The following is a 55,177-nucleotide window of genomic DNA, read 5'->3' as shown; positions in this document are numbered from 1 at the left end:
GGCGCGGCGACGATCAGGCCGGTCAGGAAATAGGTGCGCAGCGACGCACGCACGCCGCGGCGCTGCGGCTTTTTCCGCCGGAACCCGCGCCTGCGGCGCCTCTTTTCCTCCGCCATGCGGCCCCCTTCTCTGGACGGCCTATCTAGACAGCAGGAGCGCCGGAGTCGCAACGGCATTTGTTAACGATGCGGCACAGCCGGGCAACTGGCGCCCGGCCGGCCGCCTCGCTATGGTCCGCAGCCGATTGGACCAGGACGGGAGGGCGACAGATGCGGCTGGCGGGCAAGGTGGCGTTGGTGACCGGCGCGGCGTCCGGCTTCGGGGCGGGCATTGCCGCCTGCCTGGCCCGCGAGGGGGCGCAGGTGATGATCGCCGACCTGGATGGCGACGGCGCCGCGCGGCAGGCGGCGGAGATCGCTGCCTCCCATCAGGCGGCGGCTGCCGGGATCGCCGCCGACGTGTCGGCCGATGCCGAGGTGAAGGCGATGATCGACGCCACGGTGGACCGTTTCGGCGGGCTCGACATCCTGGTGAACAATGCCGGGGTGCCGCAGCGCATGGGGCCGATGCTGGAGGTCGACGAGGCCCAGTTCGACCGCATCTTCGCGGTGAACGTGAAGAGCATCTACCTGGCCGCCATCCACGGCGTGCCGGCGCTGGCCGGCCGCGGCGGCGGCAGCATCGTCAACATGGCCTCCACCGCCGCGCTGCGGCCGCGGCCGGGCCTGACATGGTACAACGCCTCGAAGGGCGCCGTGGTCACCATGACGAAGTCGATGGCGGTGGAGCTGGCGCCGCAGAAGATCCGGGTCAACGCCCTCTGCCCCGTCGCCGGCCGCACGCCGATGCTGAAGGAGTTCATGGGCGGCGAGGAAACGGAGGAGATCCGGCAGAAGTTCCTGGCCGGCATCCCGCTCGGCCGCTTCTCCACGCCGGAGGACCTGGGCATGGCGACCGTCTACCTCGCCTCCGACGAGGCCTCCTTCATCACCGGCGTCTGCCTGGAGGTCGACGGCGGCCGCTGCATCTGAGCGGCCGCAGCGGCTACCAGGCCAGTTCCAGGATCTCTTCCACGTCGGAAGGCTGCCGGATCGGCCGCGGGTTGGTCTTCACCCACATATTGTCCAGCGCCACCTCGACGATGCGGGGCAGCTGGTCGCGGCTGACCCCGGCCTCGCTGAGCCGGCCCGGCAGGCCCAGGCGCCGCACAAGCGCGGCGACCTGTTCATGCGCCGGCACCTCCGGTTCGCCCATCGCCGCGGCGATCAGCGCCTGCTGCGGGCCGGTCGCCGGCAGGTTCCAGCGCATCACCGCCGGCAGCATCACGCAGGAGGTGATGCCATGCGCCATGCCGGTCACCCCGCCCAGCGCATGGCCGATGCCGTGGCTGGCGCCGTAGGGGGTGCGCAGGATGCCGGTCGCCGCCAGCCAGGCCGCCTGCTGGCAGAGCAGCCGGCCCTCAAGGTCGTCGGGATTGTCGCGGGATGCCGGCAGCCCCTCCTTGAACAGGCGCAGGGCATGCTGGGTGCAGCCGTCGGCCAGCGGCGCCGGCCGGATCGAACAGAGCCCCTCCACCGCATGGTCGACCGCCCGGATGCCGGTGGAGGTCCACAACAGTTCAGGGGTGTAGATGCAGGCCGCCGGGTCCAGGATCACGGCGGCGGGGCCGACCTCCGGCCCGGTGAAGGGATCCTTCACCCCCCGCTTCGGGTCCACGCTGCCGCCCAGATTGCTGAACTCGGCCGCGGACAGGGTGGTGGGCACGGCGATCTGGCGGCAAGGCGGCGGTGCGATCTTCGCCCCTGCCGTCATCCTGTAGGCCGACAGTTCCTCCTCGGTCGTCACGTCGTGCGCCAGGCCGATCAGGACGATCTTGACCGTGTCGATCACGGTGCCGCCGCCGACACTGACGATCAGGTCGGGCCGTGCCGCGCGGGCGGCGAGAATCGCTGCCACTACGGTATCGCGCGGCGCATGCTCGCGACAGCCGTCGAAGGTGCCGGCATGGCGGCTTCCCAGCGCATCGGCGATCCGCTGCACCACCGGGGTCTTCGTGTTCAGGCTGTGGCTGGCGACGATGAAGACGCGCCCGGCGGAGCGCAGCTCGGCTTCCGCCAGCACCGCCTCCGCAGCCGGCTGGCCCCAGATGACCCGCTCCAGCTTGAGGAAGTCGTAGGCGCCCGCATCGACCGCAGCCGCCTGCTTTTCCTGGGTATCCTGTGCCGACATGTCCCGTTCCTCCCTTCGTTCGACTACCGCTACCAGGGCGACAGCGAGGATTTCGGCGGCTCGTCGAACTTGAGCGTATAGCCCTCCTGGCAATAGGCATCGCCGTTCAGGCGCCACTGTACCGGTGCCTTCTTGATCCTGGTCAGGATGCCGACATCCTCCTGCTGGCAGGTGCAGAAGCGGGTCTGGCAGGCGCCGGCCATGCGGCGCGCCTGTTCCTCCGGCGGTACGCTGGTGCCGCAGCCGGCCAACAGGAGCACGGACAGCAGCATCACCGGGGCCGCAGCACGCAGCGTCGCGGATCTGGCTCTGGATGTCGGTCTAAGCATGGTCCTGCACGAATCTCGTCTCCCGCCTGTGGCGCCGGCGCGGGACTATGCCAGCCTTCGCCACCGGTTGCACGGTCCCGGGGAAGCGGGGCTGGAAAGCTGCAGGACGGGAAAAGTGCGGGGCGGCCGGTGGGAGGCTGCGGTATACCGGCCGCCCCGTCTTCGCAGTCGTCGGGTGGTGGGGACATCCCGACACCACATACATAGGCACGGCCGGCCGCGGCGCCTGTGTCGGCCGTCACACTCCTGCGCGCAACGGCCCGGAAAGCGCCCCGGGTCCGGAAAGCGCCCCGGGTCCGGAACGGCGGTCAGAAATCGAAGTGGCGCGCGACCTCCGGCGGCAGGGCCCCGTCCGCCGCCAGGCAGCGCGCCCGCAGGGCGACAAGGATGGTCAGCGCATCCCGCACCTCCCCCCTGTCGATCATGGCGTAGAGATCCGCCAGCGGCAGGCGCCGCTGCGCCAGGACCTCCGCCTCCTCCGGCTCCGCCTCGCCTTCGCTCAGGTCCCAGGCCAGATAGCCGAAGGCCCGCTCGTCCGACAGGCCGTTCGACATGTCGACATCCAGCACCTGCAGCCAGCTGGACGCGGTCAGCCCGGTCTCCTCCTTCAGCTCGCGCGCGGCGCCCTCCTGCGGCGCCAGGCTGCGGTCGCCGCCGCCCTCCGGGATCTCCCAGCTATAGGCACGCAACGGGAAGCGGTACTGCCCGACCAGGCGGGTGCAGCCTTCGGAATCGAGCGGCAGAACGCCGATGCCGAACTTCACCAGGTGGACCGTGGTGTAGCGGTGCGGCCGGCCGACGGGATTGAGGACCTCGTGCTGGTGCACGGCCAGCCAGGGGTCGCGATAGATCTCCGTGCGGCCCAGCACCGTCCAGGGATTGCCCTCCCCGGCTTCTTCCGGGCGGGCCATGGGTGCGGGCTTCGGGTCGTTCATCCGGTCTCCTGTCGGTGCGGGTCATGCATCTCGTCCGGGCAGGTGCCGATATCGACCTGCACCGTGGTGTGGTCGATGCCCAGGTCGTGCCGCAGCACCTTCTTCACATTGGCCAGGATCTCCGCCGCGGCGGCACCCTCGGCCACGGTGACGTGCAGGGTCAGCAACGGCCGCTCCGCCGTCAGCGACCAGAAATGGATGTGATGCACGTCCAGCACCCCGGCGACCTTCTCCCGGAGGATCGCGGCGATCCGGTCCGGCCCGCTGCGATCGTCGGGCGTGCCTTCCAGCAGCACATGGACGGAACGGCGGGTGACGATCCAGGCGCTGCGCAGGATCAGCACGGCGAACACCACCGACAGGATCGGATCGACCGGCACCCAGCCGGTCGCGATGATGATGCCGGCGGCCACCACCGCGCCGAGGGAGCCGAGCAGGTCGCTGACCACGTGCAGCAGCGCGGCCTTCATGTTCAGGTTGTCGCGGTCCCCCATCGCCAGGATCAGCATGCCGCCGGCATTGGCCAGCATGCCGGCCACCGCGACCACCAGCATCACCCAGCCGTCCACCGGGTCCGGCGACAGCAGGCGGTCCGCCGCCTCGTAGACGATCCAGGCGGTGATCAGCAGCAGGAACAGGCCGTTGGTATAGGAGGCGACCACCTGGAAACGGTGATAGCCGTAGCTGCGCAGCGGGTCCGGCGGGCGGCGGGACAGGCGGAACGCGAACCAGGCCATGAACAGGGCCAGCAGGTCGGTCAGCATGTGCGCCGCGTCGGCAATCAGCGCCAGGGAACCGGATATGACGCCGCCCACCACCTCCACCAGCATGAAGACCAGGGTGAGCAGCATCACCCACAGGATCCGGCGCTCGCTGTCCCGGGTCACCTTGGCGGCATGGCTGTGCCCATGCCCGCCATGCCCATGCCCGCCATGCCCGTGCCCGGCGTGATCGTGCCCGGCGTGATCATGTCCGGCATGGCCGCCCGGCGGTGGCTTGGCATCGTCTTGCATGGGGCTTTCCGGGACCGACCTCGGTGACTGGGCGAAGGCCTTGGCGGCGATAGCGGCGCGGCGAACATAGCACCGCTGCGCCCCCGCGGGATATCGGCCTGCAGCGTCTTCGACTAGGCTGCCGGTCGTCCGCGTACCTGTTCCGCATAGATCGAGGTTGTCATGTTGCCTGCGTCGCACCGCCCCTGGTCCGGCTTCTGTATCGCTGCCCTCCTTGTCGCGGGCGGCACGGCGCTGGCCCAGCCCAAGGAGGAGACGCAGCCCGGACCGCAGCCGGAAGGCACCCGGCCACTGACGTCCCTGGCCAATCCGGCATCGAAGAACTGCATCGACGAGGGCGGCCGACTGGAGATCGAGAAGACCGACAAAGGCGAAATCGGCATCTGCGTGTTCGCCGATGGCAGCCGGTGCGAGGAATGGGACCTGCTGCGGGGGCGCTGCAGCCCGAAGTGACGGTTCGGGACATGATGCCGCCCGCGGCAGCGGAGATCGTGACGTTCCGGTGATCCGGCCGGTCCGGCCCTGCGAATACCGGTTATCGACCGATCAGCCCGAAAGCCCTGTCATGGCCTGTTCCTACTGCGCACGCCCCGCTTCCAGCGACCTTCCCTACCTGTTCGTCTGGCCAGGGCCGGGTCATGTGCTCGGCAAGCTGCGGCAGGCGATCTCCAGTGGCCGGCTGGCCGCCGATCCGCTGCCCGGCGGCCGCGGCCTGCGGCTGTCCCGGCCCGCCGCCGGCTGGACACAGGTGGCGGACCGCTTGCAGGAGCTGCTGACCCCGCTGGAACTGCAGGAAACCCGGGTGCTGACGGGAGAGCGGGCGACACCGGATGCGGACGGCCATGAGAGGGTGATGCAGGCCGACCGGTTCTGCGGCGAGATCCGGGGCCACTGGCTCAGCGAGCTGCTGGACCAGGAGCGGCTGACCACCTGGTTCCAGCCGATCGTCGACCGCGACCGCCTGCCCTTCGGTCACGAAGCCCTGGCGCGGGGCCTGTCCCATGACGGCGGGGTGATCGCACCGCAGGCCATGCTGGAAGCCGCCGCCACGCCGCAGCTGCTGGCGCGCTTCGACCGCCTGGCCAGGCTCACCGCCGCCGGTGCGGCGGACCGCGCGGGCCTGCCGGGCCATCTTTTCGTGAACTTCGTCCCCTCCACCATCTACGATCCGGAGCAGTGCCTGCGCTCGACGGTGGCGGCGATGACCCGGCTCGACCTCGACCCGGAGGCGGTGGTCTTCGAGGTGGTCGAGAGCTATCGCATCGACGACATGGAGCATCTGAAGCGGATATTCGACCGCTACCGGGCGCATGGCTTCGGCGTCGCGCTGGACGATTTCGGCGCCGGCTATGCCACTCTCGAGGCCCTGGTCCACCTTCGCCCCGATTTCGTGAAGATCGACAAGGAGATGGCGCGCCGCTGCCGGGACGACGGCTTCTGCCGGCGCCTGGTCGGCGAGATCGTCCGGCTGGCACATGAGGAGGGGATCAAGGTGATCGCCGAGGGGATCGAGGATCGCGCCGGCTTCGACCTGCTGCGGGAGGTCGGCGCCGACCTGTTCCAGGGCTATCTGTTCGGCCGCCCCGCTCCCCTGCCGGCGGCCCGCCCCGCCTGCGCGACGGCCGCCCGGGCGAGGCGTGCGATCGCCGGGGACTGTCTGTCTGCCGGCAGCCGCGGCGCAGCCCTCACGCCGATGTCAGGGGCCTAGAGGGTTCCCGGAATAGATGGAAGCGGCGCCACATACCTAATCGTCATCCCCGACTTGATCGGGGATCCATTCCGCAGGCTTCCCGGCTGCTGATCGGTTTGCGGAATGGGTTCTCGGGTCAAACCCGAGAACGACAAGGTTTCCACCAAAGATGGGAACGCTCTAGCCGACATCCCCCCGCGAGGGGGCCTGACCGGAAAGGCAGGTCTCGACAAGGCCCAGCAGTTCGGACAGGGAGAACGGCTTCTGGATGATGTCGGTGGCGCCCAGGGCACGCGCCATCCGCAGATAGTCCGGGGTGCTCCGGTCCGAGGTGCCGGCCGGCATGCTGGGCCCGCCGGTGATGGCGATGATCGGCACCTGGGAATCGTCCTGGCGCAGCAGGCGGATGGTCTCGATCCCCTCCACCTCCGGCATGAACAGGTCGGTGATCACCAGTTCGAACCGGCCGGCCCGGAAGGCCTCCACCCCGGCACGGCCGTCGGCGGCGGCTTCGACCTCGTGGCCGGCATCCTGGAGGTGCATCGCCAGCGATTCCCGCACCAGGCTGTCATCGTCGATCAGCAATATGCAGGCCATCTGCGGCTCCTAGAGGTCATGCCCGCCCCCGTCCAGGGCATCGCGGAGGGCCCTGGCAAGCTCGCTCCGCCGATAGGGCTTCGACAACATTCCTATTTCGTCCTGCAGCACCGCATCGTCAACGTAGCCGGAGGTGAACAGCACCTTCAGCCCGGGGCGCAGCCGCCGCGCCTGCTCCGCCAGCTGCGTGCCGTCCATGCCCCCCGGCATCCGGATGTCGGTGAACAGCAGATCCAGGTCCGGCTCCGCCTGCAGCATCCGCAGGCCCTCCGGCCCGTCGGCGGCCGCGATGACCCGGTAGCCCAGCCTGACGAGCTGGGCGCTCACATGGTCGCGGACCATCTCGTCGTCCTCGACCAGCAGGATCTTCTCGGTGCCGCCCTGCAGCGGCTCGCCGGTCCCGCGCCCTTCCTCCCCGGCGCGGACATCCGCGGGCGGCAGATACAGGCGAACGGCGGTCCCCTTCCCTGCCACGGAGCAGAGCCGGGCCGTGCCGCCCGACTGCCGCGCGAAACCGTAAACCGTGCTGAGGCCGAGGCCGCTGCCGCGCGCCATATCCTTGGTGGTAAAGAACGGCTCGAAGGCCTTGGCGGCGACCTCCTCGGTCATGCCGGTACCGTCGTCGCGGACCTCGACCATCACGTAGCCGCCCGGCGCCAGGCCATCCTCCGCGATGCCGTCCTCCACCCCCAGTTCGACATTGCGTGCCGTGATCGACAGCAGCCCGCCCTCGGGCATCGCGTCGCGGGCATTCAGCACCAGGTTCAGGATCGCCGCTTCCAGCTGCGGGGCATCGGCCATGGCGTCCCAGCAATCGGCCGCCACCTCCACGCCCAGTACGATGCTGTCGCCCGCGGCCTGCCGCAACAGGCCTTCCATCCCCTGGACCAGCGCGCCAAGGTCGATCGCTGCGGGCTGCAGCGCCTGCCGGCGGGCCACCGCCAGCAGGCGCCGGGTAAGGTCCGCGCCGCGCTCGGCGGCCTCGCGCACCATCTCCGCCAGCCGGCGGCGGCGTTCCCCCTCGCCCGGCGCGCCTTCGATGAGCGCCTCGGCATTGCCCAGGATCACGGTCAGCAGGTTGTTGAAGTCATGCGCCACGCCGCCGGTCAGCTGGCCGATCGCCTCCAGCCTCTGGGCCTGGTTGACCCGCGCCTCCAGCTGCCGGGTCTCGGTCACGTCGCTCATGCCGCCGACCATCCGCACCGGCTTGCCGTCAGCACCGAAGAACACGTAGCCGCGGTCGGCGATCTGCGCATAGCTGCCGTCCGGCCGGCGGATGCGGTATTCGGCGCGCCAGCTGTCGCGCCGCGCGTTGAGGACGTATTGCAGGCTCTCCAGAACGCGGACGCGGTCCTCCGGGTGGATGCGCTGGGTCCATGCATCGGTATCCGACCAGCCGTCGCCGGAGCTCTCGCCGAACAGGGTTTCGCCGCCTTCGCCCCACCAGAACCTGTTGGTCACGAGGTTCCAGTCCCAGACGGTGTCCGTCGTCGCCTTGGCGACGAAGCGGAAGCGGTCCTCCGCCTCCCGGATCCGGCTGATGTCCTGGAACGCCCCGTTCACCCGGACGATCTGTCCGCCCGCGTCGCGTTCCGCGATGCCGATGGTGCGCACCCAGCGCCGCTCGCCCTGCGGGGTCAGCAGCTCCGCCTCGAGGTCGTAGGGGGTCCCGGCAGTGGCACAGCGGCGATAGCTTTCCGCGACCATCTCGCGATATTCCGGCGCGAACATGCCGACGGCATCGTCCAGGTCGAGCCAGGTGCCCTCCGGCAGGCCATGGATCGCGGCCTTCTGGTCGGTCCAGTAGGCGCGCCGCCGGGCCACGTCCACCGACCAGCCGCCGACCTGCGCCAGGCGCTGGGCCAGGTCGTTGAGGGTGTCCAGCGGCGGTTCGCCGCGGGTGGCGGCCTGCGGGTGCAGGCGCGACAGGGTGCAGGCCGCGGCCAGCGCCAGTTCGCCCAGCACGGCGGCGGCATCCCGGTCGAACCCGGCCCCCGGCGCGCTGCGGGCGATCAGGCGACCGTGGCGGCGCCCCTGCGGGTCGACCAGCGGAACGACGATATCCTGCCCCTGTCGCGGCCGCATCGACGGTTCCGCCGCGCGCACGGCGTGCTCGTCCTCGATCTCCAGCTGGCGCGCGGCGGTCAGCGCCATCACGGCGCCGGTCAGGCGCGCGCGCAGCTCCGCGTCCCCCGCCGCCGTGTGGATGGCATTGATCGCGCGCAGCCAGGCCAGCTCGCGCCGCGCCTCCATCATGGTCAGGTCTGCTACCGGCATGTGTCTATCGTCCGCCGCATGGCGGCCGTCTTTCGCCTATGGCCGGTGACTGCCGGATGCCCGGCGACCGGCTCGCTTTGTCTTTGTCCCATATCGTCCCGTTGGATGCCGCATGGGGCAGGGTCGGCGGGGGCGGGAACGCCCGGAAGGCGGCATGGCCGCACCTGCATTAGGGCCGCATAGGCCTTTCGGCCAGGTTAAGGGCGCGCCTTGTAGCGAATGCGGGGGCCATGGCGCCCGCCATCCTCCGGCATCCCGCGCCCCCGCTGGCCGGAGAGGTACGCGCCGCCGGGCTCAGTCCTCGTCGAAGGAACGGCGCAGCCGTGCGCCGCGTCGGGCGACCGACGGCTCGCTGCCCCGTTCCTCGCCCAATGCCGGGCCCAGGCGGGTGCGCCGGGCGGCCTGCGCGCCCTCCCGCCCATCACCATCGCCCCGCGTGGCGCGGCGCTCCAGCACCGGCTCCCGGCCGTCAAGATCGTCGTCGCGCTCGGCCACCGGCCGCGACACGGGAGAGTCGGCGGCTGCCTCTGCCCGTCCCTTCCGGCGCTCCGGTTCGGCGACCGGCCCCGGCGCCGGTGCCGCAGCGCCGATTTCGCCGCGCAGGGTGCGCACCGCCTTGGTCAGATCCTCCACCGCCTTGGTGGTGCCGCGCACCCGGGCTGCAACGCTGCCCAGCGCCATCAGCATGGCGCCGGAGAAGAACACCTGCGCGCCCGACACCCAGGCATCGACCGCCTTCTGCGTCTCGCCGAAGGTCTCGTACAGGCCCGCCGCGGTCGCCGCGGCGCCCGCCAGTACGCCGATAAGGCCGATGAGGGTAAAGATCGCTGCCATGTGATGCTCCTGCCGCCGGGGCACGATAGGCGGCGCAGCCGCAAAGGTTCAAGCGGACAGGGCCCCGGCCCGGCCCTTTCGCCCGGCCCTGTGGCGCCAGGAGCGCAGCCGCGCCCGGGCGCTGCCGGACGGGCGACCGGCGGGGCCGAGGCAAACTATTGATATTCCTGGGAATTTGGTGAGCCCGCAGGGATTCGAACCCTGGACCTACTGATTAAAAGTCAGTTGCTCTACCAGCTGAGCTACAGGCTCTGGATCGCGGCGGCCGAAGAGAAGTCGCAGGGCCGCCGGAAGTGCGCGGACCATAGAAAGCTTCGGCCCCGGAATCAATTCTCCGGGCCGTCCCCGGAACTGCCGGCAGCCTCTGTCTCCCTGCCGGCGGCCGGGCTGTCCAGGAAAGCGCGGCGAAAGGAAGCGAAACGGCCGGCCTGGATCGCCTGGCGCATGTCCCGCATCAGGTCCTGGTAGTAGGTCAGGTTGTGCCAGGTCAGCAGCATCGAGCCCAGGATCTCCTTCGCCTTCACCAGGTGGTGCAGATAGGCGCGGCCGTAATTGCGGCAGGCCGGGCAGGCGCAGTCCGGATCGAGCGGCTCCGCATCGTCGGCAAAGCGGGCATTGCGCAGGTTCATCGGCCCGGCGCGAGTGAAGGCCTGGCTGGTACGTCCCGACCGGGTCGGCAGCACGCAGTCGAACATGTCGACGCCGCGGGCCACCGATTCCACCAGGTCGACCGGCTTGCCCACCCCCATCAGGTAGCGCGGCCTGTCTTCCGGCAGATGGGGGACGGTGGCGTCCAGGACCAGGTTGCGCAGCTCCAGCCCCTCGCCCACCGCCAGGCCGCCCAGCGCATAGCCGTCGAAGCCGATCTCCACCAGGCCGGCGGCACTGCGGTGGCGCAGGGTCGGGTTCACGCCGCCCTGCACGATGCCGAACAGGCCATAGCCGGCGCGCGGCCGGAACGCCGCCTTGCAGCGCGCCGCCCAGCGCAAGGACAGCTCCATCGCCCGCTCCGCCTCCGCTTCGGGCGCCGGATAGGCGACGCATTCGTCCAGCTGCATGGTGATGGTGGAATCCAGGTCGTGCTGGATGCCGACCGCGGATTCCGGGCTCAGCAGATGCTTCGCCCCGTCCAGGTGGGAGCGGAAGGTGACCCCTTCCTCCGTCACCTTCCGCAGGTCCGCCAGGGACATCACCTGAAAGCCGCCGGAATCGGTCAGCACCGGCCCCTGCCAGTTCATGAACTTCCGCAAGCCGCCCAGCCGGCGGATCCGGTCCGCGCCGGGCCGCAGCATCAGGTGGTAAGTGTTGCCCAGGACGATCTGCGCGCCGGTCTGCGCCACCGCCTCCGGCGTCATCGCCTTCACCGTCGCCGCGGTGCCAACCGGCATGAAGGCCGGCGTCTCGACGATGCCATGGGCGGTGGCCAGCCGGCCGCGGCGGGCCTGCCCGTCGCGCGCCAGCAGCGCGAAGCTGAGGCCCCTGTCCGGCAGCACCGGTCCCCCCCGGACTTCTGACATGCCGTCTTCTGTCATGCGGGCCTCTGTCAATCGGGATCCCGCCGCTGCAGCAGCGAGGCATCGCCGTAGGAATAGAAACGGTAGCGCTCCGCCACAGCCACCCGATAGAGCGCCTGCATCCGGTCCAGGCCGATGAAGGCGGCCACCAGCATCATCAGGGTCGACCGCGGCAGGTGGAAGTTGGTCAGCAGCAGGTCGACCGCGCGGAAGCGGTAGCCCGGGGTGATGAAGATGTCGGTCTCCCCCGCGAACGGCGCCACCGCACCGCCGGCGGCGGCGGATTCAAGGAGGCGCAGTGCCGTCGTGCCGACCGCGACGATGCGGCCGCCGGCGGCCCGCACCGCGGCGATCCGGGCGGCGACCTCCGGCGTCACCTCACCCCATTCCGCATGCATGCGATGGTCGTCGGTATCGTCCACACGCACCGGCTGGAAGGTGCCGGCGCCGACATGCAGGGTAACGAAGGCATGGCCGATCCCGGCCGCCGACAGCGCCGCGATCAGGCGATCGGTGAAGTGCAGCCCGGCCGTCGGCGCCGCCACCGCCCCTGCGGCCCGCGCATAGACGGTCTGGTAATCCTCCCGGTCCTGCGCATCGGCCGGCCGCCGCCCGGCGATATAGGGCGGCAGCGGCATCGTCCCGTCGGCGGCAATGGCACGGTCCAGATCCGCACCGGCCCGATCGAAGGCGAGCCGGACCAGGCCTCCGGGCGCCACCTCCAGGACCTCGGCCGCCAGCGGCTCCGGGCCCCGCACCTCCAGCCGGTCGCCGGGACGCAGCCGCTTCGCCGGCCGGGCGAGGCCCTCCCAGCAGCCGTCGTTTCCTGCCGGTTCCGGTGCCGGTCGCAACAGGGTGACCTCGACCTGCGCCACCGCATCGCCGCGCGGACGCAGCGCCGCCAGGCGGGCGGCGATCACCCTGGTATCGTTGAAGACCAGCAGGTCGCCCGGCCGCAGCAGGCCGGGCAGGTCGCCGACATGGCGATGGCCGAAGCCCGCGCCGTCCTCCGCCAGGCAGGTCAGCAGCCTGGCCGTGTCGCGCGGGCGCACCGGCCGGGTGGCGATCAGCTCCGGCGGCAGGTCGAAGTCAAAAAGGTCGACGCGCATGGGGGGCCGGCGCGCATGGGCCGCCGTCAGCCCGGCGCGCGCGGTGCCCCGCTGCGCACCGGGCCGCAGGGATCACTTCTCGGCGTCGGACATCATCTGCATGCGGACGATCTTGTCGGGATCCTCCACGATGCCGTTCGGCGGCTGGCCGACCTTGATCTTGTCGACCGCATCCATGCCTTCGACCACTTCGCCCCACATCGTGTACTGGCCGTCCAGGAAGTTGGAATCGGCGGTCACGATGAAGAACTGGCTGTCGGCGCTGTCCGGGTTCTGCGCCCGCGCCATCGACACCGCGCCACGGACATGCTTGCCAGCGTTGAACTCCGCATCCAGCTTCTGGCCGGAACCGCCCATGCCGGTGCCGGTCGGATCGCCGCCCTGCACCATGAAGCCGGTGATGACGCGGTGGAACGGCGTGCCGTCATAGAAGCCGTCGCGCACCAGCTCCTTGATGCGGGCGACATGGTTGGGCGCCAGGTCGGGGCGCATGGCGATCACCACGCGGCCATCCTCCAGGTCCAGGTAGATCGTGTTCTCGGGATCCAATGCTCTTTTCTCCTCTGCTGCGCTTGCGCCGGACACCGTCAGCGCCGCCCCCGCGAGCAACAGGAGCGCTGCGAGGCAGGCTCGAAGCCGGGAATGAACAGACAGCATTGGCACACCTCATTCATGGGTTCGTTTCGGTCGCAACGGACCGGGGACCGGTCGCCCGCCGGCGGATCAGTCGCTGTTGTGGCGCTTCGGCGCCCGGCGCTTCGGCTCGCCGCCGACCTTGGCCAGCAGCTTCTCCGCGACGCGGTCGGAGACGAAGGGATAGACGTCTCCGCGCAGTTGCGCCACCTCGCGCACCAGTTTCGAGGCGATGAACTGGTGGTTGTCGGAGGCCATCAGGAACACCGTCTCGATGTTCGGGTTCAGGCGGGTGTTCATGCCCACCATCTGGAATTCGTAGTCGAAGTCGGACACCGCCCGCAGGCCGCGGATGATGACCGAGGCGCCGATATCCTCCGCGAAATGCATCAGCAGGTTTGAGTAGGAGACGACCTCCATCTCGCTGCGGCCGCCGATGGCGGAGCGCGCCTCGTGCTCCACCATCTCCACCCGTTCCTCGAGGGTGAAAAGCGGGTTCTTGCCGGGATTGGCGGCCACGCCGATCACCAGGCGGTCGACCAGCTTGCTGGCCCGCATGATGATGTCGTGATGGCCGCGGGTGATCGGATCGAAAGTGCCGGGATAGAGCCCGACCCGCTGGATGCTGCCCATTCGGTTTCCCCCTCAGGCGGCCCCTGCGGGCCGCGCGCCGGCGCGACCGCCGGCTCCGTTCGGATCCTGCGCCCGGTCAGCCTGCCGTGTCGTCGTCGCCCGGCCCGCCTTCGCCGCCGGCACCGCCATCGCCAGGCGCATCGTCGCCGGGCAGACCGTCTTCCGGCTCGTCGCCGGCCGGGTCCTCTTCCGGGCCGGCATCGTCCAGACGGGCGATGGAGACGACCTGCTCGTCCTCTGCCGTACGGAACAGGGTGACGCCCTGGGTGTTGCGGCCCGCGATGCGGATATCGTCGACCGGGAAGCGGATCAGCTGGCCGCCATTGGTGACGGCGACGATCTGGTCGGTATCCTCCACCGGGAAAGAGCCCACCACTGGGCCGTTCCGCGCCGAAGTCTCGATATTGATGATCCCCTGCCCGCCCCGGCCGGTCAGCCGGTATTCGTAGGCGGAGGTGCGCTTGCCGAAGCCGTTCTCGGTGATCGTCAGGATGAACTGCTCCGCCGCCCCCAGGGCGCTCGCCCGCTCGGCGCTGATCTCCGACGGCACCTCCACGCCCTGCTCGCCCTCGCGGATCGACCGCTGGGCGGAGGCATAGCGCAGGTAGATGTCGCGCTCCGTCATCTCCACCGGCATGTGACGCAGGATCGACATGGTGACCACCCTGTCGTCGTCCTGCAGCTTCATGCCGCGCACGCCCAGCGAGGTGTTGCTCTGGAACACCCGCACGTCGCCTGCGCGGAAGCGGATGCACTTGCCGTCCCGGCTGGCCAGCAGGATGTCGTCATCCTCGGTGCAGGTGGCGACGCCGACCAGGCGCTCGCCGGTATCGTTCTCGTCAAACTTCATGGCGTACTTGCCCAGCGCATTCAGCCGGGTGAAGTCGTTCAGCGAGTTCCGGCGCACCATGCCGCGGGCGGTGGCGAAGACCACGGTCAGGTCGCCCCAGCTCTCCTCGTCCTCGGGCAGCGGCATCACCGTGGTGACGAATTCGCCTTCCGCCAGGCGCAGCAGGTTCTGGAAGGCCTTGCCGCGCGACTGGGGATTGCCCAGCGGCAGGCGATAGACCTTCAGCATGTAGACCCGGCCGAAAGAGGAAAACAGCAGCAGCGGCGTATGGGTGGAGGCCACGAAGACCTGGGAGACGAAATCCTCGTCCCGGGTGGTCATGCCGGAGCGGCCGCGGCCGCCGCGCCGCTGCGGGCGGTAGGTCGACAGCGGCACCCGCTTTACATAGCCGGCATGGCTGACGGTGACGACCATGTCCTCGCGCTGGATCAGGTCCTCGTCCTCGACATCGCCGAAGCCCTCGACGATCTCGGTCCGGCGCGGCGTTGCGAAGCGCGTGCGGATCTCGACCAACTCGTTTCGGAGCACCTCCAGCAGCACGCCGCGATCGCCGAGGATGCGCAGATATTCGCGGATCTTGGTCGCCAGCTCGGTCAGTTCCGCCTCGATCTCCTCGCGGCCCAGCGCGGTCAGGCGGTGCAGGCGCAGGTCCAGGATGGCGCGGGCCTGGGCCTCGGAGAGCCGGAACATGCCGCCCTCGATCTTGTGGCTGGGATCGTCGATCAGGGCGATCATGTCGGCCACGTCATGCGCCGGCCAGTGCCGCTCCAGCAGCTTTTCCCGCGCTTCCTGCGGCGTGTTGGAGCCGCGGATCAGCGCGATCACCTCGTCGATATTGGCGACGGCGATGGCCAGGCCGACCAGGACATGGCCGCGCTCGCGGGCGCGCTCCAGCAAGTAGCGGGTGCGCCGGGCGATCACCTCCTCGCGGAAGGCGACGAAGGCCTGCAGGATCTGCTTGAGGTTCAGCAGCTCCGGCCGGCCGCCGTTCAGCGCCAGCATGTTCATACCGAACGAGGTCTGTAGCGGCGAATGGCGGTAGAGCTGGTTCAGCACGACGTCGGTCACCGCGTCGCGCTTCACCTCCACCACCACCCGCACGCCGTGCCGGTCGCTCTCGTCGCGGAGGTCGGAGATCCCCTCGATCTTCTTCGCGCGGACCGCATCGGCGATCTTCTCCACCATCGAGGCCTTGTTCACCTGATAGGGGATCTCGTCGATGATGATCGCCTCGCGGTCGCGGGCCAGGGTCTCGATATGGTGCTTGCCGCGCAGCAGCAGGGAGCCGCGGCCGGTGGTGAAGCCGTTGCGGATGCCCGCGCGACCCAGGATCTGCGCGCCGGTCGGGAAATCCGGGCCGGGCACGATCTCCATCAGCCGCTCGATCGGCACCTCCGGATTGGCGATCACTTCCAGGCAGGCGTCGATCACCTCGCCCAGATTGTGCGGCGGGATGTTGGTCGCCATGCCGACGGCGATGCCGCCGGCGCCGTTGACCAGCAGGTTGGGGAATTCCGCCGGCAGGACCGTCGGTTCGGTCGTGGTCTCGTCATAGTTCGGCTGGAAGTCGACCGTATCCTTGTCGATGTCGGTCAGCAGCGCCTCGGCCGGCTTGCCCATGCGGATCTCGGTGTACCGCATGGCCGCCGGTGGATCGCCGTCCATCGAGCCGAAATTGCCCTGCCCGTCCAGCAGCGGCAGGCGCATGGCGAAGTCCTGCGCCATGCGGACCATGGCGTCGTACACCGCCTCGTTGCCGTGCGGGTGGTACTTGCCGAGCACGTCGCCGACGATGCGCGCCGACTTGCGATAGGGCTTGTCGGAGGTGAAGCCGCCCTCGCGCATGGTGTACAGGATCCGCCGGTGCACCGGTTTCAGGCCGTCCCGCACATCGGGCAGGGCGCGCGCCACGATCACGCTCATCGCGTAATCGAGGTAGGAGCGCTTCATCTCCGTCTCGATGGTGATCGGAGCGATGTCGCGGGGCGTTGCAGGCGTGTCGTCAGCCATGTGTCGTCAATGCAGATCCGTCAGGATGCCCGTCCGGCAGACCGGTATCGGCCGGGACGCGGCGGGGCCCGGTGCGGGCGGGACCGCAGTCCCGGGCGATCGGGGGGTTCACGTCGCGCCGCCGTGCCGGTTGCCGGTCCGGCCGGCGGACGCGGCAGCGCTTCTCCGGACAGGCGGCCCGCCTGCCGGCTGCGGCAGTTGCCGGAGCCGGGCTTTCAGGGGGCGCCGCCTTGCCGGGTGTTATCAGGTCGGCGGACGTTACACCAGCACGGAACGTCGCGCTAATCCCGTCTCGCCAAACCATTCACGCCCAAGGTCGCAGCCGGAAAAACCCTTTCAAATCAATGGATTGACAGCCGGTTTGAAGATCACGCAGCAGGCTTCTTCGCGATCAGGACCTTGGTCATGCCGGCGATCAGGACCTCGATTCGGGGCTCCTCGAAACCCGATTTCAGGATCTGCTGCCGCACGCCGCCGGCCGTCAGGGACATCCCTTCCGGCGTATAGACCATATGCTGCAGCGCCCAGAGCGCGGCGAGCGGCGGGCCGGAGCGGTCGTCCTCGACCATGAAGTCGTGCACGATCAGCATCCCGCCCGGTTTCAGGCTGGCATAGGCCTTGTCGACCAGGCCCGGGATCGTGTCGGCCGGCACCCCGCCCAGAAGGTAGGACATCAGGATCGCATCCTGGCCGGGCGGAAACTCGCTCTCGATCGCGTTGCCGGGAATGAAGCCGACCCGGTCGCTCATCCCCGCCTTCTCGACGAAGGTCTTGCCGACCTCGCAGACATTGGCGAAGTCCAGCACCCAGGTCGCCAGGCCCGGATAGCGCTTGGCGAACATGATGGCGAAGGCGCCGGTGCCGCCGCCGACGTCGAGCAGGCTCTTTGCCCCCTCAAGTTCGACCATCTTCGCCAGCACCGCGCCGGGGCCGAGGGAACCGGAATGCTGGGATTCGCTGAACAGCCGCGCCTCGTTCGGGTCGGCCATCCAGGCCTCGTAGTCCGGCGCCTCGGCTGCCTCGCCCTTCTCCAGGACCGGCACCAGCTCGGTCATCATCGGGAACATCTGGCGGTCGATCTGATAGCGGAGATAGTCGCCGAAATAGGCTTTCGCGTCCTGCACCAGATAGTCCTGGGCGCCGGGTGCGTTGCTGTATGAACTGCCGTCCTTCTCCACCAGGCCGGACGCGACCAGGGCAGTCAGCAGAGTGGTCAACCGTCGCTTCTGGATCCCGGTGGCCTTGGCCAGCGCATCGACGCCCATCGGCCCTTTGGCCAGCGCGTCGAAGACCCCCACATGCAGCGCCGAAAACAGCGCCTTGGAGGCCATGAATCCGAAAGCTATGGTTGAAATCTCTTCCGCTGTTCTGATCGACTCCATAACCTCTTACCCAGTTGTTGAACCTCTGCCCTTATATATAGTGCAGCGCAACATGGATCAAGCAGGCGCAGCCATGTTTCAATACCTGCTTGAACTTCTCCATGATTTGATGAGGGTCGGGCGGGATATCACAAGACGCGTTTATCAATGCTCTGTTGAACATCAGGCGTATCATGCGAAACGGCAGGTTCATGCCTCTTCCCCTTCCCCCCTCCCCGCGGCCCGGCGACCCGGGGGCCGAAGCCGCCGCCGCGCTGCCGGACTTCGGCGCAAGGCTGCGCAGCCTGCGGCGGTTGCGGGAACAGAAGCAGGCCGTCGTCGCGGACTGGGCCGGCGCCAACCCAGGCAACCGCCTCCCGCTGGGAGCGCGGCGAGATCCGGCCTGCTGCCGCCCTGGCACTGCAGCTCCTGGACCGGCTTGAAGGACCGGCAGAGGCGCTTCCCGACGGACGGCTGCGACGGCTGGTGGAGGGCTCGCCCCTGCCCGTCCACCTGGTGGTCGATACCGATCACCCCCTGCTAGCGGCCTCTCCCGCCCGTGAGCGGGAATGGGGGCGGCCGGCGGCCGAGCTGCAAGGCCGGCCGCCCTGGCGCCATGCCGGCCGAGAGGCCCGGGCGGCGGCGGCACCTGGACCGACTATGACTGGGACGCGGGCCGGGAGCGGCAGGTCATGGGCGGCATCGCCGATGGCGCGCCGGCCCTGTGGCCGGCGGTGGAGGCGGCGCTGACCGATGCCGTGGCGCAGGGCGGGCTGAAGCCGGACGACAGCGCGAAGCGCGGCTGCTGAGCCGCCGGCCGGCGCCACCGGGCGGGAAGCCAGCCGGGCGAGCGCGGATCCTAGCCGGCGCTGCCGTCGACATAGACCCAGCCTGCGCCATCGCGACGAAAGCGGCTGGTTTCGGTCAATCCACCGGTGCGCTGTCCCGATCGCCACCGCGCGGTGAATTTCACGATGGCGGTATCGGGGCCCGTCAGCCTGTGACGATGGATCTTCAGACCGGTCCATTCCTGCGCCGGATCGAGCGACAGCGAGGCCGGCCGGGTCTCCGCCGCCCAGCTCTTCAGCAGGTACGCGACATCCGCCCGCCGGAATGCGCTGTAGCGGGATCGCATCAGGGCTTCGGCATCCGGTGCCGGGGCGCCGGCGTGGAGGCGGCCGCAGCAGGTGATATAGGTGGCGCCGCTTCCGCAATCGCAGGGTTCGAACATCCGGGCTCTTCCGCGGTGACAAAAAAAGGCGCCGCCCTGCGGGCGGCGCCTTCTCGACAGTTCTTGGTCCTGCCGCGCTGAAGAGCAATCAGCGCTTGGAGAACTGGAAGCTCCGCCGCGCCTTGGCCCGGCCGTACTTCTTGCGCTCCACCGTCCGGCTGTCACGGGTCAGGAAGCCGCCCGACTTCAGGGCCGGACGCAGCGCCGGCTCGTAGAGGGTCAGCGCCTTGGAGATGCCGTGGCGGACCGCACCGGCCTGGCCCGAGAGGCCGCCGCCGGCGACGGTGCAGTACACGTCGTACTGGCCCACCCGCTGCGCCGCCTCGAACGGCTGCTGCAGCATCATCTGCAGCACCGGCCGCGCGAAATAGGTCTGCTGGTCCTTGCCGTTCACGGTGATCCGGCCGGAGCCCGGCTTGATCCACACGCGGGCGACCGCATCCTTGCGCTTGCCGGTGGCATAGGACCGGCCCTGCGCGTCGATCTGCGGCTCCGGCAGCTCGGCGGGCTCCGCCGCGCCGCTGAGATCCTTCAGATCGGTCAATGTCTGGGTTTCGGCCATGGTCAGCGCACCCTCACGTTCTTCGCATTCATCGCCGCGACGTCCAGCGGCTCGGGCTGCTGCCCGGCATGCGGATGCTCAGCCCCCTTGTAGACCTTCAGGTTGCCCAGCTGCTTGCGGGCCAGCGGGCTCTCCTTCGGCAGCATGCGCTCCACCGCCTTCTCGATGACACGCTCCGGGAAGCGCCCGTCCAGGCGCTGCGCGAAGGTGCGGCCCTTGATGCCGCCCGGATAGCCGGTGTGCCAGTAGAAGCTCTCGTTGTTCCGCTTGTTGCCGGTCAGGCGCACCTTCTCGGCGTTGATCACGACGACATTGTCGCCGCAATCGATATGCGGGGTGTAGAAGGGTTTGTGCTTGCCGCGCAGGCGGGTGGCGATGATCGCCGCCAGCCGCCCCAGCACCAGCCCCTCGGCATCGATCAGCACCCAGCGCTTCTCGATGTCGGAGGGCTTAGCCGACAGTGTCTTTGTCACGTTCGTCCGTCCATTCGTCTGACGTCATGCGAGCCTGCGCCCTGGCGGCGCCCGTCCCGGCGACCGCCTGGGCGGTCTATCCGGGGTGCCGCGGCGCACTGCAGCCGGCCATGGCCGCAGATCCGTCTCGGGAGCGGTGGATATATCCACACATCGGACCCGGGTCAAGCGAAATAGCATACTGATTTCAGTGATTTACGTTTGCGGTATTTAAATACCGCTAGAACACCGGCCTGGCTTTGCCTTTCGCGATCATCTGATATAAAACTGACCGACTGGTTGGTTATTTTAAGGAACGCCGAATGGCGACCCGATCCGCAGCAACTGCAGCCGCAGTGCCGCTGCCAGCCACTGCGCCGCCCGGTCGGGACGGCCGGGTGGCAAAGGGCGAAGCGGCCCGCGTCCGGATCCTGGCCGCGGCGGAGGCGGCATTCGCCGAGCAGGGCTTTGCCGGCACCTCGCTGCGGGGGATCGGCGCCGCGATCGGCATGGGCAATGCCGCCCTGCTGCACCACTTCCCGAACAAGCGGCGGCTTTATGCGGCGGTCCTGCAGGCGATCGCCGACGAACTCCACGCCAAGCTGAGCCAGCCGGTCCGCGGCGCCGATCTGCACGGCATCGCCGGCGGCTTCCTGGACTGGAGCGTCGCGCGGCCGCAGGCCGCCACCCTGATCCTGCGGGAACTGCTGGACAATCCGGTGCGGGCGGAACGGGCCCGTTCCTGGCCGATGCAGCCGCTGATGCGACAGCTGGAGGCCGCCGCCGCCAGGGCCGCAAGGGGCGGCCCGATGGACGGCCAGGACCCGATGATCATCGCCTTCCAGGTGATCGGTGCGATCGCCTATGTCACCGCCGGCCGCCGCACAATCGCCGCCCTGATGGAAACCGCGCCGGACACTGTGATCGACCGCCTGCGCGCCGCCCTGCACGCCCAGATCGACGCCATCACTGCAGCCCCGCGCGCCGGCGCCGCTGCCACCGGAGGACAGCCATGAAACGCGACCAGCAGCTTGCCCTGATCGAGCGTACCCGGCGCCATATCGACGCCCGCAGCACCGAGCGCGAGCCCGGCTGCTTCCGCACGCCGGTCGGACTGTATGACGACCCGGCTGTACTGGAAGCGGAACGCGCCAGCCTGTTCCGGCGCTACCCGCTGGCTATTGCCACCAGCGACCGGATCGCCGCGCCGGGCGACTGGATCACTCACGACCGCACCGGGGTGCCGATCCTGCTGTTGCGCGACGCGGACGGCCAGGCACGCGCCTATCTGAACGCCTGCCGGCACCGCGGCGCGCGCCTGGCCGGCCCGCCGGACGGCCGGCCCACCGGCGGCAGCGGCGCCCGCGCCTTCGCCTGTCCCTATCATGCCTGGACCTACGGCCTGGACGGCCGGCTGGCCGCCCTGCCCCACGGCCACGGCTTTCCGGACCTGGAGACGGCGCGCTGCAGCCTCACCGCCCTGCCGGTCACGGAACGCGCCGGCATCCTGTTCGTCACGCCGTCCACCGACCCGGCGGTGGATGCCGATGCCTGGCTGGATCCGATCCTGACCGACCTGGAGAACTGGGGCCTGCAGGGCCATGTCGCCCATGCACCGAAGACCCCGCATATCGCCGCCAACTGGAAGTTCCAGATGGAAGGGTCGATGGAGACCTATCATTTCCGCCATGCCCACCGGCAGACCATCGCGGGCATGTTCTTCGACGCGCTCAGCGTCTTCGACCGCTTCGGCCCGCATATGCGGCTGTTCCTGCCGAAGAAGGAGATCCGGGAGATCGATCCGGCAGAGATGCAGGATCCGATCCGGATCGCCGGCAACCTCCTCTACGTCATCTTCCCCAACACCATCGTGCTGGTGCAGCCCGATCATGCGCAGCTGAACATTGTCTGGCCGATCGACCCGGGCCGCTCCGTGGTGGAGGCCTGCATGATGGTCCCCGAGGCGCCGGCGACGGAGAAGGCGCGCCGCCACTGGGAGCGCAACTCCGACATCTTCTGGGCGGCGATCCGGGAGGATTACGAGATGATGGAAAGCATGCAGTCGACGCTGCGCTCCGGCGCCAATGCCGACCTCGTCTTCGCCGAGTTCGAGCATTCGGTGCGCTGGTTCCATGAGGCGATGGCGCAGGCGATTGGCAGCACCCCCGCCTACCTGCGGACGCCGGAACGGGCCGGCGCCGCCTGACCGGCAAGTTCCGTCACCATTGCGCTGCCGCACCACCGCCCTATCATCCGCCGCGACGAGCAGTTCGGCGAAGCGAGGATGAGACCATGGCGGAAGCGGCCCAGAAGGCGGATCCGGCCGCATCGGCGGCGCAGAGCCCGGTGCGGCGCGAGGACAGCGACGGGATCGCGATCCTGACCCTGCAGAAGCCGGCGACCCGCAACAGCCTGTCCAGCGCCACCATGGCCGTGCTGCAGGAATTGCTGGACGCCTGCGCAGGCGATCCGGCGGTGCGGGTGATCGTGCTGGCGCATGAGGGGCCGGCCTTCAGCGCCGGCCACGACCTGCGGGAGGTGTCCGGCCTGATCGAGGCGCGGGACACGGCGGCGCAGCACGCGCTGCTGACCCAGTGCTCCACCCTGATGCAGCAGGTGCAGAAGATCACCAAGCCGGTGATCGCGGAAATCGCCGGAATCGCCACCGCCGCGGGCTGCCAGCTCGCCGCGGCCTGCGACCTGGTGGTGGCCGGCCGCTCCGCCCGCTTCGGCACCCCGGGGGTGAATATCGGCCTGTTCTGCTCCACCCCGATGGTGGCGCTGAGCCGGGCGGTCGCCTCGCCCAAGCATGCGATGGAGATGCTGTTGACCGGCGACCTGGTGGATGCCGAGCATGCCTTCCGCATCGGCCTGGTGAACCGGGTGGTCGACGATGCGGGCCTGCGCGAGGCGACCCTGGCCCTGGCGCAGCAAATCGCGTCGAAGTCGCAGGCCACGATCGCCATCGGCAAGGCCGCGTTCTACCGCCAGCTGGGCATGCCGCTGGCGGAGGCCTATGCCTTCACCAGTGACGTGATGGTGGGCAACCTGGCCATCGACGACGCCAATGAGGGGATCTGCGCCTTCATCGAGAAGCGGTCGCCGAACTGGACGGATCGCTGAGCCGATGAGTACCGGCCAGCAGCCTGCGTCGGCATCGGCATCGGGGCCCGCGGACGAGAGCTACAGCGACGCCTTCATCCGCGAGGTGCTGCGCGACGGACGCACCATCGCCATGGTCGGCGCCTCCGCCAACTGGAACCGGCCCAGCTTCTTCGCGATGAAGTACCTGCAAGCGAAGGGCTTCCGGGTGATCCCGGTCAACCCCAAGGAGGCGGCGGCCGGCACCGAGATCCTGGGCGAAAAATGCTATGCCAGCCTCGCCGAGATCCCGGAGAAGGTCGACATGGTCGACTGCTTCCGCAATGCCGATGCGGTCCCCGCGATCACCGAGGAGGCGATCGCCATCGGTGCGAAGATCCTCTGGATGCAGCTGGGCGTCCGCCATGACGAAGCCGCCGCGAAGGCGCGTGCCGCCGGCCTGCGGGTGGTGATGAACCGCTGCCCGAAGATCGAATATGGCCGCCTGTCCGGCGAGATCGGCTGGATGGGCCGCAATACCGGCGTGATCTCCAGCAAGCGCAAGCGCAAGGTCTGAGCGCGCCGGCAGCCGCCATCCTTTCGCGGCGTTCGCGAAAATCTCACATCAACGACCGCCCCCATCAACAGCCGCCCCCACCAACAGCCGCCCCCACCAACAGCCGCCCATAGGGAGAGAGACATGACCGACAAGCCCGGGTTCGAGACACTGGCCATCCATGCCGGCGCCGCCCCCGATCCGACGACCGGCGCCCGGGTGACGCCGATCTACCAGACGACCTCTTTCGTGTTCGACGATGTCGACCACGCCGCGTCGCTGTTCAACCTGCAGGCCTTCGGCAATATCTACAGCCGCCTGACCAACCCGACCAACGCGGTCCTGGAGGAGCGGATCGCCGCGCTGGAAGGCGGCACCGCAGGCCTGGCCGTCGCTTCCGGCCATGGCGCACAGTTCCTGGTGTTCCACACCCTGATGAGCCCGGGCGACAATTTCGTCGCCGCCACCCGGCTCTATGGCGGTTCGATCACGCAGTTCTCCTCCAGCTTCAAGCGGATGGACTGGCATGTGCGCTTCGTCGATGCCGACGACCATGCGGCGGTGGCCGCCCAGATCGACGACCGCACCAAAGGCATCTTCGTGGAAAGCCTGGCCAATCCCGGCGGCGTGGTCACCGACCTGGCGGCGCTGGCGAAGATCGCGAACGACCACCAGATCCCGCTGATCGTGGACAACACCATGGCGACCCCGGCGCTGTGCCGGCCCTTCGAGCATGGCGCCCATATCGTCGTGCATTCCGCCACCAAGTTCCTGGGCGGCCACGGCAATTCCATCGGCGGGCTGATCGTCGACGGCGGCAATTTCGACTGGGGCGCCACCGACAAGTTCCCGCATATGACGGAGCCGCAGACCAGCTATCACGGCCTGCGCTTCTGGGAGACCTTCGGCAATATGGGCTTCGCGATCGCCTGCCGCGCGGTCGGCCTGCGCGACCTCGGCCCGGCGATGTCGCCGTTCAACGCCTTCATGATCCTGACCGGGATCGAGACCCTGCCGCTGCGCATGGAACGGCATTGCAGCAATGCCATGGCGGTGGCGGAATTCCTGAAGGGCCACCCGAAGGTGGAATGGGTGTCCTATGCCGGCCTGCCCGACGACAAGTATCATGCGCTGCAGCAGAAATACCTGCCCAAGGGCGCCGGCTCGGTCTTCACCTTCGGCGTGAAGGGCGGCTACGACGCCGGCGTGAAGCTGGTGGAGAATGTCGAGATCTTCTCCCACCTGGCCAATATCGGCGATACCCGCAGCCTGATCATCCACCCCGCCTCCACCACCCACCGCCAGCTCAGCGAGGAGCAGCTGAAGGCGGCCGGCGCCGGCCCGGACGTGGTGCGGCTGTCGGTCGGGCTGGAAACGGCGGCCGACCTGATCGCCGACCTGGACCAGGCGCTGAACGCCGGCTGACCGGTCCGGCGGAGACGGGGGCCGCTCAGCCGGTCCCCGTTTCCGCTCCGGCCGTCTCCGACGCGATCCAGTCCAGGAAACCGCGATTGCCGCCCTGCACCGGCAGCTGCAGGACACAGGGACAATCGTAGGAATGGGCGGCCTTCACCGCCTCGGTCGCCTGCTCCGCCAGGTCTGGGCGGGTCTTCAGGATCAGCACGCATTCGCGGCCGGTCTGCACCTCCCCCTCCCAGTGGAAGACCGAGCGCATGCCCGGCAGGATGTTGGCGCAGGCGGCCAGCCGGGCTTCGACCAGCCGCCGGCCGATCGCCTCCGCCTCCGCCTCGTCCTCCGTCGTCACGTAGAGCAGTACCGCTTCCATCGGATCCTCAGCAGGCTTCGGGGGCTATGACCCGCCGTTGCGGCGGGTCCGTTCGCGGTCCTTGAACTCCGCGACCTTGCGCTCTTCCCAGTCGCGGTCGAAGGACGGCATGGCGAAGGTCCGGACCGCATGGGCCGTCAGGCCGACGCCCCAGCCCAGCAGCGGCCAGTAGAACCAGAGCTGGTCCGGTGAGGTCAGCAGGTTCAGGGCCAGGAGGAACAGGTTCACCGTCACATAGGCGGCAAGGTGACGGTAGAAGCCGCGCAGGGAGTCGACATGCGCGCGGGCGCGACGGTCGAGGTCGGCATCGTCGTCGCCGCCCTGTCCCGGGCCTTGTTCTGAGGTCATCCCCATCCCTCCTCTGTTCCCCCGGACACAGCCGGCTGGAGCCCGGATCAGGCGCGCGCAGCGGCTTCCGCCGGCGCCCCGGCGGCCGCCGGAACCGGCATCGGGTGGATCCGCCCGAAGAGGTGCCACAGGCCCAGGCCCGTCACCACCACGGCCCCCGCCTGGTGGACGGCTGCGACCGGCACCGGCACGACCAGCAGCAGAGTGACGATGCCGATCAGGACCTGGAGCACGACCGAAGCCAGGACAAGGGCCGCTGAGCGCGCGCCGCTGCCGCCGCGGGCCTGCCACCACAGCAGCACGGCCATGGCCAGCACCAGATAGCCGATCACCCGGTGCTGGAACTGCACCGTGGTGACATTCTCGAACAGGTTCAGCCAGCCGGGGGACAGCAGGTCCAGCCCCTTCGGGATCAGCCGACCGTCCATCAGCGGCCAGGTATTGTAGGTCATGCCGGCATTGATCCCGGCGACCAGCGCGCCGGCGAGGATCTGGACGAAGACCAGCAGCAGGAACAGCCCGGCCAGCCAGGCGCCGCGACGGTCGGCAGCCGGCCGTGCCGCGGCACCGGCCGTCCCTCCGGAGGCGCGCATGTGCAGGCAGTTCAGGGCCGTCCAGAACAGCCCGGCGAAGATCAGGAAGGCCAGGCCCAGATGCATGGCCAGCCTGTACTGGCTGACATCGGGGCGGTCGACCAGGCCGCTCTGCACCATGAACCAGCCGACCGCGCCCTGCAGGCCGCCCAGCACGAACAGGCCGATCAGGCGCGGCACCAGCCAGCCGGGAACCGCCCGGCGGACCAGGAAGTAGATGAAGGGCAGCGCGAAGGCGATTCCGATCAGGCGGCCCAGCAGGCGGTGCGAGAATTCGAACCAGTAGATCGTCTGGAAATCGGCAAGGGACATGCCGAAATTGACCTTCTGGTATTCCGGGAAGGCCTTGTAGGCGGCGAACGCCTTCTCCCACCCCTCGTCGGTAAGGGGCGGCAGCCAGCCCGTGACCGGCCGCCACTCCACCATCGAGAGGCCGGATTCCGTGAGCCGGGTGACGCCGCCCAGCACGATCATCACGAAGACCAAAGCGGCGACGATCAGCAGCCAGGTGGCGATCGCCCCCAGGGCGTCCGCGCCGCCGGGGCCGCTCCGCCCGACAGGGGGCGGTGTACCGGTCGCCGCGGGCCGTGCAATCGGATCGTTCATGCTTGCCGCCATTCAGAATGCCGCTGCCATCAAGGGTTCCGTCCGGCGGCACCCCGCCGGACGGACGGCGTGCCGATCAGGGCGTCGTCCGCTGCGGAAGACCTTAGCGCGCGGTGCTGCGCTGGACAGGCGGCGCCACGTCGCAGTCCGCGGCGGCGTCCGGCGCCAGGTCAGTTGCCGGGATCGCGGCCACTGCCATGGCTCTGGCGCACCCGCGCCAGGATCTCCGCCCGCGTGTCGGCGTCGAGCTTTTCCCGCAGTGCCGGTGCCAACCCGCCGCCGCGCGGCTCGGCGTGGACGGGCGGGATCTCCAGGTCGGGGCCCGTGCCCTCGTCCAGGTCGACATGAAAGGCCGGGTCCAGGTCCGGTCCCTCTTCCGCATCCCCGCCCGCCGACCATTCGCCGCCGCTGCCGGAGGAATAGGAAAGATCCTCCTCTGCCAGGATGGCGTCGAGTTCGGCCAGGGCGTTGTCTTCCTCGGCATCCGGCCCCCGCGCCGGTCCGCCACGGATCATGCCGCCGGGGTCACGGCGGCCCTGCGCAGGACCGCCGCCAGCCGCTCGGCCGGCCGCATTGCCTTGCCGTGCGGCGGCGGCTTCCTGGGCTTCCTGCGCGACCCGACCGAGGACCTCGGCACGCCAGCGCTCCAGCTCTGCCTCTTCCTCCGCCGTGACCGCATCCGCGCCGTCGCCGCCGGCACCGGTTGCAGCCCCGTCCGGCGCATCCGCTGGCGTGCCGTCGTCGATCACCTCGAAGGCCGCCTCAGAATCCCCGTCGATATCCCCGCCGAACCCCCCGCCGAAACCTCTGGAGGCGCGTGCGCCCTCCAGGCTGTCATCCTCCGACTCCGCTTCCGGCGGCCCGTCAATCTCTCCACCGAGGTCGAGGTCAGACAGGTCGAACGCGTTCTCGTCGTCGGCCTCCGCGCCTTCCTCGGCCTCGGCCGCGGCTACAGGGCCGAAACCGTCTTCGGCATAATCGTCCGCGGAGAACAGCCGGTCGGCGGTCATGCCCTTCTGCAGTTCCTCCTCGTCGAGCAGTTCGAACCGCGTGTCCTCCCCGCCCTCGCCGTCCGCATCGCCCGTGTCCCGGCCCTCTGCGGCCTCAGGGACCGCCATGCCGGCTGCCTGCTCGGCACGGATCAGGTCGGCGATGTCCGCGATCGAAGCCTGATTGAGCGGCGCATCCCCGTCTTCTGCCGGACCGTCCCCTGCCAGGCCGTCATCGTCGGCGGTCTGCTCTTCGGCCGCCGCAACCGATTCCTCGAGCATCTCGGTCAGTGTCGCCAGGTCTTCCGGCGTCAGCCGGTCGCCGTCGATGCCGGACAATGAATCGTCCTGCTCTTCCGCCGAAGCCTCGGCGAGCTCCAGCACCTCCTCGAGTGAAAGCGGCGATGGCTCCGCATCGCCATCCTCGTCGTCTTGCAGCGCCGCATCAAGCGACCCGGACACCGGCAACCCGGACTCCTCGGGACCGGGTTCGGCCAGGTCAGGCGCGGGCATGTCCGGTTCGGGCAGGCCCGCTTCCGGGACGCCTTCCCCCGCGGGAGGGTGGTCAGCCGCCGCGACCGCATCCTGTGGCGCCGCTTCCGCCCCCGGGACCGGAGCCGGCGCGTCGCCGGCAGCCGCCAGGCCGACCGGTGTGGCATCGGGCAGGTCCTGCTCGTCGGGCCAGTCGGCGGCCACCAGGTCGTCGAAGCCGCCGGCCTCCACCGCATGCACGTCCGGCTCCCCGGCATCGGACGCGACAGCGGCCTGCGCCTCACCGGTGGCGATGGCGCTGTCGGGCAGGGTGTCGTCGTCGTCGAATCCGGTGCCGCCATCCGCGCCGGCGGCAGCCCCCTCCGCCGGGGTCCAGGCTTCGGGCGCCTGGCTGACTTCCGTGCTGTCGCCGGCCCTGGCAACACTGTCGCTGTCGGCCGCGACCATCGAACTGATGCGACGGTCGAGTTCCAGCATCGTCTCTTCGAAATCGTTCGAACGGTTCCGCTCGATCGCCGTGAGCAAGGAATGCAGCATGTGCCGCAGCTGCTCATTCTCCCCACGCGCCTTCTCCAGCGCGCGACCACGCTCCTCCGCCAGGGCACGGGCCTCCGCCGCTTCCTGGCGAAGGACATGCACCTGCTCCCCGCTTTCGGCGAGATTCCTCTCGTGCATCGCGATCATGTCGATCAGGCGCTGACCGTAGTCCCTGCGCTGACGCGAGATTGCGTTGAACTGCCGCTCGGCCGCTTCGACGCGTTTCTGAAGCTCATCGAAACTGCTCATCCGTCCTCCAAACGCAGCCCGACAATCGCTGCACGGGAAGCCGATCCATCAGCGGGGTCGGCAAAGGCGGGGCTGCCGGTCCGACTGCGGCCAGGATACATGCCAGGGTCCAGGATGCATGTCTGTGCGCCGCCGGCAATGCGACAGGCGAACGAGGGGGCGAATCCCGGCTGATGCGGGTATTGCCGGTGTGTTTTCCGGCCGGTCGGGACGATCCGCATCCGCCCGGAAGCCGGTGACACACTGATGCGGCCGCGGCTGCCTGTGCCGGCCGGCCGGCGGGAAGGACCTGCCTTCCTGCGAGTGGTCGGAGCGGCGGGATTCGAACCCACGACCTCTTGTCCCCCAGACAAGCGCGCTACCAGGCTGCGCTACGCTCCGCATCGCACCGAAACAGGGCCGAGGCGCGTGATCGCCACGGCGCCGGTTTCGGAGCGCGGGACTATAGCCATGGCATCGGGAGGCTGCAATCGGTAAGCCGCATGCTTTCGGGCCGCATGACGCGGCCGATCGGCCCGGGCCTGGCCGGCCCCGCGACCTGCCGCGCAAGGGCAGCAGCGATGCTCAGGAACCGGCCTGCTGGAGTTCCCGCTGCAGGACCTCGCGCACGGTGCGCAGGTCAAGCAGCACCTTGCCGAGTCGCTGGCGCCAGGCCTCGTCGCGGGCCGCCAGCGCGACCGCTGCGGACGGTTCGGATCCACCGCCGTCGACGCCGGCCGCATGGCCATCGGCCGCCGGCGGCGCTGCGTCCGCGGCACCGATCGGAGCAGTCGCGGGAGGCTCCTCTGCTGGCAACGGGCCCTGCCCCGCGGCGCCGCCGGGAACTTTGGCCATCGCCGCTTCGGCCGGCTGCAGGGGGCTGCGGTCGGCGACGGCCTGCCCCTCATCCGGTTGCGCTGTTTCGCCGCCTGTCGCCGGTGCCGCCGCCTGCTCATCTGCTGACGGAACGCGCATGCCGGCCGCGTCGCCGGCCGGCCCGCCCTCGCGGAGCACCCGCTGGACCCCCTTGATGGTATAGCCTTCGCGGTACAGCAATGCCCGGATCCGCCGCAGCAGGTCGACATCCTCGGGCCGGTAATAGCGACGTCCACCGCCGCGCTTCAGCGGCCGGACCTGAGAGAATTTCGTTTCCCAGAAACGCAGGACATGCGGCGGAACGTCCAGGTCCTGCGCCACTTCGCTGATCGTGCGGAAGGCCTGCGGCGATTTCTCGCCACGGCGGACGCCGTCGCCGCCGCGCCCGCTCCCGCCGCCCCCGGTCCCGCTACCGTTGCGCATGGCCGCACGGCCGGCGACACCGGGCCCGTTGCGCGACGACGCGCCGGCACTCGTTCCCGGCAAGGCGCCGCTCAACCTTCGCCGCCCTCGGCGGCGGGTCGTCCGGCGATGCCCGCAAGCGCCTGGTTGATCCGTTCCTTCAGCACCTGGCTGGCGCGAAACACCAGCACACGGCGGGGCGAGATCGGCACTTCCTCCCCGGTCTTCGGATTGCGCCCGACACGCCCGCCCTTGGCCCGGACCTGGAAGCTGCCGAACGAGGAGATCTTGACGGTGTCGCCCCGCACCAGGGAGTCGACGATCTCGTCGAGGACGTTTTCCACCAGTTCGGCGGATTCGTTCCGGGAGAGACCGACCTCCTGGTAGACCGCTTCGCTGAGCTGTGCCCGTGTCACCGTCCCCGGCATCAACCTCACCCCCTCGCCCAGGTCGCGCAGCTGGCCTGCCAGCGCACCGGAAGTCTGACCCTACTTCCAGGCGAGAAACCCGTCAATATCAGAGGGATAGGTAGCGATCTTTATATCTTGCTGCGACATTTCCGGGACAGTATGGCGGTCCCGCGCGCGCCCAGGCCTCGGGTTCGCCGGCGCCGGCCGCGCGGCCGGACCGGCCAGCCGCCGGAAATCGACTCCGGACGGAGTCGAAAACCGATTCCCCGTGGCCGATCAGAGTCTTGCAGCAAGATGTTGAACAGCGCTCGGCAGGGCATGTTGGGGCTGTCGCGGCCGGCAACCGGCCGCGGAGACGCCTCCGGCCGCTACCAGCGCGCCAGCGCGCTGCCCCAGGTGAAGCCGCCGCCCATGGCCTCCATGAGGACCAGATGGCCCGGCTGGATGCGGCCGTCGCTGACCGCCTCGTTCAGCGCCAGCGGCACCGATGCGGCCGAGGTATTGCCGTGCCGGTCGACTGTCAGCACGACCCGGTCGGGGTCGATGTTCAGCTTGCGCGCGGTCGCATCGATGATCCGGCGGTTCGCCTGATGCGGCACCACCCAGTCGATATCCTCCGGCGTCAGGCCGGTCGCGGCCAGGGCCTCCGACACCGCATCGGAGAGGTTGACCACCGCATGCCGGAACACCTCCTTTCCGGACATCCGCAGCTTGCCCACAGTCTGGGTCGATGACGGCCCGCCATCGACATAGAGCAGCTTCTCGTAGCGTCCGTCGGAGTGGAGATGGGTGCTGAGCACGCCGCGATCCTCGGCCCCGCCGCGGCCCTTGCCGGCCTGCAGGACGATCGCGCCGGCACCATCGCCGAACAGCACGCAGGTGCCACGGTCCTCCCAGTCCAGGATGCGGGAGAAAGTCTCCGCGCCGATCACCAGCGCGGTATCGGCCTGCCCGGCCTTGATGAAGTTGTCGGCGGTGGCCAGCGCGTAGATGAAGCCGGTGCAGACCGCCTGGATGTCGAAGGCCGCGCCGGAGGTCAGGCCCAGTTCGGACTGCACTCTGCAGGCCGTGGCCGGGAAGGTCTGATCCGGGGTCGCGGTCGCAAGCACGATCAGGTCGACATCGGCCACCTTGGCCCCGGCATGGGCCAGAGCCCGTTCCGCAGCCTTCAGGCCGAGGGTGGACGTGGTCTCGTCCGGGCCGGCGATGCGGCGCTCCTTGATGCCGGTGCGCGCGGTGATCCATTCGTCGCTGGTGTCGACCATGCGGGCCAGCTCGTCGTTCGACATGGTCCGCTCCGGCAGGTAGGCGCCGCAACCGGTAATGATAGAGCGTCTCATACGGCCTGACCTGCAATCCTGTGCTCGACTTCGCCTGCGCCGTCGCCGGACTCGCCCGCCCCGACGTTCGTTGAGCCGGCATTCGCCGATCCGGTCTCTCCCGACGCCGCGGCGCCCGGCTCGCCCGATTTGGCGGCTGCAGCGGGCGCGGCGCCCCCGCCGGCGGCATCCTGCGTGGACGTTCCCTGGGCCTGCGATCCCTGGGCCTGGGTTCCCTGGGCCTGGGTTCCCTGGGCCTGGGTTCCCTGGGCCTGGGTTCCCTGGGTCGATGCCTCGGCATCGCCCCGATTTCCGTCGCCAGACCCGAAGAACCGCCCCACGTCGCGCGCGGTGCGGGCCGGCAGGTCGTCGGCCACCATGTCGATCGCCAGTTCCAGGGCGGAGGCGAAGGCGACGGAATCCGCACCGCCATGGCTCTTCACGACGATCCCGTTCAGGCCGAGGAAGACCCCGCCATTGTAGTAACGCGGATCCAGCCGCTGGCGCAGCGCATCGATCGCCCCCTGCGCGATCAGATAGCTGAGCTTTGTCAGCAGCGAGCGGCGGAAAACGGCCCGCAGATAGCCGCCGATCATCCGCGCCGTGCCTTCCATGGTCTTCAGCGCGACATTGCCCGTGAAGCCGTCGGTCACGACGACATCGACGACACCCTGATTGATATCGCCGCCCTCGACGAAACCGTGAAACTCCAGAGGCAAGTCTTTGTTTTGCCTCAGAATATCAGCCGCCTGCCGGATCGCGTCCCGCCCCTTGGTCTCTTCGACGCCGACATTGAGCAGGCCGACCAGCGGCTTCTGCCGGCCCAGCACGGCATGGGCGAAATGGGCACCCATCATCGCGAACTGGGTCAGGTTCCGCGCATCGCACTCCACGTTCGCGCCCAGGTCGAGCATGATCACCTCGCCGCGCGAGGTGGGCATCAGCGATGCGATAGCGGGCCGGTCGACCCCGGGCAGGGTCTTCAGCAGGTACATCGACAGCGCCATCAGCGCGCCGGTGTTGCCGTTGGAAACGACGCCGTCCGCCTCTCCCGACACGACGGCATGGATCGCACGGCCCATGCTGGTGTCGCTGCCGCGGCGCAGGACATGGCTCGGCTTGTCCTTCGGCCCGACCAGGCCGGTCGTATGGCGGATCTCCGCCCTGTCCTTCAGGCGGCCCACCTTCCGCATCAGCGGGGCAAGCTTCGCCTCGTCGCCGAAGATCAGGAAGCGGGCGTCCGGGTACCGATAGCTGACATCGGCAGCGCCGACGATGACCGAGCGCGGCCCGAGATCGCCCCCCATGGCGTCGAGCGCGATGGTCCAGGGCCGACTCATCGGCACGCCCTGCTCAGCCCCGGCCCGGGCATGGCTTCAGGCCACGCCGCGCAGATACCGGCGCGGCTCTGTCGCGCGCCCCCCAGCCGGATGCTCCCGAGCCGGACGCCCCCAAGCCGCAGGACGTTCCCGGGCTGGACGTAGCCAGGCCGAACATCCTTTGCGGGAAGGCTCCGTGCGGCAACGCGTACGCCTGCCTCACGACATCCACGCGCGTCAGACGATCGCTTCGATCTCGACCACTTCGCGGCCGTCATAATGGCCGCAGGCGAGGCACATGTGGTGCGGACGCTTCATCTCGCCGCAATTGGAGCATTCGGTGACGTTCACCTGCTCCAGGGCGAGGTGCGACCGACGCATGCCGCGGCGGGACCGCGAGATTTTGGACTTCGGTACAGCCATGATTCTCTCTCTTTCCTACGTCTGCCGGGCGGCCCATACGCGGGCATCCCGGGTATCCCCGATGCGGCGCGGTCACAGCCAAGTCTAGCCCAGCTGTGCCACCGCGCCCATGTCTGTCGCGCCTGCATCCCGTCGAGGCCCGGCGCCATGGCCCCGTAGGTCGGCCCCGGCCGGGACCTAGTGTTTCAGGTGCCGCAGCACCGCGAAGGGGCTTTCCTGCCCCTGCTCCCCCTCGCCCGGCCCCTCGTCGGGGCCTGCAGCGCCGGCCCCGGCCGAACCCGCGTCCGGCCAGGTCGCCCCGGGCTTCCGCGGATAGGGATCCAGCGCCAGCGCAAGTTCCTCCGTTGCGAGCTCGCCCAGTTCCGCGACCCCCTCCGGCACCGCATCCGGCGGATCCTCGGCGCCGGGGTCGATCTCGCCATCTTCCGCGACCGCCTCTCCCGGCGGCGCGATGACGAATGCCCGTTGCACCGGCACCCGGATCTCCGCCTCGACCGGCTCCAGCGACACCACGCAGGTCTGCGTGACCGCCGCCGTCAGTTCCCCTGCCAGGCGGAAGCCATCGATCGCATAGTCCCGCTGCAGCCGCCCGCCCAGACGAAGCCCGGCGACCCGCCGCAGCCCGAGCCGCCGTGCGACCGCCGCGCATTCCGCCTCGTCCGCGCGCAGGTCGACTGCAAGTCCATCCTCCGGCAGGTCATCCAGATCCACCGGACGCGAAAACTCGACCGGCCCACCTTGCCCAGCGGGCAGGCTGCCATCGTGACCGCGTTTCATCGGCTGTCCCTCCAGTCCCGGCTCCGCCCGCCGCTGGGTCCATCGGCCGGCACCGGATCACCAATGCTCCGGCACACGGCAGTCCAACTGCGCCCGATACACGCTCGCGCCAGCGGATGGCAAGGGACCCGCCGCGGCCGGACCGGGATGGCAACTCCGACTCCGAAGAGGGTATGCGCTATGGCCACCGTCCCCATGGGGGTACGCCGCCAAGGTGCCGGAAAATAGGCGCAGCGACAGCCCGCGTCAATCCGTCTCTGCAGCCGGTTCCGAAGACCCTTCCGCCCCTTCCATGGGCGGCGGAAAGGCGACCTGCCCGCGGCCCAGATCGGACCAGTCCTGGGTCGCCAGCTCGCGGTCGCAGCGGCGGACATAGACGGTCATCCGCGCGGCCGGCGCCGAATCCGAGCCGCGATAGAGGTTGCGGCGCACCGCCTCCTCCAGCCCGTCGCCGGCTGCCGCGCCGTTGCCACCGCCGTCGAGGTCGGCCCCGTCGAGGCCGGCGTCATAGGCCGCCACACGGCCGTAGAACGCCTGCGCCATCGCCTTCACCCGCTTGCCGACCCGCAGATCGCTGACCCCCATGATCCGCAGGTTGTTGTCCATGTCCGCGAACATCAGGTCGAACAGGCGCTGCGACAGCTCGCGGCCGGCGGGCTCCTCGCGCCGCAGGCGGCGCAGGATCAGGTAGACGTGAAGGGTAAGCAGGTCGAAACGGCCGTCCACGCTGTCATCCACCGCGAAGTCGCGGTAGAACTGCGGCAGGCGCGCCTGCTCGATGGCACTGCGGTAGAGGCCGAAGCTGGCCTCCTCCAGTGCCGCACGCCGCTTGAAACCGGACAGAACGCCGAGCATGTTGCGCGCCCATTCGAACCATTGCCTCGCAGAAAAGGTGAGCTAGGCGCCAAATGGCCATCAGTCAAATCCTTTCCCCGCTGCTGCGTCATCGCGGCAGTCAGGCGGGTCAACAGCCGGGCGGCCAATGGCGCCTGCCTGCGGCAGCGATGCTGCTCCTGCTGCTGGCCGCCGCCTGCACGCCGCGCTTTTCCACCCATGGCGCGGTGTTTACTGACGAGGAAGCGGACCGCATCCAGCCCGGCCGCCAGACCCAGGCCGAGGTCGAGCAGATCCTGGGATCGCCCTCGGTCACCGCCACGTTCCGCCGGCCGGAAGACACCTGGTACTACATCTCCAGCGAGTTCGAGGCCTATGGCATCTTCGCGCCGGAAGCGGTCCGCCGCCGGATCCTGGCGGTGAACTTCGACGAAAGCCTGCGGGTGAAGGAGGTCGAACGTTTCGAACTGGAGGATGGCCAGGAGATCGCCATGGTCGAGCGCGAGACGCCGACCCGCGGCAAGGAACTCAGCCTGCTTCAGCAGCTGTTCGGCAATCTCGGCCGGTTCAACGACGTTTCCCCCAGCAGCAACTGAGCCCCGGCCGTCAGCCGTAGCACGGGCCGGCCCCCATGCGACCCTATGCGCCGTCCTGCCCGGGCACCGCGGCGCTGGCAAAGGTGGCCATGCCGTGATGGCAGGCCAGGGCGGCGCGCACCAGCAGCAATGCGACGGCGGCGCCGGACGCCTCTCCCAGCCGCATGCCGATGTCCAGCAGAGGCGCCAGGGCGAGCCCATCCAGCAGCCGGCGGTGCCCCGGCTCCGCGGAGACATGCCCGGCCAGGCAATGCGCCAGGGCATCCGGCTGCTGGCGTTGCAGCACCGCCGCCGCGGCGGAACAGACGAAGCCGTCCAGGATGACCGGTATGCGGCGCATCCGGGCGCAGAGGATGGCGCCGCTCATCGCAGCGATCTCCCGCCCGCCGAGGCATCGCAGCGCTTCCAGCGGCGCGCCTTTCGCGGCCGGATTGGCGGCAAGGCCGCGATCCACCGCCTGTGCCTTGCGTTCCAGCCCTGCGGCATCGACCCCGGTACCAGGGCCCACCCACTGCCGGCCGTTGCCGCCGAACAGGGCGGCGCAGAGGGCGGCGGCGACCGTGGTGTTCGCGATCCCCATCTCGCCGAGGCACAGCAGATCGGTCTCGCCCACCGCATTCCAGCCCGCGGCGAAGGCGGCCACGCACTCCGCCTCCGACATCGCCGGGCCGGCGGTGAAATCCGCCGTCGGCCGCTCCAGGTCCAGCGCCTGAACCGCGAATCCGGCACCGGCCAGGCCGGCCAGCTGGTTCACGGCGGCACCGCCGGCGCGGAAATTCTCCACCATCGCGACGGTCACCGCCGCCGGAAAGGCGGAAACGCCCTGCGCGGCGACACCGTGATTGCCGGCAAAGACCAGCACCTGCGGTGCATCGGCCCGCGGGCCCGTCTCGCCCTGCCAGGCGGCCAGCCAGGCGCAGATCTCCTCCAGCCGGCCGAGCGAGCCGGGCGGCTTGGTCAGCTGTGCCTGGTGGGCGGCAACCCGCGCCACCTGCCCTTCCGCCGCCGCAGGCAGCCCTCCTTCCAGGATCGCGGCGACCTCCTGCAGGCTTGCGGGCGCGACGGGCAGCGGGCTTTGGCTCATGGCTGGACCTTTCTTCTGGGGAGGATGTCCCGATGACGAATGGGCAATGGCTGCGGCAGGCGGCGGCGGCGGCCTGGCTGGACCTGCGCATCGCCCTGCTGCAGTTCACGCGATTCCCGGTGCCGGCGGGCGAGATGCCGCCACCCGGCCGCGCCCGGCGCGGCGCCTGGGCCTGGCCGGTTGCCGGCCTGCTGGCCGGGACGGCCGGCGCCCTCGCCTACTGGCTGGCAGGCATCCTCGGCCTGCCGCCTATCCTGGCGGCGCTCCTGGCCGTCGCGGCGATGGTGCTGGCGACCGGCGCCCTGCACGAGGACGGGCTGGCGGATTTCGCCGACGGCATCGGCGGCGGCCGCGATCGCGAGAACCGGCTGCGGATCATGCGCGACAGCCGGCTGGGCAGCTACGGCGCCCTCGCGCTGGTGCTGGCGACCCTCTGGCGCATTGCGGCACTCGCCGCGCTGCCGCCGGCGCTGGCGATCCCGGCGATCCTGGCCCTCGCCGCTGCCGCGCGCTGGTCCAGCGCCCTGCTGGCCCATGCCCTGCCCCCGGCCAATCCGGACGGCCAGAGCGCCGCCGCCGGCCGGCCGGGCCTGCCGGCGCTGGCAGCGGGCCTTGTGGCCTGCCTGCTGCCGGCGCTGCTGCTGCCCGGTGCACTGCCCGTCCTGCCGCTGCTGGCCGCCCTGGCGGCCGCGGCGGTCACCGGGCTGCTGGTCCGGCGCGCCATCGGCGGCCAGACCGGCGACGCGCTGGGCACCGCGGCACAGGGCTGCGAGATCCTGGGCTATGGCCTGATCCTCTCCCAGCTGCCCTGACGGCAGCCCGGCCGGCCCCGTTCGGAATAGAAAGCGGGCCGGAAAATAAAGCGGGGCGGCCGTTGCCGGCCGCCCCGCGATTGCCGTCCGCCCCGCCGGGATCCGGAGGACCCTGACGCGGCGGGAGATCCGGCCGGTCAGCTGTGGGCCATCACCGCAAGCAGCAGCAGCGCCACGATGTTGGTGATCTTGATCATCGGGTTCACCGCCGGGCCCGCCGTATCCTTGTACGGGTCGCCGACGGTATCGCCGGTCACCGCGGCCTTGTGGGCCTCAGAGCCCTTGCCGCCGTGATGGCCGTCCTCGATGTACTTCTTGGCATTGTCCCAGGCACCGCCGCCGGCGGTCATCGAGATCGCCACGAACAGGCCGGTCACGATCACGCCCAGCAGCATCGCGCCCACCGCCGAGAACGCTTCGGAACGGCCGGCGATCACAAGGATGACGACGTAGAGCACGATCGGCGCCAGCACCGGCAGCAAGGAGGGGATGATCATCTCCTTGATCGCCGCCTTGGTCAGCAGGTCCACGCAGCGGCCGTATTCCGGCTTCGCCTTGCCTTCCATGATGCCCGGGATCTCGCGGAACTGGCGGCGTACCTCTTCCACCACCGCGCCTGCGGCCCGGCCGACGGCGGTCATGCCCATCGCGCCGAACAGGAACGGCAGCAGGCCGCCCAGGAACAGGCCGACCACCACGTACGGATTGTCCAGGCCGAAGTCGAGCTCCACGCCCTGGAAATAGGTGTAGGTGTCGGGATTGGCGATGAAGTACTTGAGATCCTGGTTATAGGCCGCGAACAGCACCAGGGCGCCCAGGCCGGCGGACCCGATGGCATAGCCCTTGGTCACCGCCTTGGTGGTGTTGCCGACCGCGTCCAGCGCGTCGGTGGTCTTGCGGACGTCGGAGTCGAGCTCCGCCATCTCGGCAATGCCGCCGGCATTGTCGGTCACCGGGCCATAGGCATCCAGCGCCACCACCATGCCGGCCAGCGCCAGCATGCTGGTCACCGCGATGGCCAGGCCGAACAGGCCCGCGATCAGGTAGGTGACGACGATGGCGACGCAGATCAGCAGCGCCGGGATCGCCGTGGCTTCCATCGAGATCGCCAGGCCCTGGATCACGTTGGTGCCGTGGCCGGTGGTCGAAGACTGCGCCACCGATCTGACCGGCCGGTACTCGGTGCCGGTATAGTATTCGGTGACCCAGACGATCAGGCCGGTCAGCACGATACCCGCCAGGGCGCACCAGAACAGGTCCAGGCCGGTATAGGCCTGGCCGGCGATCTGGCCGAGGCCGACGGTCAGCTGCGTGACGATGAAGATGCCGATCAGCGACAGCACCGCCGAAGCGACGAAGCCCTTGTACAGCGCGCCCATGATGTTCTGGCTGCTGCCCAGGCGGACGAAGAAGGTGCCGATGATCGAGGCGATGATGCAGGCGCCGCCGATGGCCAGCGGATAGCCCATGATCTGCAGCACCTGGCCGGGCTCGCCGGCGGCGGAGAAGAAGATGGAGCCCAGCACCATGGTGGCGACGATGGTCACCGCATAGGTCTCGAACAGGTCGGCGGCCATGCCGGCGCAGTCGCCGACATTGTCGCCCACATTGTCGGCGATCACCGCCGGGTTGCGCGGATCGTCCTCGGGGATCCCGGCCTCGACCTTGCCGACCAGGTCGGCGCCGACATCCGCACCCTTGGTGAAGATGCCGCCGCCCAGACGGGCGAAGATCGAGATCAAGGAGGCGCCGAAGCCGAGCGCCACCAGCGCGTCGATCATGCCGCGGCCCTCGACGCCTATGCCCAGCAGGATCAGGAAGTAGCCGGCGACCGCCAGCAGGGCCAGGCCGGCCACCAGCATGCCGGTGACCGCGCCGGCGCGGAACGCGATGCTCAGGCCGTGGGCCAGTCCCTTCCGCGCGCCTTCCGCCGTGCGGACATTCGCCCGGACGGAGATGTGCATGCCGATATAGCCGGTCGCACCCGACAGCACCGCGCCGATCACGAAGCCGACGCCGACATGCCAGCCGAGCAGGATGCCGATGATCACGGCAATCACGATGCCGACGATACCGATGGTGGAATACTGGCGGTTCAGGTAGGCGCTGGCGCCCTCCTGCACGGCGGCGGCGATCTGGCGCATCCGCTCGTTGCCGGCATCGGCGGACATCACTGCCCGCGTCGTCACAAGGCCATACAGCACGGCCAGGACGGCGCATGCGATGGCGAACCAGACCACGATCATCTGTGGCACCCCTTCGTCATTTTCTCTTTGACCAGGCCGGCGCGCCGCCTGGCGTTCCCCAGAACTTCAACTCTCGGACGTATCGCCGCTTCCCGACGACGTCCCGTTCGGGCGACCGTCGATAGCGGAAGCGGACCCCTGCGCTGCGGCCCGCGCGCGGCGCGCCCGCCGCGCGGCGGTCCGGAAAGCAAGGGAAGCGGAACCTCGCACCCCCGGAAACGGGCCGTACCGAATACAGGCCGTTCCGTTCTCGGGTCGAGCCGGGCCGGAACCGGTCGCCGGGCAATCTGCCGCCAAGCCCCGGCACCTGCCGAAAGCGCGCCGGTTTATGCCAGACTTGTCATGGCCACGCAACAAGTTGGCGGTTTCCCGCCCCCGGAGGAGGCAAGCCAACGCGATCGCGGCCGGCCCGGCGGGACCTATTCGACCAGCATCGGCCGCCGGCCGCCGAACAGCGCCACCACGACGATCGCCGCCACCACCGCGGGGATCGCGACCAGCACCACCGTCTCCCAGCCGAACTCGTGCAGCACCTTGCCCGACGACAGCGAGGCGATCGCCATGCCGCCGAACACCAGGAAGTCGTTCGCCGCCTGGCTCTTCGCCCGCTCCGCCACCGTATAGGTGCGGGTCAGCAGGGTGGTGCCGCCGATGAACATGAAGTTCCAGCCGATGCCGAGCAGGACCAGGTTGGCCCAGAAGTTCCACCAGGTGATGCCCGACCAGCCGCAGAGGATGCCGGCCAGGTTCAGGATGCCGCCGGTAATGATGATCGTGCGCACGCCGAACCTGTCGATCAGGCTGCCGGTCACGAAACTGGGCAGGAACATCGCCAGCACGTGGAACTGGATCACCGTCGCCGTCGGGTCGAAGGCGAAGCCGCAGACCTGCATCGCCAGCGGCGTCGCGGTCATCAGGAAGCTCATCGTGGCATAGCCGACGACCGCGCTGACGACCGCCGCGATGAAGACGGGCTGCGCCATGATCTGGGTCAGCGGGCGCCCGGTCTCCGCCCGCTGCGCGGCGGTCATCGGCGGAATCCGCAGGAAGGCGAGCAGCAGGCAGGCCAGCACGCTGATCACCGCCACCGCCAGATAGGCGCCCAGGTACAGCACCGGCTCGAACAGGTCGCGGGTATGCTTGGCAATCTCCGGCCCGGCAAAGGCGGCGATCACGCCGCCGGCCATCACGAAGGAGATCGCCCGCGCGCGCACCCGCTCCGGCGCACCGTCGACGGCGGCGAATCGATAGTACTGGGCGGTGGCGTTGAAGGCGCCGAACAGCAGCGAGGAGAAGACGAACAGCCAGAACATCCCCTCGTTCACGGCATAGGCGCTGAGCAGGGCCGAGAATGTCCCGAAGACACCGCCGAGGATGAACCCGGCCCGCCGCCCGAACCGCCGCATGTAGAAGGCCGCCGGAACGGTGAACAGGGCGGTGCCCACCACGGTCGCCGCCACCGGCAGGGTCGCGGTGCCCTTGTCCTCCGCCAGGCCGTAGCCGACCAGCCCGCCGACGGAGATCTGGATCGACATGCCGGAGACGAACAGCGCCTGGCCCAGCGACAGGATGGGCACATTGCGCCAGACGCTCGGCGCCGGCGCCGCGGCCGCACCCTCCGTGGACGTCACCATGTCAGCAGCCGATCTTCAGGATCTGCGTGAACATCACGCCGGACACCACGTCCTTGCCATAGACCTTGTTGGCGATACTCATCACCCGTTTGGTCACGGACGGCAGCATGTCGGCCGGGAACTCGCCCGTCTGGGTGATCGGATAGGCGAAGAAGTCGCGGATCACGGCGTCGCGGAAACGCGGCATCAGGGCCCGCAGCTTGGTGGGACTGCCGTCCGGGCCGATCACCAGCGCCATCGTGATCGCCGCCTGCGGTCGCCCGCCGCGGTCGGGCGGGACCATCGGCGCATAGAACGGCTCCAGCGGCAGGGTGTCGCCGGCCTGGGGCGCCGCCTCCTCGGCCTTCTCCCCGCCATTGCCGCCGGCGGCATGCGCGGGACCGGACGGGTTCCAGGCCAGAATCGCGACCGCGGTGACCAGCGCCGCCGGAAGAAGCCCCCATGCCCGCCGCGACAAGATCCCGGCCCGGCGGTGCGTCGATTCCTGCGGCATGGCCTCTCTCCCTCTTTCGGAACGGCCGGCTCAGCTGAAGTGCTGGTAGCCGGCCCCGACAATCTCTACCGCCGCCCCGGTGGCGTCCAGTACGACGACCTCCCCGGCCGGGCCAGCCACCGCCTCGCCGATCCGTGTCAGCGGCAGGTCGAGCGCCCTGGACAGCGACGCGATCTCCTGCCGTCGTCCTGACGGCGCGGTAAAGGCCAGTTCATAGTCGTCGCCGGCCGCCATCAGCTCGGGCAACCGTTCGGGCATGTCGGCCACGATTTCCGCCGCCGGTTCGGACAGCGGCAGGGCGGGCGCCGACAGGCGGATCGAAAGACCGGATTGTCGGGCGACATGGCCGAGATCCTGCAGCAGGCCGTCCGACAGGTCGATGCAGGCGCTGGCGAGAACAGCGTCAGCGCCTTCGGCCAGTCCCCGGCCCAGCGCCAGGCGCGGTTCCGGCCGGTGCAGCCGCTGCAGCAGCGGGGCGGACAGCCGCTCCGGCAGGCCGGTCAGGCCGCCCAGCTTGACGGCAAGGCCCAGGCCGGCATCGCCGACAGTGCCGGAAACATAGATGTCGTCGCCCGCCGCCGCGCCATTGCGCCGCAGGGCCCGGCCGGCCTGCACCGTGCCGATGGCGGTGACCGTCAGGACCGCCGGGCCCGGGGTCGCAACGCTGTCGCCGCCCAGCAGCGGCATCCCGTAGCGGTCGATATCGGCGCCCAGTCCTTCCGCGAAGGCGGCCAGCCAGGCCTCGTCCTCATGCGGGCCGAGCGCGGTGTTCAGCAGGAAGCCGAACGGGGTCGCGCCCATCGCCGCGAGGTCGGAGAGGTTGACCCGCAGCAGCTTGGCGGCCACCGCCTCCGCGCCGTCGGCATCGAGATAGTGGCAGCCGGACACCATCGTATCGGTGGTCAGGACGACGGCGCGTCCCGGCGGCGGCTGCCACAGGGCGGCATCGTCGGTCAGGCCCAGCGCGGCATCGGTGCCGCGGGTCAGGGGCGCCAGATAGGTGGCGATTCGGTCGAATTCATTCACGGGCGGGGTTCCGGACCGTCAGGCGCCGTGGCGCACCTCTCGGCCGATCCTGTCCAGGATAGCGTGGACCAGGTCCGCCTCCGTCTTGCTGAAGAAGTCGTAGGACAGCGCGACATACTCGGTGATCACGACGGCGGTCGGCGTATCGATCCGCGCCAGCAACTCATAGACACCGGCCCGCAGGATCGCCCGCAGGGTGACCTCCATCCTGGCCACCTCGCGCCGTCCCTCCAGCGCCCGGTTGATCAGCCCGTCGATCTCTTCCCGGCGGTCGCAGGCACCGGCGACGATGTCGCGGAACCAGGAGCGGTCGGCTTCCAGGGCAGGCAGTTCGTCAGCCGGCGCCTCCCCCGGCTCGTCGTCGTCGAGCATCGGCCGGGCCGGCTGTGTCGTTCCCGCATCGGCTGCGGCCTCGCTGGCAGCTGCCGCCGCATCGCCATGCGGCGGTGCCAGCCGGTGCCGCTCGAACTCCGCGATCACGTTCGCGGGCCGGTCGCTGTTCTGCTCGATCTGGTACAGCGCCTGCACCGCCGCCAGGCGCGCAAAGGTCCGCGCGCCCGGGCGTCGCGGCAGCGGGCCGCCGCCCCTGCCCTTGCCGGCTCCCTTGCCGGCGCCGCCCCTGCCGCCGCCACTCTGGCCCGCGGCCGCAAGACCCGGTGCGCGGCTCACGCCGGCATGCCCAATTGCCGGCGCCAGTCGATCAGCGCCAGGGCGGCACGCGCCGCGTCGCCGCCTTTGTCCTTCTCGTCGGGGCGGGCACGGACCAGCGCCTGCTCGTAATTCTCGACCGTCAGGATGCCGTTGCCGATCGCCGCGCCGCTGGTGATACCGATCTGCTGCAGGGCCCGCGCGCTCTCGCTGGCGACGATCTCGAAATGGTAGGTCTCGCCGCGGATCACGCAGCCCAGCGCCACATAACCGTCATAGCGCCTGGCGCGGTGATTTTCGGACGGCGCCATCACTGCATTGGCGATGGCGGTCGGGATCTCCAGCGCGCCGGGCACGCTCACCCGGTCGAAGCTGCCTCCGATGCCTTCGATCGCGGCGATCGCCCCTTGCGCCAGGAAATCGGAGAGGTCGTCGTAGAAGCGCGCCTCGACGATCAGAAGATGCGGTGCATCCTGCGTCATGGCCTGATGTGTCCCCCTTCAGGAAAACCGTTGCGGCCCGGGCGCCAGGCGCCGGGGCCGATTGCGGGACGGAGACGGCGTCCCGGCCGGGCCCGCTCCTGCGGGCCTGCACATACGCGGTCTGCGGTCAGACCCGGTATGCGGCCGGCACGGGTCGTGTCTCCACCACCTCCATGCCATAGCCTTCCAGACCGACGATCTGGCGCGGCGTGTTCGACAGCAGGATCATCGACCGGACGCCAAGGTCCAGCAGGATCTGGGCACCGATGCCATAGTCGCGCAGCTGTTCCGGCGCATGCGGGGTATCGTCCTGCTGGCGCCGCACGAACTCCGACATTGCCGTCGCCCGCGGCTCGCGGATGATCACGATGACGCCGGCGCCGGCCTCGCCGATCATGCGCATCGCGCCGGCCAGCACGCCGGTCCGGTGCCCCTCCGCACCCAGGATGTCCCCCAGGACATTGGTCGCATGCATCCGCACCAGGACCGGCCGGTCGCCGCGGATCTCGCCCTTCACCAGCGCGATATGCTCCGCATATTCCACCCGGTTGGCATAGACCATCAGCCGGAAGTCGCCGCCCCAGCGGGAATGGAAATCGCATTCCGCAATGTTGCTGATCAGCTTCTCGGTGCGTCGCCGGTAGGCGATCAGGTCGGCGATGGTCGCCACCTTCAGCCCATGCTCCCGCGCGAATTTCAGCAGGTCCGGCAGGCGCGCCATCGTGCCGTCGTCGTTCATGATCTCGCAGATCACGCCCGACGGGTTCATGCCGGCCAGGCGGGCGATGTCCACCGCCGCCTCGGTATGGCCGGCCCGCACCAGGGTGCCGCCGTCGCGCGCCATCAGCGGGAAGACATGGCCGGGAGAGGCGATGTCCTGGGCGCCGCGGTTGTGGTTGATGGCGACAGAGATCGTATGCGCCCGGTCGGCGGCCGAGATGCCGGTCGTGACCCCCTCCCGTGCCTCGATCGAAACGGTGAAGGCGGTCTGGTGGCGGGAGGCATTGTCCTTCGACATCAGCGGCAGGCCGAGCTGCTCGATCCGTTCGCCGGTCATCGCCAGGCAGATCAGGCCGCGGCCATGCTTGGCCATGAAGTTGATGACCTCGGGGCTGCACTTCTCCGCCGGGATCACCAGGTCGCCCTCGTTCTCGCGATCCTCGTCGTCCACCAGTACGACCATCCGGCCGGCCCGGACTTCGTCCAGAACCTCGGGGATGCTTGCCAGTTCGTCCCGATCCACCACTGTCCGTTCCGCCGTGTCCGTCATGGCCGTTTCCGTCATGGCCGTTCCAGTGATGGGGGGGCCGCCCCTGCGGCGCGCAGATGCGGCCCCGCCAGCCGCGAGATATAGCGGGCGAGGATGTCGATCTCCAGGTTCACCCGCATCCCCGGCGCCGCCGCCCCAAGGGTGGTCTTCGCCTGGGTATGCGGAATGATATTGACCCCGAACCGCGGCCCCTCCCCGGTATCCGGCTCGACCTCGTTGACGGTCAGCGAGATGCCGTCCATCGCGATCGCACCCTTCGGCGCGACAAACGGCGCAATCGTCGCGGGAATGCGGATGGCGAGCCGCAGCGAATCCCCTTCCGGCTGCATGGCGACGATCTCGCCCACGCCGTCGACATGGCCGGTGACGATATGGCCGCCCAGTTCCTCGCCCACCCGCAGGGAGCGTTCCAGATTGACCCGGGCGCCGGGCTGCCAGGCGTCCAGCGCGGTGCAGGCCATGGTCTCCGCCGAGACGTCGACGGCGAACCAGTCCCCGCCCTTGTCGACGACGGTCAGGCAGGGCCCGCTGCAGGCGATGGAGGCGCCGATATCGATCGAGTCGGTGTCGTAGGCAGTGGCGATGACGACGCGGATATCCCCCCGCCGCTCGATGCTGCGCACGCTACCGACATCCGTGATGATTCCTGTGAACATGACCGCATCTCTTAGCCCGCCCTGACATAGGTTTCCAGGACATCGACGCCAAGCGCCTGTCGATCCTGCAGCCGCCAGTCGGCGGCGGTGGCCAGATCGACCGCGGGCAGCGCGCCCAGGGCGGGCAGGCCGCCGGCGCCCAGGACCCGGCCGGCGCGATACCAGGCGAACATGTCCGCCAGCCCGGCCTGCAGGAAAGCAGTGGCAAGTCCGGCCCCGCCCTCCAGCAGCAGGCTGGTGATGCCGCGCGCCGCCAGCGCCTGCAGCACCGCCTGCGGCGCCGGCCGCGGGTCGCCGGGCGCTTCGCCGGCGCAATGCAGCAGCAGCAGCCCGCGGCGCTGCAGCTCTGCCGCCATGTGGGACGGCAATGCATCGCCGTGGGCCAGCCAGACCGGCGGCGCATCCCCGTCCCCTGGCCCGGCCAGCAGCCGGCTGTCCATCGGCAGGCCGGCGCCGGAGGCCATAACCACCCGCACCGGCGAGCGGCCGCCCAGCCCCGGCAACCGGCAGGTCAGCTGCGGATCGTCGGCACGCAGGGTCCCGGTGCCGACCAGAATCGCATCGTGCTGTGCCCGCAGCAGATGGCCATGGTTCCGCGCCGGCAGGTCTGTGATCCACTGGCTGCGGCCGTCGGCGGCGGTGATGCGGCCGTCCAGGCTGGTCGCCAGCTTGACCGTGACCCAGGGCCGGAGGCTGCGGATGCGCTGCAGGAAGCCGCGCACCGTCCAGGCCGCCTCGTCTGCGCAGATGCCGTCGACCAGCGCGATTCCGGCTGCACGCAGGATCGCCTTGCCGCGGCCATCGACCCGCGGGTCCGGGTCGTCGACCGCGATCACGCAGGCCGCGATGCCGGCCGCCACCAGCGCCTCGGCACAGGGTGGGGTCTGGCCGTGATGGGCACAGGGTTCCAGGGTGACATAGGCAGTCGCGCCGCGCGCGCGTTCGCCCGCCTCGGCCAGGGCCACCGCCTCGGCATGCGGGCGGCCGCCCGGCCGGGTCCAGCCGCGCCCGACGACCTGCCCGTCGCGCAGCAGCAGGCAGCCGACATTTGGATTGGGCCAGGTGCGGCCCGCACCGCGCCGCGCGAGGCCGATCGCGACCCGCATCCAGCGCTCATGCTCCAGCCGTACGGCCGCCGGCAGCGTCGCGGGCGGTAGCGCCGACACATCCGGCCCCGCCAGGCTGCCGCCGCCGGGCCCGCCGGTCATCCGCCCTCCCTACCGTTCGGGCGGCGCGTCTTCACTGAGGGTGCCAAGAAAAGCCTCGAAGTCCTTGGCTTCCCTGAAGTTTTTGTAGACGGAAGCGAAGCGCACATAGGCGACCTGATCGATCGCCGCGAGGCTCTCCATCACCAGTTCGCCGATGCTGTCGGAGGTGACCTCCTGCTCGCCCATGCTTTCCAGCCGGCGCACGATGGAATTGATCGCCTTTTCCAGCCGCTCCGGATCGACCGGCCGCTTGCGCACCGCGATCTCCATCGAGCGGGCGAGCTTGTCGCGGTCGAACGGCGTGCGCTGGCCGTTCTTCTTGATGACGGTCAGTTCCCGCAGCTGCACCCGTTCGAAGGTCGTGAACCGCGCGCCGCAGTTCGGGCAGTAGCGGCGCCGCCTGATGGCGGTATTGTCCTCCGTCGGCCGGGAGTCCTTTACCTGCGTATCGTCATGGCCGCAGAACGGACACCGCATAGAGCCCCTCTCCCTCGCACGCGGTCAAACGGACAGCGGCGCGGGCGGCCCGCAGGGCGGGCGCGCCGACGCCGCACGTGAATTGCAATGCCGGGAATCATACCGGTCCACCGTGCCACAGCAAGCGATTGTGGCCGGCTCGGCAAGATATACAGGATCTATGGCCTAACAGGCACAGTCCCGCCGGCATGTGCCATGCCGGCGGGTCCCTTGCCTGGTGCTCAGTCGGGATAGACGGGGAAGCGCCGGCACAGCTCCAGCACCTCGCCCCGCACCCGCTTCTCCACCCCTTCGGCCCCGTCCGGCGCCTGGGAAACGGCGTCCAGCACATCGGAGATCAGTTCCCCGACCCGGCGGAACTCGGCCACCCCGAATCCCCGGGTGGTGCCGGCCGGCGTGCCCAGGCGGACGCCCGAGGTCACCGTCGGCTTCTCGGGATCGCCAGGGATGCCGTTCTTGTTGCAGGTGAAGCCCGCACGCTCCAGCGCCGCCTCCGCCTGCTTGCCGGTCAGGCTCTTTGGCCGCAGGTCGACCAGCAGCATATGGCTGTCCGTGCCGTTGGAGACGATCTTCAGTCCCCGCTGCTCCAGCACGCCGGCCAGGGCCCTGGCATTGTCCACCACGGCCTGTGCGTAGGTCTTGAATTCCGGCCGCAGCGCCTCGCCGAAGGCGACCGCCTTGGCGGCGATCACATGCATCAGCGGGCCGCCCTGCAGGCCGGGGAAGATCGCGGAGTTGATCTTCTTCCCCAGCTCCGGGTCGTCGCTGAGGATCATGCCGCCGCGCGGACCGCGCAGCGTCTTGTGGGTGGTCGTCGTGGCCACATGGGCATGCGGGAACGGGCTGGGATAGACGCCCGCCGCAACCAGGCCCGCATAATGCGCCATGTCGACCATCAGCAGGGCATCGACGGAATCGGCGATCTCCCGGAAGCCGGCAAAGTCGATCACCCGGGAATAGGCGGAGCCGCCGGCGATGATCAGCTTCGGACGATGCTCCCGCGCCAGGGCGGCGACCTGGTCCATGTCGATCCGGCCGTCCGCCTCGCGCACACCGTACTGTTTCGCATTGAACCACTTGCCGGACTGGTTCGGCGCCGCGCCGTGGGTCAGGTGGCCGCCGGCGTCCAGCGACATGCCCAGGATCGTGTCGCCGGGCTTCAGCAGCGCCAGGAACACGCCCTGGTTCGCCTGCGCGCCGGAATGCGGCTGCACATTGGCGAAGGCGCAGCCGAACAGCTTCTTCGCGCGGTCGATGGCCAGCTGCTCCGCCACATCGACATATTCGCAACCGCCATAGTAGCGCCGGCCCGGATAGCCTTCGGCATACTTGTTGGTCAGGACAGAGCCCTGCGCCTGAAGGACCGCGCGGCTGACGATGTTCTCGGATGCGATCAGCTCGATCTGGTCCTGCTGGCGCCGAAGCTCGCTCTCGATGCCCTGCCAGAGTTCGGGATCGACGGCCGCCAGATCGTCGCGGAAAAAGCCTTCCGCCGACGCCGCAAGTCCTGCCGCGTTGCTCATGTCGTCAAACCTTTCGTCTCAGTCGTGCTGCTGCCGCTTTCGATCCCGGCCGGGATCCGGGCAGCCTGTCAGTCGGCCGCCCCGGCCGACATGCCCGTGTCGAGCTTGGTGACCCGCCGCTGATGGCGTTCGCCGCCGTCGAACGGCGTGGCGAGAAACGTCTTCAGCGCCTCGCGCGCGGTCTCCACCCCCATCAGACGGGCGCCGAAGGCGGCGATGTTGGCGTCGTTATGTTCCCGCGCCAGCCGGGCGGTCAAGCTGTCGTGCAGCACCGCCGCCCGCGCCCCGGCGATCCGGTTGGCCGCGATCGAGATGCCGATGCCGGAGCCGCAGACGATCACGCCGGCATCGGCCTTGCCGGCAGCGACGGCACGCGCCGCAGCCATGCCGAAATCGGGATAGTCCACCGAGGTTTCGTCATGGGTGCCGAGGTCATCCACCTTGTATCCTGAGGCTTTGAGGTCCGCTTTCAATACCTCCTTCAATGGCAGGCCGGCATGATCACTTGCCACGACTATGGTCTGCGGACCCGAGCTATTTACGGGCATATTCTTTGCATCCTTCAAGGCAGCGGTGTCGAAACGAAACAACCGCATCCCGGGGAAACGATCCGATCCAGTCGTGGGGGTCCTAGCATGCGGTCCGTGACAAGACGAGTCGCGGTTCGGGTGCAGGATAAAATTTGCCTGGATTGCGATTAAAATCCCCCGCAATGTCGACGCAACAACCGACTAGATAGGTTTAAGCTGGAATTTTCGGGGGTTTGCCGTCAAATGCGCTTAACGATTAATTGACAGAAGCAACCTGCGAAACTATCCATCGTCCGTAATTCCAGAAACTGATCAGAATTGTGACGGTGGTAAGGGCTGCGGCGCTGTCGAACTCGGTCGAACGGTAAGGTGGGATAAAGATTCAACATGGCGGAGAACGATTCCGAACACGGTCCCGATGGGAAGCTGCTGGACCTGACATCCAAGATCGTGTCGGCCTATGTGGGCAACAACTCCATTGCTTCGAGCGGGATTCCTGACTTGATCCGCGCCGTCCATTCGGCGCTGGAGACGGTGGGCAATCCTGAGGAAAGCCCCGCTCAGCAGCAGAAGCCGGCCGTGCCGGTGAAAAAGTCCATACAGCCGGACCACATCATCTGTCTGGAAGACGGCAAGAAGCTGAAGATGCTGAAGCGTTACTTGCGGACGACCTACGGCATGAGCCCGGAGGAATATCGGACCAAGTGGGGCCTGCCGCCCGACTATCCGATGGTCGCGCCGAACTACGCGGCACAGCGGTCGAAGTTCGCCAAGAAGATCGGCCTGGGCAAGCGCGGCCGCAAGCGGCCGGCCGCCAGCGCCGCCAAGTAAAGGGGTCCGCGGCAGGGCACGGGCATGCCTCAGCCGGGCTGACCCGTCCCTCCGCACCCGTCCTTCCGGCGGCACGGCCGCCCATCGGGCCCGTCACGGCGGCAGGACATTCGTCCCCTTCCCGCCCGGCCAGCCCCTGCCCCTCCCTGCCGCCGCATCCGGCCATGCCAGCCGCGCCCGATCTGGCCTTTTCCCGCATACCCCGCCACAATTGCGCCGTCGCGACGGTTTCGCGGACCGGCTGCAGGACCATCGGACAGATCTGGGAGGATCGGACCGCCATGGGGGCGTGCGCAGATTGATCGCCATCCGAAACCTCGCGAAATCCTTCGGCGGCCTGCAGGCTGTCCATGACTGCAGCCTGGATATCGGCCGCGGCACGATCACCGGGCTAATCGGCCCCAACGGCGCCGGCAAGACGACCCTCTTCAACATGATTGCCGGCGCGCTGCGTCCGACATCGGGACAGATCCTGTTCGAGGACAGGGATATTGCCGGCCTGCCGCCGCACGCCCTGTTCCGAATGGGGATCGTCCGCACCTTCCAGATCCCCCACGAGTTCGCCGAGATGACGGTGATCGAAAACCTGATGCTGGTGCCGCAGGCGCAGACCGGGGAACGGCTGCTCGCCTCCTGGGTCCAGTGGGGGCGCGTCCGCGCGGAGGAAGAGGAGAACCGCGCCCGGGCCGAGTCGGTGCTGGACTTCCTGCAGCTGACCCGGCTGCGCGACGAACGCGCCGGCAACCTGTCCGGCGGGCAGAAAAAGCTGCTGGAACTGGGCCGCACGATGATGACGGAAGCACGCCTGGTGCTGCTCGACGAACCTGGCGCCGGGGTCAATCCGACCCTGATGGGCGAACTGGCGGAGATGGTGCAGCGCCTGAACCGGGAGCGCGGCTACACCTTCTGCATCATCGAGCATGACATGGACCTGATCGCGCGGCTCTGCGACCCGGTCTATGTGCTGGCAGAGGGCACGGTCCTGACCCATGGCCGGATGGAAGATATCCGGCGGGACCCGCGGGTGCTGGAGGCCTATCTGGGCGGCAGTGCCGAGACGGCGGGGTCCTCGGCCGGCAGCCGTCTCTCGGCCGGCGGGGCGGCCTGAGATGGCGCTGCTGGAAGTCGACGCCATCACCGGCGGCTATGGCGAGGCCGACATCCTGCACGAGGTCACCATGCGGGTGGAGGATGGCGAGGTGGTCGCCATCGTCGGCCCCAACGGCGCCGGCAAGTCCACCGCGATGAAGGCGGTGTTCGGCCTGGTGACGATCCGGCAGGGACATATCCGCTTCCACGGCGAGGATATCACCGGCCTGAAGCCCGACCGGGTGGTGCGCCGCGGCATCAGCTATGTGCCGCAGACCGACAACATCTTCCCCAGCCTGTCGGTGGACGAGAACCTGGACATGGGGGCCTTCCTGCGCAGCGACGGGATCCGCGAACAGAAGGCGCGGATCTACGAGCTGTTCCCGCCGCTGAAGGCGAAGCGCCGGCAGCCGGCCGGCACCCTGTCCGGCGGCCAGCGGCAGATGGTGGCGATGGGCCGGGCACTGATGCTGGAGCCGGCCCTGCTGCTGCTGGACGAGCCCACGGCGGGACTGAGCCCGAAATTCATGGACCAGATCTTCGACATCGTGCGCACGGTGCATGCCACCGGCGTCGGGATCCTTATGGTCGAGCAGAACGCGAAGCAGGCCCTGGCGATGGCCGATCGCGGCTATGTCCTGGCGATGGGCCGGAACCGGTACGAGGATTCCGGTCAGGCGCTGCTGGCGAACAGCGAGGTGGCGGAGATGTTCCTTGGCGGCTGACCGCATCCGGACCAGGCCCCACGTGGCGGGAGCGCGCGGATGCTGATCGACATCCTGCAGCTGCTGATCTACGGCATCGTGCTGGGCAGCATCATCGCGCTGGGCGCGATCGGCGTCTCACTGACCTTCGGCATCCTGGGCTTCGCCAACTTCTCCCATGGCGACCTGATGACCTCCGGCGCCTATATCGCCTTCACCGTCTATACGATCCTGGCGCTGCCGCTGTGGCTCGCCTTTCCCGCTGCGATCCTGGGATCGATCGCGGTGGCCCTGGTGGTGGACTGGGCGTTCTATTCCCGCCTGCGCCGCAGCCGCGGCCTGATCCTGCTGATCTCCTCCTTCGGCGTGGCGCTGATCATCCGCAGCCTGGTGCAGATCGTCTGGGGCCCGGACAACCAGGTCTATGAGAGCGGTATCCAGATGGCGGTCCGCTTCGGCACTGACGTGGTCGGCCCGCCCGGCTTAAGGATCAAGCCGGACCAGATCCGCATCCTGGTCGGCGCGGTGATCCTGGTCAGCGCGGTCCATGTCTTCCTGCGCTACACCCGCATGGGCAAGGCGATGCGCGCCATGGCCGACAATCCGGACCTGGCGCGGCTGACCGGCATCGACACCGGCCGGGTGATCATCTGGACCTGGGTGATTGGCGCCGGACTGGCCGGTGCCGCCGGCGTGTTCCTCGGCCTGGATACCCGCCTGCATCCCGACATGGGCTGGTTCATCCTGCTGCCGATCTTCGCCGCCACCATCCTGGGCGGCATCGGCAAGCCCTATGGTGCGATCGCCGGCGGGCTGGTGATCGGCATCGCGCAGGAGCTGTCCACCCTGCCGATCCCGCCGGACTACGAGCCGCTGGTGAACCCGGCCTACAAGCCGGCGGTCGCCTTCGGGATCATGGTGCTGATGCTGATCGTCCGACCGACCGGCCTGTTCGCCGGCCGCAGCCTGTAGGAGGGACCGATGGAGTTCGCCGGCCTGCTCTCCTACCTGGTCTTCTTCCTCACCTTCGTCGGCATCTACGGCCTGCTGGCCCTCGGGCTGAACAGCCAGTGGGGCTATACCGGCATGCTCAACCTGGGCATCGCCGCCTTCTTTGCCGTCGGCGCCTATACCACCGCGATCGTCACCACCGCGCCGACGGACCTGCATCTGGGCGGTTTCGACCTGCCTTTCCCGGTCGGCCTGCTCGCGGCGATGGTGACCTCCGGCCTGCTGGCACTGGTGATCGGCCTGATCACGCTGAAGCTGCGCTCCGACTATCTGGCGATCGCCTCGATCGGCATCGCGGAAATCGTGCGCCTGGTGCTGAAGAACGCCACCGAGCTGACCAACGGCGTGCGCGGCCTTCCGCGGATCCCGCGGCCGCTGACCGACCTCTGGCCCGGCGGCGGCGAATTCCTGTTCCTGCTGCTGGTGCTGCTGCTGGTGGGCCTGGTCTACCTGGCCAGCGAGCGCGCCTACCGCTCGCCCTGGGGCCGGGTGCTGCGGGCGATCCGCGAGCGCGAGCCCGCCGCCCAGGCGATGGGCAAGAATTCCACCGCCTTCCGCCTGCAGGCCTTCGTCTTCGGCTCCGCGATCATGGGCCTGGGCGGCGCCACCTACGCCCATTTCGTCGGCTTCATCAGCCCGGAGGCGTTCGACCCGCTGTTCGCCACCTTCCTGGTCTGGGTGATGCTGATCGTCGGCGGCAGCGGCAACAATCGCGGCGCGATCCTGGGCGCCGCCGTGGTCTGGGCGATCTGGACCCTGACGGAGTCAGCGGTGCAGCAGCTGCCCGGCGACATGGTCACCCAGGCGTCGGCGCTGCGGACCCTGCTGATCGGCCTGTTCCTGCAGGCGGTCCTGATCCTGCGGCCGAAGGGCATCCTGCCGGAGCGGCCGCCGAAGCCGGTGCCGCCGCCGAAGGCGTAGCGGCTTCCGCAGCCCGTCGTCCCCGGGCTTATATGAGGCGGCTTGTGTCAAGGCGTTGCCGGTAGATTTGCAGCAGCTTTTTCTGTCGGGCGGGGCGCAGG

At 69.3% G+C, this 55,177-nt stretch carries 56 protein-coding genes and 2 tRNA genes (1 of these 58 cut by a window edge); 15 read left to right on the top strand and 43 right to left on the bottom strand.

Going from position 1 to position 55,177, the window contains the following annotated elements; translation table 11 throughout:
• Positions 1–53, bottom strand: partial view of a DUF502 domain-containing protein gene (locus ACFOGJ_RS01300; RefSeq protein WP_379897582.1) — the 5' portion only. Its footprint begins 739 nt before the window's first position; the window shows 53 of its 792 coding nt (coding positions 1–53); its start codon is at positions 51–53; the stop codon falls past the left edge of the window.
• 216 nt (positions 54–269) lie between these two features.
• On the opposite strand from ACFOGJ_RS01300, the gene ACFOGJ_RS01295 reads away from it, so the two are divergent.
• Entirely contained in the window at positions 270–1,031 is a 762-nt protein-coding gene (locus ACFOGJ_RS01295; protein ID WP_379897581.1) for a glucose 1-dehydrogenase, read from the top strand.
• A gap of 13 nt (positions 1,032–1,044) precedes the next feature.
• Here the strand turns inward: ACFOGJ_RS01295 and ACFOGJ_RS01290 are convergent, their stop codons facing one another.
• The 4 genes from ACFOGJ_RS01290 to ACFOGJ_RS01275 all read right to left on the bottom strand — a co-directional run bounded on the left by ACFOGJ_RS01290 (position 1,045) and on the right by ACFOGJ_RS01275 (position 4,506).
• Positions 1,045–2,229, bottom strand: a complete 1,185-nt coding sequence (locus tag ACFOGJ_RS01290) for an iron-containing alcohol dehydrogenase (RefSeq protein ID WP_379897580.1) — start codon at positions 2,227–2,229, stop codon at positions 1,045–1,047.
• A 29-nt stretch (positions 2,230–2,258) separates the two neighbouring features.
• Positions 2,259–2,504, bottom strand: coding sequence for a hypothetical protein (locus ACFOGJ_RS01285; RefSeq protein ID WP_379897578.1), 246 nt, complete (start codon positions 2,502–2,504; stop codon positions 2,259–2,261).
• 362 nt (positions 2,505–2,866) lie between these two features.
• The gene (locus ACFOGJ_RS01280) at positions 2,867–3,493 is read right to left on the bottom strand and encodes an NUDIX domain-containing protein (protein WP_379897577.1); all 627 of its coding nucleotides are present in this window, start codon (positions 3,491–3,493) and stop codon (positions 2,867–2,869) included.
• A complete protein-coding gene (locus ACFOGJ_RS01275; protein WP_379897576.1) occupies positions 3,490–4,506 on the bottom strand; it encodes a cation diffusion facilitator family transporter in 1,017 nt (338 codons plus the stop codon). The genes ACFOGJ_RS01280 and ACFOGJ_RS01275 overlap by 4 nt, the downstream gene beginning before the upstream one ends.
• A 162-nt stretch (positions 4,507–4,668) precedes the next feature.
• On the opposite strand from ACFOGJ_RS01275, the gene ACFOGJ_RS01270 reads away from it, so the two are divergent.
• Entirely contained in the window at positions 4,669–4,959 is a 291-nt protein-coding gene (locus ACFOGJ_RS01270) for a putative hemolysin (RefSeq protein ID WP_379897575.1), read from the top strand.
• A gap of 112 nt (positions 4,960–5,071) precedes the next feature.
• Complete coding sequence (locus tag ACFOGJ_RS01265) at positions 5,072–6,214, top strand: EAL domain-containing protein (protein WP_379897574.1); 1,143 nt, start codon at positions 5,072–5,074, stop codon at positions 6,212–6,214.
• 162 nt (positions 6,215–6,376) lie between these two features.
• Here ACFOGJ_RS01265 and ACFOGJ_RS01260 read toward each other — a convergent pair whose 3' ends face one another.
• The 13 genes from ACFOGJ_RS01260 to rplM form a co-directional block, all read right to left on the bottom strand.
• The gene (locus ACFOGJ_RS01260; RefSeq protein ID WP_379897573.1) at positions 6,377–6,793 is read right to left on the bottom strand and encodes a response regulator transcription factor; all 417 of its coding nucleotides are present in this window, start codon (positions 6,791–6,793) and stop codon (positions 6,377–6,379) included.
• A gap of 9 nt (positions 6,794–6,802) precedes the next feature.
• Complete coding sequence (locus ACFOGJ_RS01255; protein ID WP_379897572.1) at positions 6,803–9,070, bottom strand: hybrid sensor histidine kinase/response regulator; 2,268 nt, start codon at positions 9,068–9,070, stop codon at positions 6,803–6,805.
• 294 nt (positions 9,071–9,364) lie between these two features.
• Positions 9,365–9,904 carry a hypothetical protein gene (locus tag ACFOGJ_RS01250; RefSeq protein ID WP_379897571.1) on the bottom strand — a complete coding sequence of 180 codons (540 nt, stop codon included), beginning with the start codon at positions 9,902–9,904 and terminating at the stop codon, positions 9,365–9,367.
• Positions 9,905–10,080: 176 nt separating this feature from the next.
• Positions 10,081–10,156, bottom strand: a tRNA-Lys gene (locus ACFOGJ_RS01245).
• 74 nt (positions 10,157–10,230) lie between these two features.
• Entirely contained in the window at positions 10,231–11,421 is a 1,191-nt protein-coding gene (gene tgt / locus ACFOGJ_RS01240) for a tRNA guanosine(34) transglycosylase Tgt (RefSeq protein ID WP_379897570.1), read from the bottom strand.
• Positions 11,422–11,447: 26 nt separating this feature from the next.
• Complete coding sequence (queA, locus tag ACFOGJ_RS01235) at positions 11,448–12,527, bottom strand: tRNA preQ1(34) S-adenosylmethionine ribosyltransferase-isomerase QueA (RefSeq protein WP_379897569.1); 1,080 nt, start codon at positions 12,525–12,527, stop codon at positions 11,448–11,450.
• A 72-nt stretch (positions 12,528–12,599) separates the two neighbouring features.
• Positions 12,600–13,076: a peptidylprolyl isomerase gene (locus ACFOGJ_RS01230; protein ID WP_379897568.1), complete on the bottom strand. Its 477-nt coding sequence runs from the start codon at positions 13,074–13,076 to the stop codon at positions 12,600–12,602.
• Between the two features lie 174 nt (positions 13,077–13,250).
• Positions 13,251–13,793 carry a pantetheine-phosphate adenylyltransferase gene (gene coaD, locus ACFOGJ_RS01225; RefSeq protein WP_379897567.1) on the bottom strand — a complete coding sequence of 181 codons (543 nt, stop codon included), beginning with the start codon at positions 13,791–13,793 and terminating at the stop codon, positions 13,251–13,253.
• A gap of 76 nt (positions 13,794–13,869) precedes the next feature.
• Entirely contained in the window at positions 13,870–16,653 is a 2,784-nt protein-coding gene (gene gyrA, locus ACFOGJ_RS01220; RefSeq protein WP_379897566.1) for a DNA gyrase subunit A, read from the bottom strand.
• A 368-nt stretch (positions 16,654–17,021) separates the two neighbouring features.
• Entirely contained in the window at positions 17,022–18,035 is a 1,014-nt protein-coding gene (locus tag ACFOGJ_RS01215) for a methyltransferase (RefSeq protein ID WP_379897565.1), read from the bottom strand.
• 838 nt (positions 18,036–18,873) lie between these two features.
• Positions 18,874–19,245 (bottom strand): YchJ family protein, encoded by a 372-nt coding sequence (locus ACFOGJ_RS01210; RefSeq protein WP_379897564.1) that lies wholly within the window; start codon positions 19,243–19,245, stop codon positions 18,874–18,876.
• A gap of 88 nt (positions 19,246–19,333) precedes the next feature.
• On the bottom strand, positions 19,334–19,807 hold the full coding sequence (gene rpsI / locus ACFOGJ_RS01205; RefSeq protein ID WP_379897563.1) for a 30S ribosomal protein S9: 474 nt from the start codon (positions 19,805–19,807) through the stop codon (positions 19,334–19,336).
• A gap of 2 nt (positions 19,808–19,809) precedes the next feature.
• On the bottom strand, positions 19,810–20,280 hold the full coding sequence (rplM, locus tag ACFOGJ_RS01200; RefSeq protein ID WP_379897562.1) for a 50S ribosomal protein L13: 471 nt from the start codon (positions 20,278–20,280) through the stop codon (positions 19,810–19,812).
• A 377-nt stretch (positions 20,281–20,657) separates the two neighbouring features.
• Here rplM and ACFOGJ_RS01195 point away from each other — a divergent pair, with 377 nt between their 5' ends.
• From ACFOGJ_RS01195 to ACFOGJ_RS01175, 5 genes are all read left to right on the top strand, one after another.
• Positions 20,658–21,275 carry a TetR/AcrR family transcriptional regulator gene (locus ACFOGJ_RS01195; protein ID WP_379897561.1) on the top strand — a complete coding sequence of 206 codons (618 nt, stop codon included), beginning with the start codon at positions 20,658–20,660 and terminating at the stop codon, positions 21,273–21,275.
• Positions 21,272–22,465 (top strand): aromatic ring-hydroxylating oxygenase subunit alpha, encoded by a 1,194-nt coding sequence (locus ACFOGJ_RS01190; RefSeq protein WP_379897560.1) that lies wholly within the window; start codon positions 21,272–21,274, stop codon positions 22,463–22,465. The genes ACFOGJ_RS01195 and ACFOGJ_RS01190 overlap by 4 nt, the downstream gene beginning before the upstream one ends.
• Before the next feature lie 86 nt (positions 22,466–22,551).
• Positions 22,552–23,382 carry an enoyl-CoA hydratase gene (locus tag ACFOGJ_RS01185; RefSeq protein WP_379897558.1) on the top strand — a complete coding sequence of 277 codons (831 nt, stop codon included), beginning with the start codon at positions 22,552–22,554 and terminating at the stop codon, positions 23,380–23,382.
• Positions 23,383–23,386: 4 nt separating this feature from the next.
• Complete coding sequence (locus tag ACFOGJ_RS01180; RefSeq protein WP_379897557.1) at positions 23,387–23,917, top strand: CoA-binding protein; 531 nt, start codon at positions 23,387–23,389, stop codon at positions 23,915–23,917.
• A gap of 123 nt (positions 23,918–24,040) precedes the next feature.
• Positions 24,041–25,321: an O-acetylhomoserine aminocarboxypropyltransferase gene (locus ACFOGJ_RS01175; RefSeq protein ID WP_379897556.1), complete on the top strand. Its 1,281-nt coding sequence runs from the start codon at positions 24,041–24,043 to the stop codon at positions 25,319–25,321.
• Positions 25,322–25,346: 25 nt separating this feature from the next.
• On the opposite strand, the gene cutA is transcribed toward ACFOGJ_RS01175, so the two are convergent.
• From cutA to ACFOGJ_RS01115, 12 genes are all read right to left on the bottom strand, one after another.
• A complete protein-coding gene (cutA, locus tag ACFOGJ_RS01170; RefSeq protein ID WP_379897555.1) occupies positions 25,347–25,682 on the bottom strand; it encodes a divalent-cation tolerance protein CutA in 336 nt (111 codons plus the stop codon).
• A 24-nt stretch (positions 25,683–25,706) separates the two neighbouring features.
• Positions 25,707–26,030, bottom strand: coding sequence for a 2TM domain-containing protein (locus tag ACFOGJ_RS01165; protein WP_379897554.1), 324 nt, complete (start codon positions 26,028–26,030; stop codon positions 25,707–25,709).
• Between the two features lie 47 nt (positions 26,031–26,077).
• Complete coding sequence (locus ACFOGJ_RS01160; RefSeq protein WP_379897553.1) at positions 26,078–27,229, bottom strand: COX15/CtaA family protein; 1,152 nt, start codon at positions 27,227–27,229, stop codon at positions 26,078–26,080.
• 170 nt (positions 27,230–27,399) lie between these two features.
• Positions 27,400–29,496, bottom strand: a complete 2,097-nt coding sequence (locus tag ACFOGJ_RS01155) for a hypothetical protein (protein ID WP_379897552.1) — start codon at positions 29,494–29,496, stop codon at positions 27,400–27,402.
• Between the two features lie 304 nt (positions 29,497–29,800).
• Positions 29,801–29,877 (bottom strand) — tRNA-Pro (locus tag ACFOGJ_RS01150).
• Positions 29,878–30,060: 183 nt separating this feature from the next.
• The gene (locus ACFOGJ_RS01145; protein ID WP_379897551.1) at positions 30,061–30,774 is read right to left on the bottom strand and encodes a MerR family transcriptional regulator; all 714 of its coding nucleotides are present in this window, start codon (positions 30,772–30,774) and stop codon (positions 30,061–30,063) included.
• A 71-nt stretch (positions 30,775–30,845) separates the two neighbouring features.
• On the bottom strand, positions 30,846–31,181 hold the full coding sequence (locus ACFOGJ_RS01140) for an integration host factor subunit alpha (RefSeq protein ID WP_379897550.1): 336 nt from the start codon (positions 31,179–31,181) through the stop codon (positions 30,846–30,848).
• Between the two features lie 350 nt (positions 31,182–31,531).
• The gene (locus tag ACFOGJ_RS01135) at positions 31,532–32,503 is read right to left on the bottom strand and encodes a beta-ketoacyl-ACP synthase III (RefSeq protein WP_379897549.1); all 972 of its coding nucleotides are present in this window, start codon (positions 32,501–32,503) and stop codon (positions 31,532–31,534) included.
• A complete protein-coding gene (gene plsX / locus ACFOGJ_RS01130; RefSeq protein WP_379897548.1) occupies positions 32,500–33,822 on the bottom strand; it encodes a phosphate acyltransferase PlsX in 1,323 nt (440 codons plus the stop codon). Before plsX ends, ACFOGJ_RS01135 begins: the two co-directional genes overlap by 4 nt.
• Before the next feature lie 216 nt (positions 33,823–34,038).
• The gene (gene rpmF / locus ACFOGJ_RS01125) at positions 34,039–34,224 is read right to left on the bottom strand and encodes a 50S ribosomal protein L32 (RefSeq protein ID WP_379897547.1); all 186 of its coding nucleotides are present in this window, start codon (positions 34,222–34,224) and stop codon (positions 34,039–34,041) included.
• Between the two features lie 177 nt (positions 34,225–34,401).
• Positions 34,402–34,935, bottom strand: coding sequence for a YceD family protein (locus tag ACFOGJ_RS01120; RefSeq protein ID WP_379897545.1), 534 nt, complete (start codon positions 34,933–34,935; stop codon positions 34,402–34,404).
• 312 nt (positions 34,936–35,247) lie between these two features.
• Entirely contained in the window at positions 35,248–35,856 is a 609-nt protein-coding gene (locus tag ACFOGJ_RS01115; protein WP_379897544.1) for a ubiquinol-cytochrome C chaperone family protein, read from the bottom strand.
• 149 nt (positions 35,857–36,005) lie between these two features.
• On the opposite strand from ACFOGJ_RS01115, the gene ACFOGJ_RS01110 reads away from it, so the two are divergent.
• Positions 36,006–36,431 (top strand): outer membrane protein assembly factor BamE, encoded by a 426-nt coding sequence (locus tag ACFOGJ_RS01110; protein WP_379897543.1) that lies wholly within the window; start codon positions 36,006–36,008, stop codon positions 36,429–36,431.
• A 43-nt stretch (positions 36,432–36,474) separates the two neighbouring features.
• Here the strand turns inward: ACFOGJ_RS01110 and cobT are convergent, their stop codons facing one another.
• Complete coding sequence (cobT, locus tag ACFOGJ_RS01105; RefSeq protein WP_379897542.1) at positions 36,475–37,515, bottom strand: nicotinate-nucleotide--dimethylbenzimidazole phosphoribosyltransferase; 1,041 nt, start codon at positions 37,513–37,515, stop codon at positions 36,475–36,477.
• A gap of 32 nt (positions 37,516–37,547) precedes the next feature.
• On the opposite strand from cobT, the gene ACFOGJ_RS01100 reads away from it, so the two are divergent.
• Complete coding sequence (locus ACFOGJ_RS01100) at positions 37,548–38,327, top strand: adenosylcobinamide-GDP ribazoletransferase (protein ID WP_379897541.1); 780 nt, start codon at positions 37,548–37,550, stop codon at positions 38,325–38,327.
• Positions 38,328–38,464: 137 nt separating this feature from the next.
• Here ACFOGJ_RS01100 and ACFOGJ_RS01095 read toward each other — a convergent pair whose 3' ends face one another.
• The 12 genes from ACFOGJ_RS01095 to rpiB form a co-directional block, all read right to left on the bottom strand.
• Positions 38,465–40,573, bottom strand: coding sequence for a sodium-translocating pyrophosphatase (locus tag ACFOGJ_RS01095; RefSeq protein WP_379897793.1), 2,109 nt, complete (start codon positions 40,571–40,573; stop codon positions 38,465–38,467).
• Between the two features lie 419 nt (positions 40,574–40,992).
• Positions 40,993–42,207: an MFS transporter gene (locus ACFOGJ_RS01090; RefSeq protein WP_379897540.1), complete on the bottom strand. Its 1,215-nt coding sequence runs from the start codon at positions 42,205–42,207 to the stop codon at positions 40,993–40,995.
• Position 42,208: 1 nt separating this feature from the next.
• Positions 42,209–42,700 (bottom strand): hypothetical protein, encoded by a 492-nt coding sequence (locus tag ACFOGJ_RS01085; RefSeq protein ID WP_379897539.1) that lies wholly within the window; start codon positions 42,698–42,700, stop codon positions 42,209–42,211.
• A 30-nt stretch (positions 42,701–42,730) separates the two neighbouring features.
• Positions 42,731–43,726, bottom strand: a complete 996-nt coding sequence (gene thiL / locus ACFOGJ_RS01080; RefSeq protein ID WP_379897538.1) for a thiamine-phosphate kinase — start codon at positions 43,724–43,726, stop codon at positions 42,731–42,733.
• 18 nt (positions 43,727–43,744) lie between these two features.
• Positions 43,745–44,395, bottom strand: coding sequence for a transcription antitermination factor NusB (nusB, locus tag ACFOGJ_RS01075; protein ID WP_379897537.1), 651 nt, complete (start codon positions 44,393–44,395; stop codon positions 43,745–43,747).
• On the bottom strand, positions 44,392–44,856 hold the full coding sequence (ribH, locus tag ACFOGJ_RS01070) for a 6,7-dimethyl-8-ribityllumazine synthase (RefSeq protein WP_379897536.1): 465 nt from the start codon (positions 44,854–44,856) through the stop codon (positions 44,392–44,394). Before ribH ends, nusB begins: the two co-directional genes overlap by 4 nt.
• Positions 44,857–44,983: 127 nt before the next feature.
• Positions 44,984–46,126 carry a 3,4-dihydroxy-2-butanone-4-phosphate synthase gene (gene ribB / locus ACFOGJ_RS01065; protein ID WP_379897535.1) on the bottom strand — a complete coding sequence of 381 codons (1,143 nt, stop codon included), beginning with the start codon at positions 46,124–46,126 and terminating at the stop codon, positions 44,984–44,986.
• Positions 46,127–46,137: 11 nt separating this feature from the next.
• Entirely contained in the window at positions 46,138–46,782 is a 645-nt protein-coding gene (locus tag ACFOGJ_RS01060) for a riboflavin synthase (RefSeq protein WP_379897534.1), read from the bottom strand.
• Positions 46,783–46,793: 11 nt separating this feature from the next.
• Positions 46,794–47,990 carry a bifunctional diaminohydroxyphosphoribosylaminopyrimidine deaminase/5-amino-6-(5-phosphoribosylamino)uracil reductase RibD gene (ribD, locus tag ACFOGJ_RS01055; RefSeq protein WP_379897533.1) on the bottom strand — a complete coding sequence of 399 codons (1,197 nt, stop codon included), beginning with the start codon at positions 47,988–47,990 and terminating at the stop codon, positions 46,794–46,796.
• Between the two features lie 9 nt (positions 47,991–47,999).
• A complete protein-coding gene (gene nrdR / locus ACFOGJ_RS01050; RefSeq protein ID WP_379897532.1) occupies positions 48,000–48,467 on the bottom strand; it encodes a transcriptional regulator NrdR in 468 nt (155 codons plus the stop codon).
• A gap of 221 nt (positions 48,468–48,688) precedes the next feature.
• On the bottom strand, positions 48,689–49,990 hold the full coding sequence (gene glyA, locus ACFOGJ_RS01045) for a serine hydroxymethyltransferase (RefSeq protein WP_379897531.1): 1,302 nt from the start codon (positions 49,988–49,990) through the stop codon (positions 48,689–48,691).
• A gap of 68 nt (positions 49,991–50,058) precedes the next feature.
• Positions 50,059–50,586, bottom strand: coding sequence for a ribose 5-phosphate isomerase B (rpiB, locus tag ACFOGJ_RS01040; protein ID WP_379897530.1), 528 nt, complete (start codon positions 50,584–50,586; stop codon positions 50,059–50,061).
• A gap of 321 nt (positions 50,587–50,907) precedes the next feature.
• On the opposite strand from rpiB, the gene ACFOGJ_RS01035 reads away from it, so the two are divergent.
• The 5 genes from ACFOGJ_RS01035 (at position 50,908) to ACFOGJ_RS01015 (ending at position 55,076) form a co-directional block, all read left to right on the top strand.
• Complete coding sequence (locus ACFOGJ_RS01035) at positions 50,908–51,351, top strand: MucR family transcriptional regulator (protein ID WP_379897529.1); 444 nt, start codon at positions 50,908–50,910, stop codon at positions 51,349–51,351.
• Positions 51,352–51,649: 298 nt separating this feature from the next.
• Positions 51,650–52,459, top strand: coding sequence for an ABC transporter ATP-binding protein (locus ACFOGJ_RS01030; RefSeq protein WP_449288561.1), 810 nt, complete (start codon positions 51,650–51,652; stop codon positions 52,457–52,459).
• Position 52,460: 1 nt separating this feature from the next.
• On the top strand, positions 52,461–53,165 hold the full coding sequence (locus ACFOGJ_RS01025) for an ABC transporter ATP-binding protein (protein WP_379897527.1): 705 nt from the start codon (positions 52,461–52,463) through the stop codon (positions 53,163–53,165).
• Between the two features lie 39 nt (positions 53,166–53,204).
• A complete protein-coding gene (locus ACFOGJ_RS01020; RefSeq protein WP_379897526.1) occupies positions 53,205–54,116 on the top strand; it encodes a branched-chain amino acid ABC transporter permease in 912 nt (303 codons plus the stop codon).
• Positions 54,117–54,125: 9 nt separating this feature from the next.
• Positions 54,126–55,076: a branched-chain amino acid ABC transporter permease gene (locus ACFOGJ_RS01015; protein WP_379897525.1), complete on the top strand. Its 951-nt coding sequence runs from the start codon at positions 54,126–54,128 to the stop codon at positions 55,074–55,076.
• The last annotated feature ends 101 nt before the right edge of the window (positions 55,077–55,177 follow it).

Origin of the sequence: Marinibaculum pumilum (genome assembly GCF_042646425.1) — a bacterium.
In the GTDB taxonomy this organism is placed as follows: Bacteria; Pseudomonadota; Alphaproteobacteria; order Ferrovibrionales; family Ferrovibrionaceae; genus Marinibaculum; species Marinibaculum pumilum.
Note: the sequence above shows the minus strand (reverse complement) of the source record. Positions and strands in the feature narration are given on the sequence as shown.

Excerpts from the sequence above, each read along its gene's own strand:
- ACFOGJ_RS01295 (WP_379897581.1), top strand. The coding sequence starts at position 270 with ATGCGGCTGGCGGGCAAGGTGGCGTTGGTGACCGGCGCGGCGTCCGGC.
- ACFOGJ_RS01290 (WP_379897580.1), bottom strand. The coding sequence starts at position 2,229 with ATGTCGGCACAGGATACCCAGGAAAAGCAGGCGGCTGCGGTCGATGCG.
- ACFOGJ_RS01280 (WP_379897577.1), bottom strand. The coding sequence starts at position 3,493 with ATGAACGACCCGAAGCCCGCACCCATGGCCCGCCCGGAAGAAGCCGGG.
- ACFOGJ_RS01275 (WP_379897576.1), bottom strand. The coding sequence starts at position 4,506 with ATGCAAGACGATGCCAAGCCACCGCCGGGCGGCCATGCCGGACATGAT.
- ACFOGJ_RS01270 (WP_379897575.1), top strand. The coding sequence starts at position 4,669 with ATGTTGCCTGCGTCGCACCGCCCCTGGTCCGGCTTCTGTATCGCTGCC.
- ACFOGJ_RS01265 (WP_379897574.1), top strand. The coding sequence starts at position 5,072 with ATGGCCTGTTCCTACTGCGCACGCCCCGCTTCCAGCGACCTTCCCTAC.
- ACFOGJ_RS01260 (WP_379897573.1), bottom strand. The coding sequence starts at position 6,793 with ATGGCCTGCATATTGCTGATCGACGATGACAGCCTGGTGCGGGAATCG.
- ACFOGJ_RS01255 (WP_379897572.1), bottom strand. The coding sequence starts at position 9,070 with ATGCCGGTAGCAGACCTGACCATGATGGAGGCGCGGCGCGAGCTGGCC.
- ACFOGJ_RS01250 (WP_379897571.1), bottom strand. The coding sequence starts at position 9,904 with ATGGCAGCGATCTTTACCCTCATCGGCCTTATCGGCGTACTGGCGGGC.
- tgt (WP_379897570.1), bottom strand. The coding sequence starts at position 11,421 with ATGTCAGAAGTCCGGGGGGGACCGGTGCTGCCGGACAGGGGCCTCAGC.
- queA (WP_379897569.1), bottom strand. The coding sequence starts at position 12,527 with ATGCGCGTCGACCTTTTTGACTTCGACCTGCCGCCGGAGCTGATCGCC.
- coaD (WP_379897567.1), bottom strand. The coding sequence starts at position 13,793 with ATGGGCAGCATCCAGCGGGTCGGGCTCTATCCCGGCACTTTCGATCCG.
- gyrA (WP_379897566.1), bottom strand. The coding sequence starts at position 16,653 with ATGGCTGACGACACGCCTGCAACGCCCCGCGACATCGCTCCGATCACC.
- ACFOGJ_RS01215 (WP_379897565.1), bottom strand. The coding sequence starts at position 18,035 with ATGGAGTCGATCAGAACAGCGGAAGAGATTTCAACCATAGCTTTCGGA.
- ACFOGJ_RS01210 (WP_379897564.1), bottom strand. The coding sequence starts at position 19,245 with ATGTTCGAACCCTGCGATTGCGGAAGCGGCGCCACCTATATCACCTGC.
- rpsI (WP_379897563.1), bottom strand. The coding sequence starts at position 19,807 with ATGGCCGAAACCCAGACATTGACCGATCTGAAGGATCTCAGCGGCGCG.
- ACFOGJ_RS01190 (WP_379897560.1), top strand. The coding sequence starts at position 21,272 with ATGAAACGCGACCAGCAGCTTGCCCTGATCGAGCGTACCCGGCGCCAT.
- ACFOGJ_RS01185 (WP_379897558.1), top strand. The coding sequence starts at position 22,552 with ATGGCGGAAGCGGCCCAGAAGGCGGATCCGGCCGCATCGGCGGCGCAG.
- ACFOGJ_RS01180 (WP_379897557.1), top strand. The coding sequence starts at position 23,387 with ATGAGTACCGGCCAGCAGCCTGCGTCGGCATCGGCATCGGGGCCCGCG.
- ACFOGJ_RS01175 (WP_379897556.1), top strand. The coding sequence starts at position 24,041 with ATGACCGACAAGCCCGGGTTCGAGACACTGGCCATCCATGCCGGCGCC.
- cutA (WP_379897555.1), bottom strand. The coding sequence starts at position 25,682 with ATGGAAGCGGTACTGCTCTACGTGACGACGGAGGACGAGGCGGAGGCG.
- ACFOGJ_RS01165 (WP_379897554.1), bottom strand. The coding sequence starts at position 26,030 with ATGACCTCAGAACAAGGCCCGGGACAGGGCGGCGACGACGATGCCGAC.
- ACFOGJ_RS01160 (WP_379897553.1), bottom strand. The coding sequence starts at position 27,229 with ATGAACGATCCGATTGCACGGCCCGCGGCGACCGGTACACCGCCCCCT.
- ACFOGJ_RS01155 (WP_379897552.1), bottom strand. The coding sequence starts at position 29,496 with ATGAGCAGTTTCGATGAGCTTCAGAAACGCGTCGAAGCGGCCGAGCGG.
- ACFOGJ_RS01145 (WP_379897551.1), bottom strand. The coding sequence starts at position 30,774 with ATGCGCAACGGTAGCGGGACCGGGGGCGGCGGGAGCGGGCGCGGCGGC.
- ACFOGJ_RS01140 (WP_379897550.1), bottom strand. The coding sequence starts at position 31,181 with ATGCCGGGGACGGTGACACGGGCACAGCTCAGCGAAGCGGTCTACCAG.
- ACFOGJ_RS01135 (WP_379897549.1), bottom strand. The coding sequence starts at position 32,503 with ATGAGACGCTCTATCATTACCGGTTGCGGCGCCTACCTGCCGGAGCGG.
- plsX (WP_379897548.1), bottom strand. The coding sequence starts at position 33,822 with ATGAGTCGGCCCTGGACCATCGCGCTCGACGCCATGGGGGGCGATCTC.
- rpmF (WP_379897547.1), bottom strand. The coding sequence starts at position 34,224 with ATGGCTGTACCGAAGTCCAAAATCTCGCGGTCCCGCCGCGGCATGCGT.
- ACFOGJ_RS01115 (WP_379897544.1), bottom strand. The coding sequence starts at position 35,856 with ATGCTCGGCGTTCTGTCCGGTTTCAAGCGGCGTGCGGCACTGGAGGAG.
- ACFOGJ_RS01110 (WP_379897543.1), top strand. The coding sequence starts at position 36,006 with ATGCTGCTCCTGCTGCTGGCCGCCGCCTGCACGCCGCGCTTTTCCACC.
- cobT (WP_379897542.1), bottom strand. The coding sequence starts at position 37,515 with ATGAGCCAAAGCCCGCTGCCCGTCGCGCCCGCAAGCCTGCAGGAGGTC.
- ACFOGJ_RS01100 (WP_379897541.1), top strand. The coding sequence starts at position 37,548 with ATGACGAATGGGCAATGGCTGCGGCAGGCGGCGGCGGCGGCCTGGCTG.
- ACFOGJ_RS01095 (WP_379897793.1), bottom strand. The coding sequence starts at position 40,573 with ATGATCGTGGTCTGGTTCGCCATCGCATGCGCCGTCCTGGCCGTGCTG.
- ACFOGJ_RS01090 (WP_379897540.1), bottom strand. The coding sequence starts at position 42,207 with ATGGTGACGTCCACGGAGGGTGCGGCCGCGGCGCCGGCGCCGAGCGTC.
- ACFOGJ_RS01085 (WP_379897539.1), bottom strand. The coding sequence starts at position 42,700 with ATGCCGCAGGAATCGACGCACCGCCGGGCCGGGATCTTGTCGCGGCGG.
- ribH (WP_379897536.1), bottom strand. The coding sequence starts at position 44,856 with ATGACGCAGGATGCACCGCATCTTCTGATCGTCGAGGCGCGCTTCTAC.
- ribB (WP_379897535.1), bottom strand. The coding sequence starts at position 46,126 with ATGACGGACACGGCGGAACGGACAGTGGTGGATCGGGACGAACTGGCA.
- ACFOGJ_RS01060 (WP_379897534.1), bottom strand. The coding sequence starts at position 46,782 with ATGTTCACAGGAATCATCACGGATGTCGGTAGCGTGCGCAGCATCGAG.
- ribD (WP_379897533.1), bottom strand. The coding sequence starts at position 47,990 with ATGACCGGCGGGCCCGGCGGCGGCAGCCTGGCGGGGCCGGATGTGTCG.
- nrdR (WP_379897532.1), bottom strand. The coding sequence starts at position 48,467 with ATGCGGTGTCCGTTCTGCGGCCATGACGATACGCAGGTAAAGGACTCC.
- glyA (WP_379897531.1), bottom strand. The coding sequence starts at position 49,990 with ATGAGCAACGCGGCAGGACTTGCGGCGTCGGCGGAAGGCTTTTTCCGC.
- rpiB (WP_379897530.1), bottom strand. The coding sequence starts at position 50,586 with ATGCGGTTGTTTCGTTTCGACACCGCTGCCTTGAAGGATGCAAAGAAT.
- ACFOGJ_RS01035 (WP_379897529.1), top strand. The coding sequence starts at position 50,908 with ATGGCGGAGAACGATTCCGAACACGGTCCCGATGGGAAGCTGCTGGAC.
- ACFOGJ_RS01025 (WP_379897527.1), top strand. The coding sequence starts at position 52,461 with ATGGCGCTGCTGGAAGTCGACGCCATCACCGGCGGCTATGGCGAGGCC.
- ACFOGJ_RS01020 (WP_379897526.1), top strand. The coding sequence starts at position 53,205 with ATGCTGATCGACATCCTGCAGCTGCTGATCTACGGCATCGTGCTGGGC.
- ACFOGJ_RS01015 (WP_379897525.1), top strand. The coding sequence starts at position 54,126 with ATGGAGTTCGCCGGCCTGCTCTCCTACCTGGTCTTCTTCCTCACCTTC.